This window comes from Flavobacterium noncentrifugens (genome assembly GCF_900100375.1).
Classification (GTDB): Bacteria; Bacteroidota; Bacteroidia; order Flavobacteriales; family Flavobacteriaceae; genus Flavobacterium; species Flavobacterium noncentrifugens.
Genome location: NZ_FNEZ01000002.1, coordinates 980415 through 1036864, shown reverse-complemented (window position 1 = coordinate 1036864; position 56450 = coordinate 980415). Strand labels below are relative to the sequence as shown.

67 protein-coding genes (2 of these 67 cut by a window edge) are annotated in these 56450 nt (G+C 41.5%); 60 read left to right on the top strand and 7 right to left on the bottom strand.

The genetic code is table 11. The features are described 5' to 3' along the window. Positions 1-221 carry the beginning of an LTA synthase family protein gene (locus BLS32_RS09445; RefSeq protein WP_091394506.1) on the bottom strand. 1738 nt of this gene lie to the left of the window's left edge, so 221 of the gene's 1959 nt are visible here — the first part of the coding sequence; its start codon is at positions 219-221; its stop codon lies beyond the left edge, outside the window. 333 nt (positions 222-554) lie between these two features. On the opposite strand from BLS32_RS09445, the gene BLS32_RS09440 reads away from it, so the two are divergent. From BLS32_RS09440 to BLS32_RS09390, 11 genes are all read left to right on the top strand, one after another. Next, positions 555-800, top strand: a complete 246-nt coding sequence (locus tag BLS32_RS09440; protein WP_091394503.1) for a hypothetical protein — start codon at positions 555-557, stop codon at positions 798-800. 185 nt (positions 801-985) lie between these two features. Further along, the gene (locus BLS32_RS18680) at positions 986-1111 is read left to right on the top strand and encodes an SHOCT domain-containing protein (protein ID WP_245699376.1); all 126 of its coding nucleotides are present in this window, start codon (positions 986-988) and stop codon (positions 1109-1111) included. A gap of 103 nt (positions 1112-1214) precedes the next feature. Beyond that, positions 1215-2276 (top strand): class I fructose-bisphosphate aldolase, encoded by a 1062-nt coding sequence (locus BLS32_RS09430; protein ID WP_091394500.1) that lies wholly within the window; start codon positions 1215-1217, stop codon positions 2274-2276. Positions 2277-2451: 175 nt separating this feature from the next. Beyond that, positions 2452-2943, top strand: a complete 492-nt coding sequence (locus tag BLS32_RS18285; protein ID WP_139171725.1) for a hypothetical protein — start codon at positions 2452-2454, stop codon at positions 2941-2943. A 16-nt stretch (positions 2944-2959) separates the two neighbouring features. Continuing rightward, complete coding sequence (locus BLS32_RS09420; protein ID WP_091394496.1) at positions 2960-4342, top strand: NAD-dependent succinate-semialdehyde dehydrogenase; 1383 nt, start codon at positions 2960-2962, stop codon at positions 4340-4342. A 26-nt stretch (positions 4343-4368) separates the two neighbouring features. Then, on the top strand, positions 4369-5652 hold the full coding sequence (locus BLS32_RS09415) for an NAD(P)/FAD-dependent oxidoreductase (protein ID WP_091394494.1): 1284 nt from the start codon (positions 4369-4371) through the stop codon (positions 5650-5652). Next, positions 5649-6194 (top strand): DUF1003 domain-containing protein, encoded by a 546-nt coding sequence (locus tag BLS32_RS09410; RefSeq protein ID WP_091394491.1) that lies wholly within the window; start codon positions 5649-5651, stop codon positions 6192-6194. The genes BLS32_RS09415 and BLS32_RS09410 overlap by 4 nt, the downstream gene beginning before the upstream one ends. A 63-nt stretch (positions 6195-6257) precedes the next feature. Next, a complete protein-coding gene (locus BLS32_RS09405; protein ID WP_091394487.1) occupies positions 6258-6917 on the top strand; it encodes a BON domain-containing protein in 660 nt (219 codons plus the stop codon). 63 nt (positions 6918-6980) lie between these two features. Then, positions 6981-8189 carry an efflux RND transporter periplasmic adaptor subunit gene (locus tag BLS32_RS09400; protein WP_091394485.1) on the top strand — a complete coding sequence of 403 codons (1209 nt, stop codon included), beginning with the start codon at positions 6981-6983 and terminating at the stop codon, positions 8187-8189. Next, positions 8186-8941: an ABC transporter ATP-binding protein gene (locus BLS32_RS09395; RefSeq protein ID WP_170227557.1), complete on the top strand. Its 756-nt coding sequence runs from the start codon at positions 8186-8188 to the stop codon at positions 8939-8941. The genes BLS32_RS09400 and BLS32_RS09395 overlap by 4 nt, the downstream gene beginning before the upstream one ends. Next, positions 8938-10158 (top strand): ABC transporter permease, encoded by a 1221-nt coding sequence (locus tag BLS32_RS09390; protein ID WP_091394480.1) that lies wholly within the window; start codon positions 8938-8940, stop codon positions 10156-10158. The genes BLS32_RS09395 and BLS32_RS09390 overlap by 4 nt, the downstream gene beginning before the upstream one ends. A gap of 41 nt (positions 10159-10199) precedes the next feature. On the opposite strand, the gene BLS32_RS09385 is transcribed toward BLS32_RS09390, so the two are convergent. Together BLS32_RS09385 and BLS32_RS09380 are read right to left on the bottom strand one after the other, a co-directional pair. Continuing rightward, on the bottom strand, positions 10200-11249 hold the full coding sequence (locus BLS32_RS09385; RefSeq protein ID WP_091394477.1) for a response regulator: 1050 nt from the start codon (positions 11247-11249) through the stop codon (positions 10200-10202). Further along, positions 11246-12433, bottom strand: a complete 1188-nt coding sequence (locus BLS32_RS09380; protein ID WP_091394473.1) for a PAS domain-containing sensor histidine kinase — start codon at positions 12431-12433, stop codon at positions 11246-11248. Before BLS32_RS09380 ends, BLS32_RS09385 begins: the two co-directional genes overlap by 4 nt. 265 nt (positions 12434-12698) lie before the next feature. Between BLS32_RS09380 and BLS32_RS09375 the strand changes: the two genes are divergently transcribed. The 8 genes from BLS32_RS09375 (at position 12699) to BLS32_RS09340 (ending at position 20322) form a co-directional block, all read left to right on the top strand. Next, entirely contained in the window at positions 12699-13148 is a 450-nt protein-coding gene (locus BLS32_RS09375) for a hypothetical protein (protein WP_091394470.1), read from the top strand. Positions 13149-13276: 128 nt separating this feature from the next. After that, entirely contained in the window at positions 13277-13972 is a 696-nt protein-coding gene (locus BLS32_RS09370; RefSeq protein WP_091394467.1) for a BON domain-containing protein, read from the top strand. 12 nt (positions 13973-13984) lie between these two features. Continuing rightward, positions 13985-14539 (top strand): general stress protein, encoded by a 555-nt coding sequence (locus tag BLS32_RS09365; protein WP_217639554.1) that lies wholly within the window; start codon positions 13985-13987, stop codon positions 14537-14539. Positions 14540-14562: 23 nt separating this feature from the next. Continuing rightward, positions 14563-14961 (top strand): hypothetical protein, encoded by a 399-nt coding sequence (locus BLS32_RS09360; RefSeq protein ID WP_091394465.1) that lies wholly within the window; start codon positions 14563-14565, stop codon positions 14959-14961. Between the two features lie 255 nt (positions 14962-15216). Then, a complete protein-coding gene (locus BLS32_RS09355; protein ID WP_091394765.1) occupies positions 15217-15888 on the top strand; it encodes a BON domain-containing protein in 672 nt (223 codons plus the stop codon). 56 nt (positions 15889-15944) lie between these two features. Continuing rightward, positions 15945-16877, top strand: coding sequence for a 1-phosphofructokinase family hexose kinase (locus tag BLS32_RS09350; RefSeq protein WP_091394462.1), 933 nt, complete (start codon positions 15945-15947; stop codon positions 16875-16877). Positions 16878-16913: 36 nt separating this feature from the next. Then, positions 16914-17960, top strand: a complete 1047-nt coding sequence (locus BLS32_RS09345) for a glycoside hydrolase family 130 protein (protein ID WP_091394459.1) — start codon at positions 16914-16916, stop codon at positions 17958-17960. Continuing rightward, positions 17950-20322: a glycosyltransferase gene (locus BLS32_RS09340; RefSeq protein ID WP_217639553.1), complete on the top strand. Its 2373-nt coding sequence runs from the start codon at positions 17950-17952 to the stop codon at positions 20320-20322. The genes BLS32_RS09345 and BLS32_RS09340 overlap by 11 nt, the downstream gene beginning before the upstream one ends. A gap of 151 nt (positions 20323-20473) precedes the next feature. On the opposite strand, the gene BLS32_RS09335 is transcribed toward BLS32_RS09340, so the two are convergent. After that, positions 20474-21076, bottom strand: a complete 603-nt coding sequence (locus tag BLS32_RS09335) for a 2,3-bisphosphoglycerate-dependent phosphoglycerate mutase (RefSeq protein WP_091394458.1) — start codon at positions 21074-21076, stop codon at positions 20474-20476. A gap of 167 nt (positions 21077-21243) precedes the next feature. Between BLS32_RS09335 and BLS32_RS09330 the strand changes: the two genes are divergently transcribed. From BLS32_RS09330 to BLS32_RS09225, 23 genes are all read left to right on the top strand, one after another. Further along, positions 21244-21717, top strand: coding sequence for a Dps family protein (locus tag BLS32_RS09330; protein ID WP_091394455.1), 474 nt, complete (start codon positions 21244-21246; stop codon positions 21715-21717). 73 nt (positions 21718-21790) lie between these two features. Continuing rightward, complete coding sequence (locus BLS32_RS09325; protein WP_091394452.1) at positions 21791-22324, top strand: hypothetical protein; 534 nt, start codon at positions 21791-21793, stop codon at positions 22322-22324. A 154-nt stretch (positions 22325-22478) separates the two neighbouring features. Then, complete coding sequence (locus tag BLS32_RS09320) at positions 22479-23147, top strand: BON domain-containing protein (RefSeq protein ID WP_091394449.1); 669 nt, start codon at positions 22479-22481, stop codon at positions 23145-23147. Between the two features lie 48 nt (positions 23148-23195). Further along, positions 23196-23894 (top strand): type 1 glutamine amidotransferase domain-containing protein, encoded by a 699-nt coding sequence (locus BLS32_RS09315; protein WP_091394447.1) that lies wholly within the window; start codon positions 23196-23198, stop codon positions 23892-23894. 202 nt (positions 23895-24096) lie between these two features. Beyond that, the gene (locus BLS32_RS09310; RefSeq protein WP_091394760.1) at positions 24097-24687 is read left to right on the top strand and encodes a hypothetical protein; all 591 of its coding nucleotides are present in this window, start codon (positions 24097-24099) and stop codon (positions 24685-24687) included. Between the two features lie 120 nt (positions 24688-24807). Then, entirely contained in the window at positions 24808-25566 is a 759-nt protein-coding gene (locus BLS32_RS09305) for an MlaE family ABC transporter permease (protein WP_091394445.1), read from the top strand. Positions 25567-25570: 4 nt separating this feature from the next. Beyond that, a complete protein-coding gene (locus BLS32_RS09300) occupies positions 25571-26305 on the top strand; it encodes an ABC transporter ATP-binding protein (RefSeq protein ID WP_091394442.1) in 735 nt (244 codons plus the stop codon). Between the two features lie 17 nt (positions 26306-26322). Then, entirely contained in the window at positions 26323-27285 is a 963-nt protein-coding gene (locus BLS32_RS09295; protein WP_170227555.1) for an MlaD family protein, read from the top strand. Positions 27286-27383: 98 nt separating this feature from the next. Then, positions 27384-28091 carry a BON domain-containing protein gene (locus BLS32_RS09290; protein WP_091394439.1) on the top strand — a complete coding sequence of 236 codons (708 nt, stop codon included), beginning with the start codon at positions 27384-27386 and terminating at the stop codon, positions 28089-28091. A gap of 106 nt (positions 28092-28197) precedes the next feature. After that, positions 28198-28887 (top strand): DUF6629 family protein, encoded by a 690-nt coding sequence (locus BLS32_RS09285; protein ID WP_307725616.1) that lies wholly within the window; start codon positions 28198-28200, stop codon positions 28885-28887. Between the two features lie 7 nt (positions 28888-28894). Beyond that, positions 28895-29884 (top strand): 2-hydroxyacid dehydrogenase, encoded by a 990-nt coding sequence (locus tag BLS32_RS09280; RefSeq protein WP_091394434.1) that lies wholly within the window; start codon positions 28895-28897, stop codon positions 29882-29884. Positions 29885-30001: 117 nt separating this feature from the next. Next, a complete protein-coding gene (locus BLS32_RS09275; RefSeq protein ID WP_091394431.1) occupies positions 30002-30661 on the top strand; it encodes a BON domain-containing protein in 660 nt (219 codons plus the stop codon). A gap of 14 nt (positions 30662-30675) precedes the next feature. Continuing rightward, positions 30676-31149: a Dps family protein gene (locus BLS32_RS09270; protein ID WP_091394429.1), complete on the top strand. Its 474-nt coding sequence runs from the start codon at positions 30676-30678 to the stop codon at positions 31147-31149. A gap of 10 nt (positions 31150-31159) precedes the next feature. Next, positions 31160-31756: a YceI family protein gene (locus BLS32_RS09265; protein ID WP_170227554.1), complete on the top strand. Its 597-nt coding sequence runs from the start codon at positions 31160-31162 to the stop codon at positions 31754-31756. 12 nt (positions 31757-31768) lie between these two features. Then, entirely contained in the window at positions 31769-33082 is a 1314-nt protein-coding gene (locus tag BLS32_RS09260; protein WP_091394424.1) for a hypothetical protein, read from the top strand. Positions 33083-33179: 97 nt separating this feature from the next. After that, positions 33180-33344 (top strand): hypothetical protein, encoded by a 165-nt coding sequence (locus BLS32_RS18450; RefSeq protein ID WP_170227553.1) that lies wholly within the window; start codon positions 33180-33182, stop codon positions 33342-33344. Positions 33345-33356: 12 nt separating this feature from the next. After that, positions 33357-33668: a hypothetical protein gene (locus BLS32_RS09255; RefSeq protein WP_091394422.1), complete on the top strand. Its 312-nt coding sequence runs from the start codon at positions 33357-33359 to the stop codon at positions 33666-33668. An 11-nt stretch (positions 33669-33679) separates the two neighbouring features. Next, on the top strand, positions 33680-34162 hold the full coding sequence (locus tag BLS32_RS09250) for a hypothetical protein (protein WP_139171724.1): 483 nt from the start codon (positions 33680-33682) through the stop codon (positions 34160-34162). A 31-nt stretch (positions 34163-34193) separates the two neighbouring features. Beyond that, positions 34194-35024, top strand: a complete 831-nt coding sequence (locus BLS32_RS09245; RefSeq protein ID WP_091394417.1) for a universal stress protein — start codon at positions 34194-34196, stop codon at positions 35022-35024. Positions 35025-35037: 13 nt separating this feature from the next. After that, positions 35038-37539, top strand: a complete 2502-nt coding sequence (locus BLS32_RS09240) for a cation-translocating P-type ATPase (protein WP_091394414.1) — start codon at positions 35038-35040, stop codon at positions 37537-37539. A 2-nt stretch (positions 37540-37541) separates the two neighbouring features. Beyond that, complete coding sequence (locus BLS32_RS09235) at positions 37542-38015, top strand: hypothetical protein (RefSeq protein ID WP_091394756.1); 474 nt, start codon at positions 37542-37544, stop codon at positions 38013-38015. 3 nt (positions 38016-38018) lie between these two features. Then, positions 38019-39572: a L,D-transpeptidase family protein gene (locus BLS32_RS09230; RefSeq protein WP_091394412.1), complete on the top strand. Its 1554-nt coding sequence runs from the start codon at positions 38019-38021 to the stop codon at positions 39570-39572. A 16-nt stretch (positions 39573-39588) separates the two neighbouring features. Further along, positions 39589-40956 (top strand): SLC13 family permease, encoded by a 1368-nt coding sequence (locus BLS32_RS09225; RefSeq protein WP_091394410.1) that lies wholly within the window; start codon positions 39589-39591, stop codon positions 40954-40956. 5 nt (positions 40957-40961) lie between these two features. Here BLS32_RS09225 and BLS32_RS09220 read toward each other — a convergent pair whose 3' ends face one another. Beyond that, positions 40962-41684 carry a YoaK family protein gene (locus BLS32_RS09220; RefSeq protein ID WP_091394407.1) on the bottom strand — a complete coding sequence of 241 codons (723 nt, stop codon included), beginning with the start codon at positions 41682-41684 and terminating at the stop codon, positions 40962-40964. Positions 41685-42079: 395 nt separating this feature from the next. Between BLS32_RS09220 and BLS32_RS09215 the strand changes: the two genes are divergently transcribed. From BLS32_RS09215 to BLS32_RS09195, 5 genes are all read left to right on the top strand, one after another. Then, positions 42080-42769 carry a VIT1/CCC1 transporter family protein gene (locus tag BLS32_RS09215; RefSeq protein WP_091394405.1) on the top strand — a complete coding sequence of 230 codons (690 nt, stop codon included), beginning with the start codon at positions 42080-42082 and terminating at the stop codon, positions 42767-42769. 82 nt (positions 42770-42851) lie between these two features. Continuing rightward, on the top strand, positions 42852-43283 hold the full coding sequence (locus BLS32_RS09210; protein WP_091394402.1) for a thioredoxin family protein: 432 nt from the start codon (positions 42852-42854) through the stop codon (positions 43281-43283). 12 nt (positions 43284-43295) lie between these two features. Beyond that, positions 43296-44219: an FAD:protein FMN transferase gene (locus tag BLS32_RS09205; RefSeq protein ID WP_091394400.1), complete on the top strand. Its 924-nt coding sequence runs from the start codon at positions 43296-43298 to the stop codon at positions 44217-44219. Positions 44220-44257: 38 nt separating this feature from the next. Next, positions 44258-44449, top strand: coding sequence for a DUF4266 domain-containing protein (locus BLS32_RS09200; RefSeq protein ID WP_091394752.1), 192 nt, complete (start codon positions 44258-44260; stop codon positions 44447-44449). A gap of 17 nt (positions 44450-44466) precedes the next feature. Continuing rightward, positions 44467-45645 carry a DUF3570 domain-containing protein gene (locus BLS32_RS09195; protein ID WP_091394397.1) on the top strand — a complete coding sequence of 393 codons (1179 nt, stop codon included), beginning with the start codon at positions 44467-44469 and terminating at the stop codon, positions 45643-45645. Between the two features lie 90 nt (positions 45646-45735). Here the strand turns inward: BLS32_RS09195 and BLS32_RS09190 are convergent, their stop codons facing one another. Together BLS32_RS09190 and BLS32_RS09185 are read right to left on the bottom strand one after the other, a co-directional pair. Then, the gene (locus BLS32_RS09190; protein WP_091394394.1) at positions 45736-47001 is read right to left on the bottom strand and encodes a sensor histidine kinase; all 1266 of its coding nucleotides are present in this window, start codon (positions 46999-47001) and stop codon (positions 45736-45738) included. Continuing rightward, positions 46998-47678: a response regulator transcription factor gene (locus tag BLS32_RS09185; protein ID WP_091394393.1), complete on the bottom strand. Its 681-nt coding sequence runs from the start codon at positions 47676-47678 to the stop codon at positions 46998-47000. The genes BLS32_RS09190 and BLS32_RS09185 overlap by 4 nt, the downstream gene beginning before the upstream one ends. Positions 47679-47910: 232 nt before the next feature. Here BLS32_RS09185 and BLS32_RS09180 point away from each other — a divergent pair, with 232 nt between their 5' ends. The 13 genes from BLS32_RS09180 to arsB all read left to right on the top strand — a co-directional run. After that, complete coding sequence (locus tag BLS32_RS09180; protein ID WP_091394390.1) at positions 47911-48432, top strand: ankyrin repeat domain-containing protein; 522 nt, start codon at positions 47911-47913, stop codon at positions 48430-48432. Between the two features lie 28 nt (positions 48433-48460). Next, on the top strand, positions 48461-49231 hold the full coding sequence (locus tag BLS32_RS09175) for a T9SS type A sorting domain-containing protein (protein WP_091394387.1): 771 nt from the start codon (positions 48461-48463) through the stop codon (positions 49229-49231). A gap of 8 nt (positions 49232-49239) precedes the next feature. Further along, positions 49240-49629: an OB-fold protein gene (locus tag BLS32_RS09170; protein ID WP_170227552.1), complete on the top strand. Its 390-nt coding sequence runs from the start codon at positions 49240-49242 to the stop codon at positions 49627-49629. A gap of 8 nt (positions 49630-49637) precedes the next feature. Next, positions 49638-50498 carry a DUF5777 family beta-barrel protein gene (locus BLS32_RS09165; protein WP_091394382.1) on the top strand — a complete coding sequence of 287 codons (861 nt, stop codon included), beginning with the start codon at positions 49638-49640 and terminating at the stop codon, positions 50496-50498. Positions 50499-50514: 16 nt separating this feature from the next. Continuing rightward, the gene (locus BLS32_RS09160; RefSeq protein ID WP_139171723.1) at positions 50515-50844 is read left to right on the top strand and encodes a cytochrome c family protein; all 330 of its coding nucleotides are present in this window, start codon (positions 50515-50517) and stop codon (positions 50842-50844) included. 9 nt (positions 50845-50853) lie between these two features. Then, on the top strand, positions 50854-51399 hold the full coding sequence (locus BLS32_RS09155; RefSeq protein WP_091394376.1) for a YceI family protein: 546 nt from the start codon (positions 50854-50856) through the stop codon (positions 51397-51399). A 171-nt stretch (positions 51400-51570) separates the two neighbouring features. Continuing rightward, complete coding sequence (locus BLS32_RS09150; protein ID WP_091394373.1) at positions 51571-52323, top strand: phosphatase PAP2 family protein; 753 nt, start codon at positions 51571-51573, stop codon at positions 52321-52323. 332 nt (positions 52324-52655) lie between these two features. Then, positions 52656-53084 (top strand): helix-turn-helix transcriptional regulator, encoded by a 429-nt coding sequence (locus BLS32_RS09140; protein WP_091394368.1) that lies wholly within the window; start codon positions 52656-52658, stop codon positions 53082-53084. Positions 53085-53220: 136 nt separating this feature from the next. Beyond that, on the top strand, positions 53221-53739 hold the full coding sequence (locus BLS32_RS09135; protein WP_245699375.1) for a nucleotidyl transferase AbiEii/AbiGii toxin family protein: 519 nt from the start codon (positions 53221-53223) through the stop codon (positions 53737-53739). 198 nt (positions 53740-53937) lie between these two features. Continuing rightward, positions 53938-54255 (top strand): ArsR/SmtB family transcription factor, encoded by a 318-nt coding sequence (locus BLS32_RS09130; protein WP_091394365.1) that lies wholly within the window; start codon positions 53938-53940, stop codon positions 54253-54255. A 43-nt stretch (positions 54256-54298) separates the two neighbouring features. After that, complete coding sequence (locus tag BLS32_RS09125; RefSeq protein ID WP_091394362.1) at positions 54299-54769, top strand: DUF6428 family protein; 471 nt, start codon at positions 54299-54301, stop codon at positions 54767-54769. A gap of 25 nt (positions 54770-54794) precedes the next feature. After that, entirely contained in the window at positions 54795-55427 is a 633-nt protein-coding gene (locus BLS32_RS09120) for an arsenate-mycothiol transferase ArsC (RefSeq protein WP_091394359.1), read from the top strand. 2 nt (positions 55428-55429) lie between these two features. Continuing rightward, positions 55430-56450 carry the 5' portion of an ACR3 family arsenite efflux transporter gene (gene arsB / locus BLS32_RS09115; protein ID WP_091394355.1) on the top strand. Its footprint extends 56 nt past the window's final position, so only the first 1021 of its 1077 coding nucleotides appear in the window; its start codon is at positions 55430-55432; the stop codon falls past the right edge of the window.

Below are 56450 nucleotides of genomic sequence, written 5' to 3'. Positions count from 1 at the left end.
GCATAATAAAAGATTGCCATAAGGCTTAGAAAAGTTACGGTTCCTATGTCAAAAAATAATCCCGTCAATAGTGTCCGCAATACGTTGATTGCATTCCACGAAACCTGGTCGTATTCCCATACAAGAAAAACGGCTCTCAAAAATTGCGATGTCAAAAGGAACCACACGATAAAATAAAACAGCAACGAAAATCTGCCTTGAGGTACAATTCTTTTGAACATATATTTTGGATTTTAATTCGTTTGCAAATTTTCAAACGCAAACTGCAGCAATAGGGACAGTAGATATAATGGGATAAAATTGCTGTATAATTCGCCATCTACAAATGACGACCGACAGCGTAAAAAGTGATGCTGGTCACTTTTCCTTTTGATTTTGTTTCAACTGCTCAAATTGCGATTCTTAAAGTATCTGGACAAGTGTCGCGCATCACTTATCGAAGTGACGCATGTCATTCCACGCGTGATATCTCTTGTGCAAATTTGTATTATTATCATTAGCATGCTTTTCCATTTGAGGTGAAGCAATTCAATAACATTTAATTAAAAAAGATTATGAAAACAAAGTCTAAAAAAATGGCCGCAGAAATTACCTCTGCACTCACAGAAGCTACATTGGTTAAATCAAGTGGAAAAAAAATAATGAAACGGATCGATGAAACCGCAAAAAAAATGGCCAGGAAGATCAATAAAAGGATTGATGCAGCTACTGGAAAAACACAAAAAAATATTTTGAAAAAAGAAAAGAAAAATGCTAAGAAAACAGAGAAAAAATTAATTCCTGAAAATGCATCAAAGTAGTTTAGATAAAACTGCAAGGCGAGATAAACAGCAGTCTCAAAAAGCAAAGCAAAAAAGATCGAAAAGCGATTATTAAATTCTTTAACAGATTGAAATCATGTACTATACAAATTATTATTGGGGTATGAACTTTATCTGGTGGATCCTTTGGATCGTAATGATCCTTTGGGTATTTGCCGTACCTTATGACATACCCGGGCAGAGAAGCAAGAAAGACACCCCCGCTGGACATCCTGAAAAAACGGTATGCTTCCGGCCAGATCAACAAGGATGAATACAACGAAAAAAAAGCCAACATTGAGAAAGCCTGAAATTTAAAATCAGCAAGAAAAAAGAAACATCACAATACCAGGCCAGGCAACGAGGTTGTCATTTGCATGCATTTGGCGCAACAATTAAAAAACTGTTACAACGATGAAAAATATCTCAAAGCTCTTGGAATTACTCGGTGACCAAAGTGGAGATTTGCTAAGCCACCAGTGCAAAGCAATTCCCAAAGAGTCTCTCCAATTGCCCGGCGCGTCATATCTGGACGATATTTTTATCCCAAGTAACAGGAGTGCCCAAAGCATCCGTAGCCTGAACCAAATCTACCGGCATGGAGTACTCGGCGGAAGCGGATACCTTTCCATATTGCCTGTTGACCAAGGGGTCGAACATACCGCCGGGAGTTCTTTTTCCAGGAATCCTATCTATTTTGACCCTGAGAATATCATAAAGCTGGCAATTGCCTCCGGGTGTAATGCCGTTGCCTCTACTATGGGTGCAATGGCGATGGTATCTCGAAAATATGCCCATAAGATTCCGTTCATAGTAAAGATAAACCATAACGAGCTGCTCACCTATCCAAATAAGTACGACCAGATCATGTTTGCCAGCGTGCGCGATGCCTGGAACATCGGCGCAGTTGCTATTGGCGCTACCGTGTTTTTTGGCTCGCCAGAATCTGACAGGCAGATTATTGAGGTTGCCAATGCCTTCGAAGAGGCACACAATCTTGGGATGGCTACCGTTTTGTGGTGTTATTCAAGGAATCCAGCATTCATAAAAAATGGTGTTGACTATAACACTGCCGCAGATATTACCGGACAGGCGAACTACCTTGGGGTTACAATACAGGCAGATATCATCAAACAGAAACTCCCCGAATGCAATGGAGGTTTTACGGCCATAGCATTCGCAAAGAGCAATCCTGATATGTATTCCGAATTATGCACTGACCATCCAATAGACCGTTGCCGATACCAGGTGCTAAACTGTTTTTCAGGGCGCATCAATATGTTGAACTCCGGAGGAGAATCAAAAGGCGCGACCGATATGGCTCAAGCATTGAGGACTGCGATTATAAACAAACGTGCAGGCGGTGCAGGAATTATCATGGGCAGGAAGTCCTTTGAGCGTCCATTTAAAGAAGGTGTCGAACTGATTCAGGCCGTACAGGAAATCTACCTGTCGGAAGAAATCACAATCGCCTGAAGTCGACAGAAGATACAATACATAATTTTAAGCAAGATATTTTCAAAAATAATAAAGTGCTTTAAATCACTTCCCAACGTGCCATCTGTCATTTTCTAGTCCAAAGCACATCCACACCTTTGTCAGAGATTTCTTTTAAATAATCTTAAAAAAATAATCATTTAAAACAACTATTATGAAAAACACACTTCTCGCTCTTCTCATGGGCACCACAATCCTGCTTGGCAGTTGCAACAAATCCTCAAAAAAGGACTTGGATGATGCCAAAGTAAATATTACCGAAGCCAATCAGGATCTCAAGGAAGCTGCCAAGGATGCCAATGCTGAGGCAAAGCAAAAAACTGTGGCAGAATGGAAAACTTTTAAGGAAAACTCAGAAACCGCGATCAAAGACCTGGATGCTAAAGTAAAACAGCTTGAAGCAAAAATGGCAAAAGCGGATAAGAAAGAAAATGAGCGGTTGAAAAGCAATTTATCCGCATCAAGGGAACAGCTCGAAGACCTGAAAGGCAGGCTGCGTGAATCAGATATGGAATTTTCCAACAACATGGAAAAATCCGACCAGGCTTTCGTAGACCGAAACGAGTCTTTTAAAAGAGAGTTCAAACATGATATGGATGAACTGGGCAAAGCAATCGAGGACCTTTTCAAAAATAATGTAAAATAACAATAAAAAAAATACCATGTCTATAAGCACAACAGATCCAAACACAAATATTGTGATCAAAACCTTTGAAGAAATGAACGACGACGCACTCGAAACGGCTGTCGCCAATGCATCGGAAGCTTTTAACAGCTGGAGAAAAACACCCTTTTCCCAGCGTGCCGATTTAATGCACAAAGTAGCATCGCTGATGCGCGATAAGAAAGAAATGCTGGCCAAAATTATTACCCTGGAAATGGGTAAGCTCATCTCACAGGCTGAAGCAGAAATTGACCTCAGCGCAAGCATCATTGACTACTATGCCGACAATGGCGAAAAATTCCTCGCAGATAAACATCTCGATCCTGAATACGGGAAAGCCTTTATCCGTTACGCGCCACTGGGAGTGGTCTTTGCAGTAGAGCCATGGAATTTTCCGTTCTACCAAGTCGCCCGTTTTGCGGGTCCGAATATAATCGCAGGAAACACCGTCCTGATCAAGCATGCCTCGATCGTTCCCCAGTGTGCCATCGCTATTGCCGATTTATTTGAAGAAGCCGGAGCGCCAAAAGGATTGTATACCAACCTGCTGATTTCTGGAAAAAGAGCATCCGCATTGGTTTCCGATGTACGAATCAAAGGGGTTTCCCTGACCGGAAGTGAGGCCGCCGGGGCAAGCCTGGCTGCCGAAGCCGGAAGGAATCTCAAAAAATCTGTTCTTGAACTCGGCGGAAATGATGCCTTTATAGTATTGGAAGATGCCGACATTGATAAAACAGTCGATTGGGCCCTTGTAGGAAGGATCAATAACAATGGCCAATGCTGTGTTGCCTCAAAAAGATTTATTGTCGTTGAGGCTGTTGCCGATGAATTCCTTAAAAAATTCACCCAGAAAATGGAATCCCTGAAGGTTGGAGATCCAATGGATCGTACTACAGAATTGGGACCGCTTTGCAATGAGGAAGCCGCTGTACTAATAGCAGACCAAGTAATGCGCTCTGTCGATGCCGGAGCAAAATTGGTTCTGGGAGGCAGCCGACTCAAACGTCCGGGTGCCTTTATGGAACCCACGATACTCACCGACCTGAAACCGGGAATGGCCGCCTACCACGAAGAACTTTTTGGTCCGGTCGCATCATTTTACCGTGTTAAGGATGAACAGGCTGCAATCGATTTGGCCAACGACAGTCCATTTGGGCTCGGAGGTTCAGTATTTACAAGCGATATTGAAAGAGGTAAGCGCGTCGCAGACGAAATTGACACGGGAATGGTATTTATAAACCATCCGACGTGGACACAGGCCGACCTGCCCTTTGGCGGAACCAAAAGGTCTGGTTATGGACGCGAGCTTTCTGAACTTGGCATCAATGAATTCGTCAATAAGAAACTGATCCGTATCAGTGCACTCTCAGATCCATTCTAGGACCTGTAACAGCGATAGTAAAGCGCATGGAAAATAGAAAGCATATTATTGTTATAGGTGCCGGTTTCGCGGGATTAAAATTAGCACGCGAACTCAATAATCATCCCGCCTACCGGATCACGTTTATCGACAAAAATAATTTTCACCAGTTCCAACCTTTATTTTATCAGGTGGCAGTGGCCAATCTGGACGCCAGCAACATCTCGTTCCCCTTGCGTAACATCTTCGAAAAGAGTGATAACGTCAGGATAAGGGTACAAACGGTCACCCGGATTAATTGCTGCTCAAAAACTGTTGAAACCGTAGCCGGAAGCATTAGCTACGATTACCTGGTCGTTGCAACGGGCGCCGCGACCAACTATTTCGGAAATGATACCATGGAAAAGCTGACCTTTCCTATGAAATCAACCTGGGATGCGCTGCAGATCCGAAATACGCTGTTGCAGCGATTTGAGGACGCGGTACTATCTAAAACAACAGATGTGGAATCTTCACTTTCCATCATCATTGTCGGTGGCGGCGCGACAGGCGTGGAACTTAGTGGCGCACTGGCAGAGATGAAGCTGGATTCGCTTCCTGTTGAATATCCCGAACTCGACTTTCAAAAAATGCGCATTTACCTCATTGAGGGAAGTAAAAGCCTGCTGGCCAACATGAGTGCCGCGTCTTCAAAAATGGCAAGGATTTATTTGGAGTCAATGGGCGTTACAGTCCAAACCGAGATGCACGTTAAACAATACGATGGTAAACAGGTAATCCTGCAGGACGGAACAGCGATCGATTCTGAATTTGTAATATGGACTGCCGGGGTAAAGGGCAATATGCCCGAAGGAATCAGCGAGAACCTCATCACAAAATCCCACCAGATCATCACCGACCCGTGTAACCGCATAATGGAAAGCCAGGACATTTTTGCAATCGGTGATATTGCCTGTATGATCTCTGATGATTATCCAAGAGGATATCCACAATTGGCGAGCGTCGCGATCGATCAGGCAAAGCATCTGGCCGATAATTTTAAAAGGCTTGCCAAGGCAAAGCAATCGCGGCCATTCCTGTACAAGGCTAAGGGAAGCATGGCTACCGTAGGCAGAAACAAGGCTGTGGTTGATTTGCAACGGCCACGGTGGAGTTTCCAAGGGTTTTTCGCATGGCTTGTATGGATGACCCTGCACCTTTTCCTTCTTACCGGTTTTAAAAACAGGCTGGTCGTTTTTATCAATTGGGCTTACAAATACATGACACACCGGCAGTCACTTTCTCTTTTATTTGTTGGGATTGTTCGCAATGACAAACAAGAACCAGTATGAAAGCAAAAACCAATTATGCCATTTCCGATGAGGTAAAAATACATCTGGAAAAGCTGCACCTGATCGTGAAAAATTCCATCGAGGCAGAAGAACTTATCGTTCATAACCTGGCCCATCCCGATATCGAAAACCTCACCAAAGGCGAAAAGATCTCTGACCGGGTAGCACAGTTTGGCGGAAGCTGGAAATTTATTATTTCTTTTTTCGTCATATTGATTGTTTGGATCATTTTCAACGTCCTAGCAATGGGCACTTATAAATTTGACCCTTACCCATTTATCCTGATGAATTTAATCCTCTCGTGTCTTGCGGCGCTGCAGGCTCCGATTATCATGATGAGCCAGAACAGGCAGGAACAAAAGGACAGGATACGTAGTGAGAATGACTACCTGATCAACCTTAAAGCAGAAATGCAAATCCGCAGCCTGAACCAGAAAATAGACCTCTTGCTCGAGGAAGAAATCAAGACGCTGTTTGATGTCCAGCAAAAGCAATATGATCTTTTAAAGTCAATCAATTCAAAACTGACTGTCAAAAAATAAAAAAGACCAGCTATTGAAAAACAGCACATACTATCAAATGATAATCGCTCAAATAATTACGCAATGAAAACAGACCAAATATTACAGCAAGAGGTTCACGATGCCATCAGATGGGAACCGCTTTTGCAGAACGACCAGATTAATGTAGCTGTAAAAGACGGCATCGTAACCCTCAAGGGGACTGTTACGGATTATTATAAAAAGAGTGCCGCGGAAAATGCTGCCAGAGACGTTGCCGGAGTTACCGCCGTGCTGGAGCATATAGATGTTCGAGGTCTCAAGACGGCGCCATCGGACGATGAAATTGCAACGGCTGCTATAGAATTACTTCAGAGAAGCTGGTCAATGCCGGTAGACAGGGTAAAGATTAAGGTGGAAAATGGATGGTTAACACTCGAAGGGGAAATACCATGCCTCTACCAGAAAATGGATGCTAAAGCCCTGGTGAGTTATTTACCTGGAGTGAAAGGGATCACTAATGCCATTAAAGTCACCTCAGAAATGAACGATGGCATAGAGCAAAAGGAGGTTATGGCAGCACTGCAACGAAATTCTGAGGTGAATACCAAAGATATTACCGTAAAAGTCACCGGGACAGGTGTCCGGCTTTCAGGCTATGTTGCTTCCTTATACCAAAAGCAGGAAGCCGAACGCATCGCTTCAAAAACCAAGGGCATTTCATCGGTAAGCAACAGGTTGATCGTAATCCACGCCATTTCCTGATTATAGATTTTTTATAAAACCGCCAATGTAGACGGCAAACACCTCTGCAAGAAAACAATACAAATGAAAAAATGGATCATCATATCAGCTACAGCGGTATTTATAATAGCGATTGCGATATATGCTTTTAGTCATAAAAAGGCCGCTGTGATCACTTTTGAAACTGCCAGATCACATTATGGATCTATTTCAAAAAGCGTAACGGCTACCGGTACAATCCAGCCTATAGATACCGTTTCCGTGGGCGCGCAGGTTTCGGGAGTGGTCAGAAATATCTATGCCGATTATAACAGCATTGTCAAAAAGGGGCAATTGCTGGCTAAAATTGATCCCTCTATTATCCTCGAACAGGCCCAGGCAGCCCAGGCAAATGTGGCCAATGCGCAAAGCAACCTGTCATTCCAGCAAAGCAACTTTGCGATGCAGGAGAAACTTTACCGCTTGGATGTGATCAGCAAATCGGATTACGAGCTGGCACAGAACCAGTATAATGTAGCCAAGGCAAGCCTTCAAAATGCAACGGCGCAATTGCGCATTACCAAAAAGAATCTGTCCTATACCGATATCTATTCTCCGATAGACGGTATGGTACTCAACCGGAATGTAAGCGAAGGCCAAACCATCGCGTCCAGCTTCAACGCACCTACCCTATTTGTGATCGCAAAAGACTTAACCAAAATGCAGGTTCGCGCTGCCGTCGATGAAGCCGATATTGGTGAGGTGAGATCTGGTCAGAATGTTAGTTTTACTGTAGATGCATTCCCGGATGAAATATTTAAAGGCAGCGTCCAGCAAATTTTATTGCACGCCAAAGTCAGTGCCAATGTCGTTACTTATACCACACTGATCAATGTTGACAATAGCCTTTTGAAACTCAAACCCGGAATGACCGCCAGCATTAATATTTATACACAAGAAGACGACAGCGCATTACTGATTCCTTCCAAAGCATTAGTGTTTAAACCCGATAGTACAGTGGTAAAACAGTTTGTAATTGTCCCTTTTAAAAATGAAAAGGCAAAACAACCCGGAAATCCAGAAATGCAAAGTGCCCGGGTTTGGATCAAATCAGGTGACACGCTTTTTGAAAAAAGAATAGGCATTGACATGACCGATGACATCAATGTGAAAGTTATTTCAGGGTTAACCGAAGGCAGACAGGTCATTACAAACACAAAAAAAGCAAATGAAGAATCGGCGAAAACATCCACACAAACCAGTCCGTTTATGCCTAAAATGGGCAGTCGGAAAACTTCGAAATCCAATAAATAATGAGCGTAATTGTTGAAATAAAAAATCTAAAACGGGATTTTACAGTCGGAAACGAAATTGTAAAAGCACTTGATGACGTGAGCTTTACCATCAATTCTGGTGAATTCATTACCATTATGGGAAGCAGCGGTTCCGGAAAAACGACACTGCTCAATATCCTTGGGTGCCTTGAAAAGCCAACCCAAGGCACTTACCTGCTCGACGGGAACAATGTCAGCAACCTTTCTAAAAACGAACTGGCTGCTTTGCGAAATTCTAAATTGGGTTTTGTGTTTCAATCGTATAATCTTTTATCGCGAACTTCAGCAATCGAGAATGTAGAATTGCCTTTGCTTTACAACAATAAATTCACTCCAAGCCAACGCAGGGAAAAAAGCATCAAAGCACTCGAAGCCGTAAAATTGTCAGACCGGCTGGATCACCTGCCCAGCCAATTGTCCGGCGGCCAGCAACAAAGGGTTGCCATTGCAAGGGCGCTTGTAAATGACCCTGTGATGATCCTGGCCGATGAAGCGACAGGCAACCTTGATTCTCGGACTTCCTACGAAATCATGATGTTGATACAAGAATTAAACAGTCAGGGGAAAACCATTGTTTTTGTTACCCATGAACCCGATATAGCTACTTTTAGTAAAAGAACCATTACCCTGAAAGACGGCAAAATCCTCAAAGATGTAATCAATAAGAATGTGAGCAGCGCCAAAGAGGTTTTGGCAAAGCTACTGCCACTTAACGAAGAACCTGCACAATGAAAATTTCCAATATTTTAAATATTGCCTGGCGTTCCATAAGCCGGAACAAGCTACGGACATTTCTTACCATGTTGGGGATCATTATAGGCGTAGCGGCCGTGATCGCCATGATCGCCATTGGTGAAGGGTCCAAGCAAAGCATCGAAAGCCAGATCACCAGCATGGGAAGCAACATGGTAATGGTCAGACCTACAAGCAATGCCGAAGGCGGCGCCCGGATGGACAACAGCAGTGTGCAATCGCTCGATGAAGGCGACATTATTGCGCTAAAAAAAAATCCGCAATACATCAACGCGGTTTCACCGGTTGTGGCAATGAAAGGACAGGTCGTAAATGGATCTTACAACTGGAGCACCACCATCCAGGGCGTTTATCCTGATTTTTTATTCATCAGAAGCTGGCCACTTCAGGAAGGTGTTGCTTTTACAGAAAAAGATGTCAAGGCCGCTTCTAAAGTGTGTTTGGTAGGATTAACGGTAGTCTCCAATCTTTTTCCCGAGGGCGGTGATGTTATCGGAAAAAGCATCCGGTTTAAAAAAATTCCGTTTAAAATTATTGGCATCCTTGGTAAAAAGGGTGAAAATTCATTTGGCCAGGACCAGGATGACATCATCCTGACTCCAGTAACTACTGTACAGAAAAGAATTCTGGCAACGACTTACTACCAGTCCATTTATGCAGCGGCAATCAATGAAAAATCGTCTGACAGCGCAGCTGCCGAAGTAGAAAAAATACTGCGCAAAACCCACCGCCTCAAAGAAAGTGATGATAATGATTTTACAGTACGCACCCAAACCGAATTGGTCAATATGCTAACTTCAACGAGCAGCATCCTGACCATTTTACTGACTGTAATAGCCGGAATTTCATTGGTTGTTGGCGGAATCGGAATTATGAATATCATGTATGTGTCGGTTACAGAACGCACCAAAGAAATTGGTTTGCGTATGGCCATTGGCGCACGTGGGCTTGATATCTTGATCCAATTCCTGATTGAAGCGATTTTAATAAGCATTACAGGCGGAATCATCGGAGTGATTATAGGCATATCTGCAACAGCGGCCGTATCCTATTTTATGAATTGGCCTACGCTGATCTCGATGTCTTCTGTTTACGTCTCTTTTTTGGTGTGCTTTATTACCGGGGTATTTTTTGGTTATTATCCGGCACTGAAAGCTTCCAGGCTTGACCCGATTCAGGCATTGAGATATGAGTAAAATATTGGTACTTACTTTTTTGCCTGATGTAATCAACACCGCTAATTCTTCATCCTGCTTATTTTCAATTGATCCAGGATGGTTACGATACTTCCTTTTTTTTCAATCAGTCCTTCATTTCTAAATTCGGTCAGGGTACGGCTGACTGTTTCAGAGGCTGTCCCCGACATCGCCGCAAGGTCATCGCGGGTGATGCTGATGTGCGATCCGTCTATGGCGCCCTTTGGAAACAAGCGCAGCAGCGATTTGGCAATCCGCTTTCTCACCGATTGATAGGCCAACTCGAGTAAATGAGAATCTTTGATGCGGTTTTCATTGGACAGGATTTTTATGAATTTTCCCGCCACATCGGGGTAAAAACGCAGCAATTCTTCGAGCTGCTCTTTCGGAAAAAAACACAATTGGCTGTCCTCAATTGCAGTGGCAGTATCGGTAAAGGTCGCATCAGAAAGCAGGCAATTCACGCCTAGAAAGTCATCGGCCTCATAAATTCCGGTCATAAGCTCGCGGCCGTCTTCCGAGAGTTTTATTGTTTTGATCTTTCCTGAAATTACCAGATAAACGCCGCTGGCCCGGTCGCCTTCATAATGTACCACTTGGTTCTTCTGGAAACTTCTGGCTACACGCTCTTCAATAATTTTTTTAAATTCCGACAATCCTTCCTTCCCATTTACAATATCCCCAATATTTTCAAGGGAATGGCTGTAAAAGTCCTGTTGTGAATTTTTTCTTTTCAGCCTGCTTTCAATTGCATTGAGGAGCTCGATTGCATCAAACGGCTTGGTCAGGTAATCGTCTGCTCCCATTTCCATAGCCCTGCGCAAATCGAGCCGCTCCGATTTTGCAGTGATAAAAATAAAAGGGATGGTGCTTGTTTTTGGGTTTTTATGCAGCAGGTACAAAACCCCATACCCGTCAAGTTCGGGCATCATAATGTCACATAAGATAATATCCGGAATCTCCTTCAGGGCGATCTCCACTCCTATTTTCCCATTAGGTGCCTGATGTACCTCATATCCGGCCAGTCCCAGTATTTCGGCAATGCTCTCCCTGATGTCATTATTGTCTTCAATAATTAATGCTTTGGTCATGATATTGGAAATGTTAAAGTGAATAATGTACCTTGAGCCTGGCTGCTGGTAAAGTGCGCAGTACCCTTCATTAGGACAACATAGCGCGCTACAATGTTGAGTCCCAAACCTGTTCCCGGAATGTTGCCGGTGTTATTGGCCCTGTAGAAAGCCTCGAATAAATGCTCCTGGTTCTCTAACGGGATGCCGATGCCGTCATCGTGGACTGTAACGGTACAGCCCTGGTCATTGATTTGCGTTTTTAAATCGATACAGCAAGTATCTCCGGAATATTTTATGGCATTTGTGATCAGGTTTGTCACGCAATTCCTGAGCAGGTTTTTGTCAAGATATACCTTTGTCCGGATGCCAGAATGTGCGAAGATGATATTCTGGTTTCCTTTTGCCAACAGCTGCATTTCTTCGATGATCCCTTCTGCAAATTCCACCAGGTCGAAGTGGCTGTTGCTGGCGGAAACCTTTCCCGCTTCCAGATTATCCACATAGAGGAAATCGTTGAGTATTGCCGTAAGGCTGGTAACCGAGTTTTTAATTTTGAATAAATGCTTGCTCAGATTTATACCGTCACCCGATTCGAAATACTTTTCTATAAGTGAAACCGAAAGTTGGATGCTGCTCAGCGGTGTCCTGAATTCGTGCGAAGCCATAGCCAAAAAACGGTTCTTTAAACGGCTGAGCTCTACCTGCTTTTCCAGTGTATGGCTGACTTTTTCTTTTGCAGTTTGCAGCGCCTCGATCGTATCGTTTAGTGATTTTGTTCGCTCTTCCACTAGCTCTTCAAGGTGCGATGCATAATTTTTGAGTCTCTCCTCATCGAGTTTCTGCTGGGTCAGGTCATGGATAAAACCGGCAAAAATAGCCCTTCCTGCATATTGTACTTCACTTACGCCCAGTTTCATCGGAAATTGATAGCCGTCTTTACGCAAACCCACCAGTTCCCTGCCTACTCCAATGATGCTGGGTTTGCCTGTCGTTTTATAATTTTTTAGATACTGGTCATGCTTACCGGCATGAGGCGAAGGCATCAGCATGGCAATGTTTTTACCTACCACCTCTTCCGGAAAATAGTCAAACAGTTTACACGCAGCCGGATTGATACTCTCTATGGTTCCTAAGTCGTCAATGGTGATAATCCCATCAATAGCATTTTTTACTATTGCCGATAATAAGGCCGCATTTTCCATGATCCTATCCGATCAAATGGTAATGATCTTTATAAAGGTCGACAATTAAAAAACAGCAACCGTTACCAATACAACAAATCATAATATAATTCACACATAGTCAGTATTTTATGTATATCGCAACGTTATTCTAAGAATAAGCACGCGATAACACTTTTTTAGACAGCCATCCAAGTGACGCATATCACTTTTTTGTACACATACGCTCATTTCATAACTGGCAGTTATACGGCTTCTTTGTACTTCAAACCAACAACAAATACAAATGATCCCTACAGCACTAAAACTAAAAGCAATACTCATTGAAGACCATCGGGTAAACGACGATACGTTTCAAAAGGCGTTGGAAAATATTGGCAAAAGAAACTCGGTGAAGGTTTTTAAAGATGTTTTGCAATGCCTAAAGCATTTAAAGGAAGACACCACCTCAGACCATCAGGTATTGTTTATGGATTTTAGTGAAGCGGGCAACAAATGCCTCGACGCAATTAAACTATTACGCAATCACAAAAAGTACAGCGATTTGTCAATTGCCGTATATGACGCCGATGCTACGATGACTAACGAGGAAACATTTGTAGCTGGTGGCAATATCTACATACAAAAGGCAAACAATATCAGTGAACTCGGCAAAGTCCTACAGAAAGTTGTGAAAGCAGATTATCAATATACCTCGGGAAAATTAAACCGGCAAACTTATTTCCTGTCCGTTTGATTCATCCATTGCCTAATAAAATGAGGGAAAGTGCTACAGGTCACTTTAAGAAATGACAGCAGTCATTTTACAGACAAGAATGAAAATACACCTTTGTAAAATAATTTCAGCACCAAATAAGATATTCCATGAAAAGTAATGAAGACCTACAAAAGCAAGTACAGGATGCCATCAAATGGGAACCTTTATTGAGCGCCGCAGAAATTGGCGTCACTGCAAAAAATGGAATCATCACCCTTAGTGGTAACGTTGACAGGTACGGTAAAAAAAACCAGGCAGAACACGCGGCCAAACAGGTTGAAGGTGTGAAAGGAGTAATTGAAAATATCCTTGTTCAAAATAGTAATTGGAACAAAAACGGCGACAACGAAATCGCCGAAGCCATCCTTAATGCTTTCAAATGGAACTGGAATACACTCAACGATACGATTCGGGTTAATGTGGAAGATGGATGGGTCACATTATCGGGAACCCTCGAATGGCAATATCAAAAAGAGGCTGCCAGGCAGGCCGTCAGTAACCTGATGGGCGTAAAAGGCGTCAGCAACAATATTGCAATAGCACCATTATCAGAGATCAAGGTCAGTAAGACTGTAATCATGCGCGCCCTTAAAAGCCACGTTGCCCTGGATGTATCCAATATTTCTGTGGAAGTATCCAATAATAATATCCTATTAGACGGAACTGTTGACTCGTGGTTCCAGAAGGAACTCGCTGCAAAAATTGCGTGGAAGGCACCCGGAGTGCAGGGTGTGACCAACAATTTACTTGTCGATCCCGAAGTTTCCAAAGAACTTAAAGATGAATTTTCCAACAATTATTAGCATCCCAAAACCATGAAAAATAGCGAATCATTAGTTGCCTTTTACCAAACGCACCTCCAGGCTGAAAAGGCGGTCAAAAAACTCGAAAAGAGCGGATTTGATATGACGCAGCTTTCCATTGTAGGAATCGACTATCATACAGAAGAAACGGTAACCGGATATTATACCTTGGGCGACCGCATGAAAAAATGGGGCAGCCTTGGCGCATTATGGGGCGGCTTCTGGGGCATGCTGATCGGATCGGCATTCTTTTTCATTCCTGGGATTGGGCCATTACTCGTTGCCGGGCCATTGGTGTCGGCAATTGTTGGGGCACTAGAAGGCGCGGCACTACTTGGAGCGAGTAGTGTCATTGCAACTGCGCTGCTAAGCATAGGCATTCCGAAACATCAGGTTGTAAAATTCGAAACCGAGATCAAAGCGGGAAAATACATGCTTCATGCCAGTGGCAGTCAAGCCGATATTGAAAATGCAAGGAAAACGCTAAAGCTGCACATCCCGAAGGAAAACGATAGTGAAACGGATGAAAATCTTATCCTCAATGGCACAACTTTCATACAGCATTAACAATATTAAACGATTCGAAAGCAATGAAGACTACTAAAAAATTAGGCATTTACATGGACCATTCAACTGCTGAGTTGATCGAATTTTCGGATGCATCCAAAGAGACAAAAACCGTGTGTTCTGACTTCAACATTCAGGACAAACACGAAACCCTGCAGCGCAGTGAAAGCGAAATGCACAACAAGGAGCAACACAGCCAAAAAACTTACTTCAAGCAGCTGGCCACTTCTGTTTTGGAGTTTGATCAAGTCGTGCTATTTGGGCCAACCGAAGCAAAAACTGAACTAATCCACTTCTTGCGACAGGACCATAAATTCGAGAAAATAGGTATTGAACTGCTCACTACAGACAAGCTGACTCAAAACCAACAACATGCATTTGTCAGGGATTATTTTAAAAAATTTGACGTAAAGTTCCTGTAAATGGCCACCCTATTCTTTAAGATCAACTTTTGTATGGTCAAAAGCGGATTGTGGATGAAATCTATTGAAATATTTCTTGACATCCAGACTTATTTATAAATGCTGCCAACTGAAAATGTGTTTTAGATCATTAAACGAAATGTGATCTGTCATTTTCTGGATCTTACATATCACTAAGCTATGCTACAGCAAAAAAGCATTGCAAACATTGGTGATGCTAATGAGTCGAATTATAAATTTTTAAATATACATACAATGAAAACGAATGAAGAATTACAGAAAGATGTCCAGAACGCCATTAAATGGGAACCTTTACTGCATGCTGCCGAAATTGGCGTTTCCGTAAAAGACGGTGTAGTAACCCTTAGCGGGACTGTTGATGGCTATTTCAAGAAAACCGAGGCAGAAGATGCCGCTAAGAATGTCGCTGGGGTAAAGGCCGTTGTTGAGAAAATCGAAGTACACTATTCCAATGGCTTCAACAAGTCTGATAATGATATTGCTACCGAGGTTTTGAAAGGCCTGAGTGACAGTTGGTCAGTGCCCGATGATAAGGTAAAAGTGAAAGTTGAAAATGGCTGGGTCACCCTTGAAGGCGAAATGCCTTGGAATTACCAAAGAGAAGCCGCAAAAAGCGCCGTTAATTATCTCGCTGGTGTAAAAGGCGTAACCAATAACATCAAGATCAAGTCTGAAGTACACGATGCCATTGAGAAGAAAGATGTTGAAAAAGCACTGGCAAGAAGCTGGGCCCTAAATTCTAAAGACGTCAATGTAAAAGTAGATGGTACTAATGTTAGACTGACCGGGACAGTTTCTTCCCTTTACCAAAAAGAAGAAGCCGGGCGCCTCGCCTGGAAAACACCCGGAATATGGTCGATTGACAATGATCTGGTCGTCGAGTATGATTATGCCTTTATGGAATAAAGAAAATTGGGAGGAGTTAAATCCTCCTCTTTTTATATCAAGTAATAAAATGTCCGATGCCAAAAATAGTAACCGTTACATTCAGTCCTTCCATAGATAAAAGCACTACAGTAAAGATGCTCATCCCTGAAAAAAAGCTCAAATGCAGCACTCCTAAGTCAGAACCAGGTGGCGGCGGGATCAATGTCGCCAGGGTTTTGAAAAAACTTGGAACCGATGCAATTGCCGTTTTTCCATCAGGCGGCTACACCGGAAAATTTTTTAACCAGTTGCTCGAAAAAGAAAACGTGCCATCAGTCATCATACCGTCACAACAGGAAACACGTGAAAATTTTGTGATCCGTGATGAATCCACCGGCCAGCAATTCCGATTCGGGATGCCAGCAAACGAATTATCAGAAACAGAATGGAAAGCCTGTCTTGAAGCTGTTGAAAATATAGAAGGCATTGATTTTATAATTGCTAGCGGCAGCCTTCCTCCCGGAGTTCCTGTCTCGATCTTTGGAAAACTGGCAGAAATTTCCAAACGAAAGAAGGCAAAATTCATAGTCGATACCTCGGGCCCGGCGTTAAAAAAAGCAATGGCGCACGAGATATTTATGCTCAAGTCCAATCTTAGTGAATTGGCCTATTTGTCCGGAACGAAAAAAATGCCCGTTTCTGAAGCAGAACAGGCAGCCAGGAAAATTCTAACCACAGGGCATTGCCAGATTATCGTTGTTTCTCTTGGGGAACAGGGCGCAATATTGGTCACAAGGAATCAAGTGTTTAGGGCAAAAGCACCAAAAATCATAACTAAAAGTACCGTTGGTGCCGGTGACAGTATGCTTGCAGGTATTGTGCATGCATTGGCAAATGGTAAAAGCCTTAAGGCATCACTACAGTTTGGTATTTCCTGTGGCACCGCTGCGACGATGAATTACGGTACCGAATTATGCCATGTAGAAGATGCCGAATCACTTTTTAAAACAATCAGGGACAGCATTTAGTTGCCACTGTTTTTAAACCAAATAAATTAAGCCATTATGGTAACTGTAAAAAAGGAAGGTATCGTATTTGAAAAAACAGTTCTTGATTTTGAAAATGAGGGCGTGTTGAATCCAGCTGTGATAAGGGTCGGTAATGAGGTGCATCTGTTTTACCGTGCCGTACGTTCCGGAAATCACTCTACCATTGGGTATTGCAAATTAAGCGATCCTCTAACCATTAGCTACCGAAGCGAAGTACCTTTGCTTGTTCCCGAATTTGACTACGAAAGCCAGGGTTTAGAAGACCCGAGGATCGTCAAGATCGAGAACATCTTTTTTCTTACCTATACCGCTTTTGACGGAGTTAATGCGCTGGGCTGCCTCGCGGTTTCAAGAGACTTGGTCCATTTTGAAAAAAAAGGAATCATTGTTCCGCAAATTACTTACAAAGAATTTGATCGGCTGGCCAACATGAAAAATCCTGTCGATGTCAAATATTTTCGCTACAACCAGCACAATGTCACGCTTGAAAAAGATGGCGAAAGGGTGCTGGTTTGGGATAAGAATGTAATTTTCTTCCCAAGAAAAATAGGCGGTAAATTTTGTTTCATTCACCGCATCCGGCCAGAGATCCAGATCGTAGTAGCTATCGAATCGCTTGATGAACTTACCGAAACATTTTACTGCAATTATTTTACGGATTTTAGCAAACATGTATTGCTTTCGCCAAAATATCCCCATGAGTCCAGTTATATAGGCGGTGGCTGTCCACCAATAGAAACCAAACAAGGCTGGCTGCTGATTTATCACGGTGTCAGAGACAGTATAAACGGATATATCTATTCGGCATGCGCTGCATTGCTAGATCTTGAAGACCCACAGAAAGAGATCGCCCGGTTGCCTTATCCGCTGTTTAGCCCGAAACTTGACTGGGAAACCCAGGGAGAGGTGAACAATGTGTGTTTCCCTACCGGAGCCGTCATTTTTCATGAAACTTTATACATCTACTATGGAGCTGCTGACGAACGAATCGCTTGTGCTTCGCTGCAACTAACTGAACTGATCGACGAATTAATGCTTAATCCAAAAGAAAATGAGAACTAAAATTAATTTTCAAGATACCAATCCTGTGATGATAAAACGACACCTTAAATACGCTGTAAATAGCGAAGGCAATACCTCTTATGGAATATCGGCAATGCCTGAAATTTTATTTATCACATCCTACCCGCCTCGAGAATGTGGCATTGCAAGCTATTCGCAGGATTTGATTGCCGCGCTCACCGCTAAATTTAAAGATGCTTTCCGTATTAAAATTGCCGCTTTGGAAAATAGTACTGAAGAACATTTTTATAACAGGGCCGTGTCTGATATCCTGAAGACCGAAAACCCGGATTCTTACACAGCACTCTCGAAAAAATGCAACCAAAGCGATACGATACAATTAATTCTGGTGCAACATGAATTTGGCTTGTTTAAAAATAATGAGCAAGATCTCATACAATTCTTAACGGCCTCAGAAAAACCTGTTATCATTGCGCTTCATACGGTTTTACCAAATCCCGACCAATATATCAGGGAACAGATGCAGCAGATGGATGCTGTCGTGAGCGGATTTATTGTGATGACAAAATCTTCGGCGCAACTGCTAATGGACGATTATCGAATTGATCCGGAAAAAATCACAGTCATCCCACACGGAACGCATTTGGTTAAACACGGCGATAAAAAACTCCTGAAAGAAAAATATGGCGTTATGGGCAGGACAATCCTTGCTACTTTCGGATTGCTGAGTTCAGGAAAATCAATCGAAACCACATTGGAAGCGTTACCGGCCATAGCAGCTGAAAACCAGGATGTGCTATTCTTGGTCATCGGCAAAACACATCCCTCAGTGGTTAAAAATGATGGGGAAAATTACAGGGAATTTCTGCAGGATAAAGTCATCAGCCTGCAAATGCAAAACCATGTGAAATTTGTAAATGCCTATCTGCCACTTGCCGAATTACTTGATTATTTACAACTTACAGATATTTACCTTTTTACTTCCAATGATCCCAACCAGGCGGTGAGCGGGACCTTCTCATATGCCCTGAGTTGCGGCTGTCCGATCATCTCCACCCCGATTCCGCATGCCCGCGAAGTATTGCACGATGGGAGCGGAATTATTATCGGCTTTGGGGATTCTGCACAATTAACCAAAGAAGTACTGCTGCTTTTAAAAAATACGCAACTACGCAAAAACATCGCTGCTAACGGTATCCACCAGTTGGCACCGACAGCCTGGGAAAATTCGGCCATTGCGCACATGCAATTGTTTAAGAAAAACATTAGCGGCAGTGTGTCGCTGCAATACAGCGTTCCCGAAATCAACCTGCACCATTTTAAAAACATGACCACTGCATTTGGAATGATCCAGTTTGCCGTGATCAATCAACCCGACATAAAAACAGGTTATACCATTGACGATAATGCACGGGCATTGGTGGCCATTTGCATGCATTATCATCTAAAAAGGGAGTCGTCCGATTTGGAGTCGATTCAAAAATATTATGCATTTATCCAATTCTGCCAGCAAAAAAATGGAAGCTTCCTCAATTATGTAGATCAGCACAAACAATTCACCGCGCAAAATGATGAAAATCTGGAAGATTCCAACGGACGCGCCATCTGGGCCCTGGGATTTATGCTTTCCTTCAGCGAAATTCTACCCGATGCACTCACGATAGCTGCAACCTCAACAATGGAAAGAGCATTGGCACAAGCTAGTAAAATCTATTCTTCCAGAGCAATGGCTTTCATGATCAAGGGTATTTATTACAGCAATAAGAATGCAATGAATTTTGAAAACATCGCATTGATAAAATTACTCGCCAACAGGCTGGTACAGATGTACAGGCATGAGGCGACACCCAAATGGAAATGGTTCGAGAGTTACCTGACTTATGGCAATAGCATTTTGCCAGAAGCATTGCTTTGCGCCTATCTGGCGACAGGAGAGCTGGTTTACAAACAAATTGCCAAACAGTCTTTTGATTTCCTTTTGTCAAAAATCTTTACCCCTGGCGCAATTAAGGTCATTTCAAATAAGGGCTGGATGCAAAGCAACTCGGCTCCCAAAGAGGATGTACTGGGCGGAGAACAGCCCATAGACGTTGCGTATACTATTTTGGCTTTGGACAGGTTCAATGATCATTTTAGCGGCCTTGGATATGCTGAAAAAATGCCGTTGGCCTTGAGTTGGTTTTCAGGAAACAACCATCTGAACCAAATTGTTTACAATCCCTGCACTGGTGGCTGTTATGATGGTGTTGAAGACCATTACATCAACCTCAACCAGGGCGCAGAATCAACAGTGAGCTATCTAATGGCGCGATTGACCATGGAAAAATATGCTTCGCAAAAAGTCAAAATCCAGCCATTGCCTATACAGAAGAAAACTAATCGTCAATCCCTAGCCAGCTAAACCAATACCAATGACACTAAAAAAAACACGAACAGCATCAAAAAAAGAGCCGGCTAAAAAGAAAGCATCCATCAGGATACCCAAAAGCAAAGGCAACAATTCCCGGATATGCATCACAAAACGTTGGAACGAATCCGGCGACCCTGAAGCATCACAAATATTTTACGAAAGAGATCTGTAAATCACCATCGAACTGGTAAACCCGTGGCAGCCCGGTAGGAATGTTGACATTTACGATGTCCTTGGGAGTAATGTTTTCAAGATACATCATTAACGCCCTCAGGCTGTTGCCGTGGGCCACGACTAAAACATTGTGTCCTGATTGCAATTCTGGGGCAATTACACTTTTATAATACCGGATCACCCTGTTGTATGTATCTTGGAGGCTTTCGCCCCCGGGCGGACGAATGTCGTAACTCCTGCGCCAGATCTCCACCTGCGCTGCGCCATATCTCTGAGCTGTTTCGGCCTTATTAAGCCCCTGTAAATTGCCATACATCCGCTCATTTAATGCGCCGTTTTTTACAATGGGTATTTCCAAATGGATCTCTTTCAGGATTATCTCAAGGCTCTCCTGCGCCCTGACGAGCATCGAAGTATAAGCAATGTTAAACTCATAACCAATGAGTTTCATCCCCGCAAGTTTTGCCTCCTGTTGGCCCAGCGGCGTCAACGCAATGTCAAGGGTTCCGGTAAACCGGTTCTCGAAATTGTATACCGATTGTCCGTGTCGTACAAAAGTTAATATAGCCATTTTATCATTGTAAAAATACGGACAAAGCTAATGGCGATCATAACTTTAAAAAGTGTTCTAAATCATATATTGGTGTGCTTTTGGTCATTTCAATTTCGCTTTGATGATGCCAACTTTGTGCTTTTAGATGTAACTAAAAAGCAACAATCATTTTAATAAAGCAATTTATGAAAACAGCAATAGGAATTACCGATGCCCATCGGCAGGCAGTAGCCGATGTCTTGTCCAAGATTTTAGCCGATGAAACCGTACTGTACATCAAGACAAAAAATGCACACTGGAACATCGAAGGTGCCGATTTTTATGACAAGCATAAATTCTTTGAAGCACAGTTTGGACAACTGGATGAACTGATAGACAATGTCGCAGAGCGCATCCGGTCTATCGGCCATTATGCGCCGGCAACGATGAAATCCTATTTAAGTTTGACCCAGCTTACAGAGGTTACCGGACAACGCAATGATAGCAAAGGGTTTATTACGGAACTTTTAGAAGACCACCAAAGTATTATTACCGCTTTGCGCGAACATATAAAATCATTTGCCAATGATTTCCACGATGCCGGATCGAGTGATTTTGCAACGGGTTTGATGGAAACCCACGAAAAAATGGCCTGGTTTTTAAGAGCCCATTTAAAATAAAATATGGATGGCTATAATGACTATCCTGTAATAACATTTCGCATGCTGCCCATTCAACTTTCTAATATTTATTATGGAAGACGACCTTAGAAATTTAGAATTTCTTGCATTGAACTCTAAAGAGATTATTGAGAAACAGGTAGATTCTTATCGGCAGCAACATTCCTATGCCGGCACGATAATCGGTTTTACGGTACTTTTTATTCCATTTTTCTTAAACAGCCTTGATGGATCAAATGAAGTACTGCAACTCATTACCATTGTCCCAATAGCATCTTTTATCAGTTCAATACTTTTAATGCTGAGTATTTTCAGGGGCAAACCGCTCGACCAGGCATTGTCGGTCGCCAAATTCCAGTTGCTGATGAAAAAGTCTTACAGAGAAATATTGCTGTTTGAAATTAAAGCCAATAATGCTTCCTACACCAAGAATAGCGCAGCAACACGAAAAGGAAACAAGAGGTATTTACAGGGTGTTGGGCTTACGACTATTGCTATCATGATCTCAATTATACTCTTGCTGGCAAATTCATTTATAGCGATAGAAAAAGCACCTACAAAAGTACAGGTGATCAGTACGATCAAAAAATCTGAAACAAAAAACTAAAAGCCTTTTGCCGTTGCACTCAAATAATTTCCTGAAAGTGTCGAAGGACACATTTTACGGCATTGGGCATCATTTCATCTTTACCTGCATCATGGCACCTTTGTCTCAACGATTGAAAAACTAAAATCTGAAAAACAAATTTAAAATACGAAGCATGAAAACAAATGAGGAATTACAAAAAGAAGTTCAGGATGCCATCAAATGGGAACCACTGCTCCACGCTGCCGAAATCGGTGTGACCGTAAAAGACGGAATTGTCACCCTTAGCGGTACGGTCGACAACTATTATAAAAAAACCGAAGCAGATTATGCAGCTAAAAAAGTAGCGGGTGTCAGGGCTGTGGTAGAAAATATTAAAGTACAGTATGCCGATGCCTATTCGAAAAGCGATGCTAATATAGCATCAGACCTGCTGGTCTCATTCGAAAAAAGCCTTTTCCTGCCGAGCACGCTAAAATTTACCGTTGAGGATGGCTGGGTTACTTTAGACGGAGAAGTGGAATGGAACTACCAAAAGGAAATTGGCCGGATATCGGCAACAGAAATTTTAGGTGTCAAAGGCGTAACCAATCAGATCGTTGTAAAACCATCATCCCAAAGTGCTATTGAGAAAAAGCATGTCGAAAATGCACTTGCGCGCCACTGGGGGATAAATGCGAAAGACATTATCGTTTCGGTATCGGGCACTACAGTAACACTTTCAGGGAATGTCACCTCGCTGTACCAAAAAGAAGAAGCCGTACGAATTGCCTGGAACACACCCGGCGTGGCTTTCGTCAAAAATGAGCTCGTCGTCGACTACGATTATGCATTTTCCGATTAGGAAATGATGGGGCTTTGCCCTAACTTTAAATACTAAAAAAATAACACTATGAAAATATTAATGGTACTTACCTCCCATAGCGATTTGGGAAACACCGGTAAAAAAACCGGTTTCTGGATTGAAGAATTTGCAGCCCCTTATTACGTTTTTGCCGATGCAGGTGCGACAATCACGATCGCATCGCCTAAAGGCGGACAACCACCGGTAGATCCAAAAAGTGAAGCTCCAGATGCTCAGACCAAAGACACGCAGCGGTTCTACAAAGACGATGTAGCGATAGACAAAGTGGCGCATTCGCTGGTGCTGTCGCAAATAGATTACCATGATTATGATGCCGTTTTTTATCCGGGCGGGCACGGACCATTATGGGATCTGGCAAACGACCGCGATTCTATTGCACTCATCGAGCATTTTTACAACCATCAAAAACCTGTCGGCTTGGTTTGCCATGCGCCGGCCGCTTTAATTTATGCCAAAGCAATAAATGGTGACCCGCTTATCCATGGAAAATATGTAACGGGTTTCTCCAATGAAGAGGAAGCCGCTGTCGATCTGGTCGAAGTTGTGCCATTTTTGTTGGAAGATGTGCTGATCGAAACCGGCGCGCATTACAGCAAAGGCAAAATCTGGGAAAGCTACACCCAGCAAGACGGTTTACTGATTACAGGGCAAAATCCAGGTTCGTCAAAAGCGACAGCAGAATTGCTATTGCAAACCCTTGAAGGCCTGAAAAAAGAGCATAAATGAATATTTAAATAGTACAGGTTTTTCAAAAAATCAACCAAAATTGCTTCCCTTAAAGTCTAAATACTTTTAAGGGAAGTTTTTTTTTGTAGATCTTCAAATGTAATGAGGGTCACTTTTCGTAATGATTCGTGTCATTTTCTGAGGGATGATAATGGAGCACCTTTGCTTTAGTATTAAAAACAATACCTTAAAAAAAACAATCATGAAAAACCATTACATCTTAGTTGCCGTTGCCATTATTGCAACCGCATTTAGTACACAAGCGCAAATCCAAAAAGGAAATATCCTGATCGGTGGCAACCTGGCAAACATTAATCTCGGCCTGAATGACCCAAAGATCCTTAGCGCAGAAATTAGCCCAAAGGCAGCCTGGTTCATCAAAGATAATTTAGCCCTTGGTGGCTATGTCGATTTTGGCATCGAAACGGCGAAAAATTCGGGTACTACTACCAATTACGGCATCGGTGCACTCGGAAGATATTACAGCGGTAAAGAAGGCGAGATTGTAAAACACAGTCGGATTTTTGGTGAACTGACTGCCGGATTCGGAGGCGTAAATGTCAGCGACGCCGACAATACCAACGGATTGAATATTGGTGCAGGTCCGGGTTTCGCTTATTTTATCACACCAAACATCGGGCTTGAAGTCTTGCTTAAATACAACAGCCTTGTTGGACTGGGAAGTACGCCTTATCAAGGAAACCTAAATGCATCGTTTGGTTTTCAAATTTATCTGCCAGGTAAAAGTGCTGCCAATAAAGTAAAGAATGATGTAAAGGAAAGCAAACTATAAAATCGGATGAACAGTTAAATCATTTGGGTCAAGAGAAGAAAAAAATCACCAGGGAGCCACAAGCTTTCTGGTCCTAACCAAATATTTTTTTATAAAATCATATCCTAAAAAACGCTAAGCATGGTACCTTTTCTAAAAGAGCAGTTTACCCAAGCCGGAAAATTTTCGATGTTTATCGGAAGGTTTTTCAAGGAAATAGTGCTACCGCCGTTTCAGTTCAATGAATTTATCCGGCAATGTTTTGCCATCGGATACAAGTCGTTGCCATTGGTGAGCATCACCGGATTTATTATGGGTTTGGTACTTACGATTCAGTCCCGGCCTACGATGACGAAATTTGGTGCAGAATCATGGCTTCCCAGCATGGTTTCCCTTTCGCTGATCAGGGAAATTGCACCGGTGGTTACGGCTTTAATCTGCGCCGGAAAAATCGCTTCGGGGATTGGTGCCGAACTGGGATCGATGAAAGTAACTTCGCAAATAGATGCGATGGAAGTCTCTGCCATCAATCCGTATAAATACTTGGTCGTTACCCGAATATTGGCTGCAACATTAATGGTTCCGATATTGGTGATTTTTGCAGATGTCGTTGGCGTTTTCGGTGGCTATATCGGTTATAACGTACACGGAACTATCGGGTTGCAACGCTATTTTTCAGAAGTGATCGAGCATCTTGATTTTCTGGATTTGCTGCCGGCAACAATAAAAACATTCTTCTTCGGATTTTTTATAGGCACCATTGGCTGCTATAAAGGATTCAATGCCTCTGGCGGAACCGCAAGTGTTGGTCTTGCTGCCAACTCTGCAGTGGTTACCGCTTCGCTGTCCATTTTTATTGTCGATATGCTTGCGGTACAGATTACCGATTTATTTTTTTAAAATCATGGAAACGCAACCGATCATAGCCATCAAGAATCTGTGGAAATCCTTTGGCAAAAACAAAGTACTGCGCGGAATTAACCTTACTGTAGATAAAGGCGAAAGTCTGGTCATTCTTGGGCGATCCGGTTCAGGAAAGTCGGTGACTATAGAATGTTTGGTCGGCCTGCTCGAAGCCGACAAAGGAAAACTGGAAGTATTTGGTACAGACATTACAAAATTGGATTACAAAGCACTCAATAGAATCAGGCTCAGAATCGGTTTTTTGTTTCAGGGCGGTGCTTTATACGATTCGATGTCGGTTCGCGAAAATCTGGCTTTTACCCTAAAACACCATACCGCGCATTTGTCTGAGATCGAAATCGAAAAACAAATCCTCGAAGCATTGGACAGCGTTGGATTGCAAGAAGCAATAGACAAAATGCCATCGGAATTATCAGGCGGCATGGTCAAACGCATCGGGCTGGCGCGTACACTGATCATCAAACCCGAAATTATACTTTATGATGAGCCCACAGCGGGATTGGATACGATCACAGCAAAAGAAATCAGCGAACTGATCCTTTCGGTACAAAAAAAATACAAGACTACTTCGCTCATTATTACCCACGATATCAATTGTGCAAAAATGACCGGAAACCGGATCATGATCATAAAGGACGGTGTCATTCATGCCCAAGGCAGTTATGATGAACTCATGAACAGCCCCGACGATTGGGTACGTTCTTTTTTTGTTTAAAAGTTAAAAAATATGCGATGAAAAAGAAAGCAGATTACATATGGAAATTGGGGATGTTTGTCATCATCGGGCTGGCTGCCTTTTTGGTTGCGGTGTATTTCATTGGCAAAAGCCAAAATCTTTTTGGATCAACTTTTCACCTGCAGGCACAATTTAAAAATGTGAGCGGCCTTAAAACCGGAAATAACGTCGAACTCTCGGGAATTAATATCGGAACGATCAAAGACATCGCATTTGTTTCTGATTCTGCAGTTGTGGTCAATATGGTCATCCGCTCGGAAATTCAGCATTACATTAAAGCCGATGCTTTTGCAAGTATCGGTACCGATGGGCTCATGGGTGACAAAGTACTGACCATTTCTCCGGGGAGCAACTCTGACCAGATCGTAAAAGACCACGCGATGATCCGGTCCAATGAAGCCGTCGGGCTTGAAGATTTAATGGCGGGGCTTAAAAAAAGCGTCGATAATGCCGAAGTGATCACCAAACAACTGTCCGAATTCAGTTTTAAAATCAACAACGGCAAAGGCGTATTGTCTAAAGTACTTACCGACGAGCATTTTGCCGATAACATTGACCAGACCTTGTTAAACCTGAAAACAACCTCGGATGGCTTTGTGCTGTTTTCAAAAAACATGAATGACAAAAATGGCACAATATCAAAACTGATGACCGATCCATATTATGCCAACAGCATCAAAAAAATGCTTTCCGGTTTTGAAACCAGCGCATCGGACATCAATGTGTTTACCGCAAAATTAAACCAGGGAAAAGGCATCCTTCCTAAACTCATCAGCGACGAAAAACTGGCCAATTCATTCGATTCGACCATGACCAACCTTCAATCAGGCTCTAAAAAATTACTGGAGATCGAAGAAGCAGCAAAACATAATTTCCTTTTGAAAGGTTTTTTCAAGAAACAAAAAAAGGCCGAGGCCAAACAGAAAAAGAAATTGGAACAATCCGATAAGGTCAAATAGTAATTCATTGTGCGTGATCTGAATCATTTTTAGACATGATAAACATCATTTCACAACCTACCGACATTCATCAAATTTGCCCAATAAAGATAGTACATATGAAAACCAACGAGGAATTACAGAAAGACGTTCAGGATGCCATTAAATGGGAACCGCTGTTGCATGCTGCAGAAATTGGTGTCACCGCTCAAGACGGAATCGTCACATTGAGTGGTGATGTTGATGACTATTATAAAAAGACAGCTGCCGAGGATGCCGCAAAAAGAGTGAAGGGCGTCAAGGGAATTATAGAGAACATTGATATTACTTACGAAAAGTCATTTAAAAAAAGCAATAGGGATATCGTCCTGTCTGCCATCAACGCCTTGAAGGAATCACCAGTGATTCCCAAAGATAATATCGTCGTAAAACTTGAAAACGCCATTATCACACTCGAGGGGCAATTGCCGTGGCATTACCAGAAGCAGGCGGCCACAGCGGCTGTAATCAAACTGGCAGGTGTCGTTGCCGTTCGCAATAACATCCTGATAAAATCTGATAGAGATGATGGCATTGAAAAAATACACCTGGAGTCAGCATTGGCAAGAAACTCCATTTTTGGAAAAGATATCAAGGTATCGGTATATGGTTCGAAGATCACCCTGACCGGAAAAGTGGCTTCCGTTTTTGAAAAACAGGAAGTAGAAAGGGTTGCCTGGTGTACGCCTGGAGTCTGGGCCATTGTAAATGAGCTTGCCGTTGCATCGCCTTACTGCGAAACCACCACAAAGCTTTCAAATAGTATGAACCAACCCTATAAATCATGAAAACGCTATTTACCTGTATTTTCTTGACCGCGCTCACAGCAACCATACTGATGAACCGGTTTGGGAAGACCGCTAAAGAAATTTATAAAGCCAACCCTACCCTTTAATGTGTTTTTCGGCTACGGCGAGTTTTAGTGCTTGCATTGTTCTTTCGGTAATTGGGGTTACATCTATAAAAAAAGTACGACATCCGTCTCAGATTATGTTTGCTGCAATTCCTTTCATTTTTGCCATTCAGCAAGGCGCTGAGGGAATACTGTGGCTTTCACTGCCACGCGGCGAATTGCTGTACCTTCAAGAAAGCATCACCTATTTTTATCTTATAATTGCCCAGATCATTTGGCCCATTTGGGTTCCTGTTGCATTACTGCTACTCGAAAAAGAACAAAGCAGAAGGGAATTTCAAAGGATTCTTGTGGGCATTGGAATCCTGGTTTCAGCCTATCTTACCTATTGCCTTTTTCATTTCAAAGTGCAATCAGAAATTGATTGCTACCATATTGCTTACATCCAGACTTATCCCGAAACATTCCGTGTATTTGGCGGGATTCTTTATATCACTGCAACGATTCTTCCACCATTCTTCTCACATATCAGGCACATGTGGCTCCTTGGTGTCACCGTGCTGATTTCTTATCTGGTTACGACTGTTTTTTATGAAAATTACCTGGTATCGGTTTGGTGCTTTTTTGCGTCGGTCATAAGTATGTCGGTATACTGGATCATGTCAAATATCAGTATAAGCCATCGCCAATACCGCTACGAATTAGAATTAATTGCAAAGAACCAAAAATAAAACCAGTATGAAAATCGCCATATTCAGTACAAAATATTACGAAAAAGAATACCTCAATAAACACAATCCCAAAGGCCTGCACGAACTTACTTTCTTCGATGTTGCGCTAAATTCCCAAACTGCGAATTTAGCTTCAGGATTCGATGCGGTTTGCGTACAGCTTACCGATATTCTAGATGCAGCAACAATTGACTTATTATCGCAATACCAAATCAAACTCATTGATCTCAGAAGCGCCGGATTTGACAATGTTGATGTGAAAGCCGCAGCAAAAAATAACATCAAGGTCTTTCGGGTTCCCGCCTATTCTCCCCAAGCGATTGCCGAGCACGCAGTTGCCCTGATTTTGACACTTGACCGCAAAACCCATAAAGCCTATAACAGGGTCCGGGAAAATAATTTTTCGCTGCAAAACCTCATGGGTTTCAACCTTTACGGAAAAACCGTTGGTGTGGTTGGTACCGGGAAAATCGGATCGGCATTTTGCAACATCATGCTGGGCTTTGGATGCACGGTTTTGGCGCATGATATTGTCGAATCTAAAGTACTGATAACTAAAGGCGTTGCCTACACTTCACTTGATAAGTTATTTCAAACCTCAGATATCATTTCGATACATTGCCCACTTACACCAAATACGAGGCATTTGTTTGATAAAAAGGCTTTTGAAAAAATGAAAAAGGGCGTCATGCTCATCAACACCAGCCGGGGTGCCCTGATCAAAACCGCTGATGCCATCGATGCGCTTAAAAACGGCATGATTGGCTATCTTGGAATTGATGTGTATGAAGGCGAAGAAAAAATATTCTTTAGGGATTTGTCGTCAACTATTGTTCCCGACGATCTCATTGAAAGGCTGATGTCATTCAATAATGTACTCATTACACCGCATCAGGCATTTTTTACCAAAGAGGCTCTAGATGAAATTGCTCGGATCACGCTGTTGAATTTTACCGATTTTGAAAATGGAACCGCTTCTGAAAATGAAATCCGGTAGTTAGTCATTCCCGAATTTTTAAATAAGTAACGCCTATCACTTTTTTGTACGCGTACTATCATTTCCAGCCTTGGGCATTAAACGCAACTTTGACAACAAATCTTTAATACTTAAGAAATGAAAACCAACGAAGAGTTACAAAAGGAAGTGGTTGATGCCATTAACTGGGAACCATTACTCCAAGCAGCCGAAATTGGCGTGATGGTCAAAGATGGCATAGTTACACTAACGGGTTCGGTTAACAGCTACGCCAAAAAGGGTGAAGCCGAACAGGCGGCCAAAAATGTTTCCGGTGTAAAGGTAGTGGTAGAAAAAATCGAAGTCATACTCAACAGCCAAACCCAAAAAACAGACCAGGAGATTGCGGTCGAAATCGTAAATGCATTCAAATGGCACTGGGATATCCCCGATGGTAAAGTGCAGGTGAAGGTAGAAAACGGCTGGGTTTCCCTTACAGGTGAACTCGAATGGAACTACCAGAAAGAAGCGGCTGTCAAAGCCGTAAGCGTGCTTATTGGTGTAAAGGGAATTACCAATAATATCATGATCATCACTTTATCTAAAGACAATATCGAAAAAAAGGGCATTGAGGACGCCATTAAGCGTAACGGGCATATCGACGACTCGGGTATCGAAGTGGAAGTTCTCAATAATACCGTCACATTAAGGGGCATCGTCGATTCGTGGTACCAAAAGAGCGAGAGTGGCCGCATCGCCTGGAAAGCACCTGGCGTCACAAAAGTGGAAAATGATCTTGATGTCGATTTTGAAGAATAACAAAGAACAATCCGATGAAAACAACGATCAAACTTTCAGGTGCCGACCGCGAAAACGCAGCAAATGAACTGGCCAAAATCCTTGCAGATGAATATGTCTTGTTCACAAAAACGAAACATGCCCATTGCAATCAAAACAATGCGGAGTCTTACGACAAACATAAATTCTTTGAAACGCAGTCTGACGAACTCAACACCATGATCGATAGTGTCGCAGAACGCATCCGTAGCCTTGGCCATTATGTCGATGCGATGTTGAAGGCTTTTCTGAGCGTTACGCGGTGTACCGAACAAAACAGGAATAAAAACCAAAGCCACGGATTCATGAAAGAATTGCTATCCGACCACGAGAAGCTTATTGTGGCATTAAAAGGAAATGTCCCTGTTTTTGCAAATGATTATAAAGATGCAGAAACCAGTAATTTTCTTTCAGGTCTTGTCGAAAATCATGAAAAGATGGCCTGGTTCCTCAGGACACATCTCAATTAAAATAAGTAGTATGAAATATAAAAACACATCCGGGTTATTGATCGCTTCAATATTGTTCTTAAGCATTATCAATAACATCACTGCACAGGCAAATTTCAAAATTGAAGACTCGAGGGACAATGCCATGAAATTGTCGGGCACTTCGACATTTCACGACTGGACCATGCAAACGGGTACTTTTTCAGGTAATGCACAGTTTGGGCTCGAACCTGGTAATTATATCACAGCCCTGCGCTCACTTGAATTTTCGCTACCGGTGCTCACGCTGAAAAGTGGTGAAAAAAAACTGGACAAGAATGCCTACAAAGCATTGAAAACAAAACAGTTCAAAGACATCCTGTACAAGTTGACCTCAGCCAAGGTAACCGCTGAAAAGGACTATAAATACCAAATCAAAACCACAGGAAATCTTACAGTAGCCGGTGTGACCAAAGAAGTAGTTATTGATATATTTTGCATGGCCAATAAAAACGGGAGCATTACCTGTGAGGGAAATTATAAGATAAATATGGGAGATTACAATGTTCAGGCACCGAATTTCATGGGCGGGCTGATGACCACGGGTGAAGGAGTAACGCTCGATTTTTCCATGCGCTTTGAAAGATAAAGACAAAAAATTATGAAAAAAAAATTATATCTGCTGCTCACTATTTCAGCACTTACGGCACATGCGCAACAGACACCCATTCAATATTTTCGCAGCAATGATCAAACCGGCCTTAATGTTTTTGAAACAACAAAAAAAGACACCACAGCCTACACCGGTTTCAAACTCAAAATGGGTGGCAATTTCACGCTGGATTTTCAAGGCCTCAATCATCAAAACAGGGCAATACCTTTAGTTGTTGATGGCGTAAATACAAACCAGCTGGTCAATATAACCAACGGTTTTAACCTGGCGATGGCCAATTTAAACTTAGATACACAACTCGACGATGGCATACGCATGAACTTGACAATCTATCTGTCGTCAAGGCATCATGAAGAAACCTGGGTTAAGGGCGGCTACATCCAATTCGATAAACTGCCTTTTCTCAAAAACCAATTCATCGACGATGCGATGAAAAATATCACCATTAAAGTGGGCGCCTACGATGTGGATTATGGCGACCAGCATTACCGCAGGAGCGACGGCGGAAATGCGATTTACAATCCGTTTATTGAAAATTACATCCTTGATGAATTTGCCACTGAAATTGGCGGCGAGGTTTATTACCACCACAACTCAGGTTGGATGGCGATGGTCGGACTTACCAACGGCGCACTGAACCCAACGGTGGTAGTGTCGACAAAAATCGATGCAAAAACCGGCGAATTGAACAAACCCACGCCTGCCTTTCATGGCAAATTGGGCTATGACAAACAAATCATCAAAGACCTGCGAATCAGGCTTACTGGATCTGTGTATGCTGTAAAACGTGCCGCAAATAATACACTGTTTGCTGGCGACAGGACTGGGTCGCATTATTTCTATGTACTCGAAAACACGACCGCAACAGCGGTTGACAATTTTAAATCAGGAAGGTTCAATCCCGAATTCAGCCAGGAAGTCACTGCTTTTATGGTCAACCCTTTTGTGAAATTCAAGGGATTTGAATTATTCGGAACCTACGAAATCGCCGATGGGCGCAAAATAACCGAAAACGATACACACCAGATCAGGCAATCTGCAGTCGATTTGATTTACCGCTTCCCGGAAGGAAAGGAAAATTTCTGGATTGGCGGACGTTACAATACGCTAAAAGCTTCCCCTCTAAATCAAGCTCCTGTAACGATCAATCGCGCAGTGGCTTCAGCAGGATGGTTTTTGAACAAGAATATCCTGATGAAAGCAGAATATGTCAATCAGGAATATAAAAATTTTGCTCCTGACGACATTCGCTATGGCGGAAAATTCAACGGCTTCATGATCGAGGCCACGGTTGGATTCTAAAAATAAGCGGAGAAGAAAAACAAACGATAGCGAGCAATTCCATATTGATGAATCGGTTTTGTTTGTAACAAAAATTGTAGGACTTAATATAAAGATCATGGAAACAAATTGGCTCATTTTATCAATTGCAGGTATCGCAGTTTTAGGATTGATGGTTTACCTGATCCGGGAAAACAGAAAAGACGAGAAGACATTCGAGAAAGATTTAGACCACGCGCCGGAATACAATGAAGAAGATTCCGAATTAAACAATGAGGATTAACCAATAGAAAAAATGGAAAAAATTAATATGGACAGCCTGATCACGGTGCTTGATGCATTGGAAACAAAAGGCTTTACAACGCAATTTGAAGTCAGCCATTTAAAACTATTGTCACTAAAGACTGAGAAACGTTTCGCTCCGGATCAGGTAAAAATTATTCATTTTTATCGTTTTGAAGGCGAATCCAATCCTGATGACGGTGCCATCCTTTACGCGATTGAAACCAATACCTATGAAAAAGGAACATTGGTTGATGGCTACGGACCAACGTCTGATAGCACGAAAGCAGACTTTATGAAGCAAGTCGCAAACATTCAAAAATAACACAAACCATCATGAAACATATTGCCATCTATATCCTTTTTGCCATATCAACATCTTTGATCATGATGAATAGGTATTCACCCTTGTATATCAACAATTCAACGGTTCATTTTACTGTGCTCTTTATTGCTGTGGCCTCTTTCATTATTATGGTTGGGCATTTTTTCGGCAAATTAAAAAGTAACCGGTCTATTCTTTTTACTTATCTGATGGTTGGCGTGCTGTGCTATTTAAAATCGTTCCTAACCTGGGGCGGTGACTGGAAAACACAGACGGTCGTTTACCAAAACACAATAAATCCGAACCGTACAATCGAATTTCAAATGCGTGGGGATCGTTTTGCCTTTGGCTACAAAAAAAGAATCATTGAAAGGCTCAAGATTATCCCGGCATTCGACTGGACAACAGATATAGACACCACTGCCATAAATCCTTTGCAATGGGAGCGGCTGGATCTGGATGTCAATGAAATGAAATTTGCTCCAGAAAAATAAATTAGACCTATAACACTTTTATAAAAAAGCCATGAAAAAAATACTGGTTACAACCGATTTTTCAAACAATTCCAAAGCCGGGATCCGATTCGCCATTCAATTGGCATCACAATCTGCGTGTGAGCTCATTTTCTATCATGTTGACGACCGGTCTGATTTTGAAGTATGGACAGAAAGCACGTACAACCAGCCCGAGAGTTTCAGAAATGCCGGTCAGCAAAAAAAGCTCCGGGAATTCGTATCGGCAATCTACGAACAAGAAGAAAGGCCGCAGGAACACGTGGATTGGATCATTGACAACAAACCCTTGGCTGATGATGCGATTGTCCATTACGCCAAAAAAATCGAGGCCGATTGTATTTGCATGAGCACCAGAGGCGGCGGGACCATTGATAAATTTCTTGGAACAAATGCTTCGGCATTGATTGCCACTTCAAACATCCCGCTATTGATCATCCCACACGCCTACCGCAGCAAACCCATGGAAACTTTGCTGTATGCATCAGATTTTGAAAACCTGGAGGTTGAACTTAAAGCCATAGAAAAATTCACCAACCAACTCCACATTCCAATTCAGGTTTTCCACTATGATTACAATTTGGAAGATGAAAGTGTCAAAAAAAGATTGGACGAAATGGCGCTTAAAAATCAACGCCACGGCATTACTTTTCATTTCAAAAAGTTCCATGCCGAGCTTTCTTTGCTGAGCCATCTGCAAAAAGACATCCACAACTCACGACCATCAATAATTGCGATGTTTACCAAGCAAGACCGAAACTGGTTTGAGCAGTTATTTTTATCAAGCAAAACAGCCGAATTGGGCTTTGACACCAAAACGCCATTGCTGGTATTTAAAAAGTAAAAAGACTCCTAAAATGCCCGAAAATAAATTCCATACCAACGGTTTGTCAGATGCCCAAGTCCTTGAGGCAGCGAAAAAGTATGGACTGAATGTATTGGATTACAAAAAGCCCAACCGTTTCAAGATTTTCGTGCTGGGTTTTTTCAAAGAACCGATGATGATTTTGCTGTTGGTATCAGCAACCATCTATTTCATCAGCGGGAAAATTTCGGATGGTATTTTTTTAGCGGCGGCAATCATTTTGATTTCGGCTATTTCCTCGTTTCAAAATGCGAGAAGCCGCAATGCACTGGATAAATTAAAGGATTTTACAAAACCCAAATGCAAAGTCATACGCAACGGGATTGTTACTGAAATAAAAACTGAAGAAGTCGTTATTGGCGACAGCCTGCTCGTAGAAGAAGGCGTTTCAATTCCGGCAGATGCCACAATCATCCATTCCAACGATTTTTCGGTCAATGAATCGATCCTTACCGGGGAATCACTGGCAGTCAACAAAGACAAATCCTCAAAAGACAACATTATTTTTCAAGGCACAACTGTTTCAGGCGGGCTGGCTGTCGCGATTGTCATTGCTATTGGTAGCGGCACAAAATTGGGAAAAATTGGCACAAGCCTCGAATCGATTCTAGAGGAAAAAACACCTTTGGAGATGCAGATTGGCAATTTTGTAAAAAAAATGGCTGTTGCGGGCGCACTTGTTTTTCTGGTAGTTTGGGGCATCAATTATTATCATTCTTTAAATGTATCCGACAGTTTACTCAAAGCCCTGACACTCGCGATGAGCATTTTACCAGAGGAAATTCCGATCGCATTTACCACATTCATGGCAATTGGCGCCTGGCGCATGATCAAAGACGGAATCATTGTCAAGCAGATGAAAACCGTTGAAACACTCGGAAGTGCCACGGTAATTTGCATCGATAAAACCGGCACGATTACTGAAAATAAAATGAGCCTGGCAAAAATCTTTACCTTACCATCTGGAATAACCGACTTGGATAGGAAACTTTCTGCGGATGAAAACCGGCTTATCACGATGGCCATGTGGGCCAGCGAACCCGTTCCGTTTGACTTTATGGAAATTGCACTGCACGACGCTTATTCTAAAAATACTCCGGAGGACGCCCGACCTGATTATCAAATGATACACGAATATCCGTTATCGGGAAAGCCGCCGATGATGACCCACATTTACGAAAACAAATCGGGAAACAGGATTGTTGCGGCTAAAGGAGGAGTCGAAGCCTTCATCACAACTGCAGTACTTTCTCCATCTGAAAAAGAAGCCATTCTACAAGCCGTCAAAACCTTGTCTTTCGAAGGATATCGTTTGCTGGCGGTAGGCCAAGCGGAATTCGTCGGCGAAAATTATCCAAAAACCCAACAAGAATTCCCATTTGAATTTTTAGGACTTTTGGCTTTTTATGATCCTCCAAAAAAGAATATTGCCTCGGTGTTGCAGCATTTCGAAAAGGCCGGGATTAAAGTAAAAATCATCACCGGCGACAATGCCGGGACTACGGCTTCCATTGCAAAGAAAATCGGTTTTATTGGATATGATAAAAGTATTTCCGGTGACCAGCTGATGCAATTGCCAGAAAAGGAATTGCAGGAAACCGTTTCAAAAACAAACCTGTTCACACGGATGTTTCCTGAAGCAAAGCTAAAGATCATCAATGCGCTCAAAGGCAATAATGAAATTGTAGCCATGCTTGGCGATGGCGTAAACGATGGGCCGGCGCTCAAGGCGGCGCATATCGGGATAGCGATGGGCAAAAAAGGTACAGAAATAGCAAAGGAAGCCGCTTCTTTAATTTTGATAAATGATGATCTTTCAAAAATGGTCGACGCCATTGCAATGGGCAGGAAAATTTATGCCAACCTAAAAAAAGCGATTCGGTTTATCATTTCAATCCATATTCCGATTATTCTGACCGTATTCCTGCCGTTGGTGCTGGGCTGGAAATATCCCAACATCTTCTCGCCTGTTCACATCATCTTTTTAGAACTGATCATGGGACCAACGTGCTCGATCGTGTATGAAAACGAACCCATCGAGAAAAACACCATGGATCAGAAACCACGGCCATTTTCTGAGACTTTTTTCAATTGGAAAGAACTCTCAACGAGCATCATACAGGGATTGGCAATTACCGCCGCAAGTTTGATGGTTTTCCAATTTGCCGTTTCTAAAAACTACGATGAAGCCACCACCAGAACCATGGTTTTTTTGGTATTGGTAACGGCGAATGTATTTTTGACGTTGGTAAACCGCTCGTTCTACTATTCTATTTTTACGACATTGCGATATAAAAACAATTTGGTCTTTTTAATTACGGGCGTCACAATTTCCATTACTGCATTGATACTGTATGTCAAACCGATGAATGCCTTTTTTGATTTTAATTATCTGGAGTACAATCAGGTTTTGGTAGCAATTGGTGCAGGTGGCATTTCGGTGCTTTGGTACGAATTGGTAAAACTTTGGAAACGCCATTTTAAAACCGCATGACCATGGCAAAAGTAACCGCTGGAATGATCCATCTTTCGCTTCTGGCCTTTTTGGGCCTGAGTGCCATTGGCGGAGGCGGCGCTTTGATCCTGTCGCCCTCGGGTAAATTACTGGGCGGCTTGCCATTGCAAATCCTCAAACATTCGCCATTTTTTAACTTCCTGATTCCTGGAATCATCTTGTTTGTCATTTTGGGGATTTGGCCGATTGTGACGGTATGGGCATTGATTAAGAAACCCGCATGTCCATCTGCAAACCATCTCAATTTCTTTAAAGACATGCATTGGGCATGGGCCTTTAGTATCTATATCCCATTTGCGCTCATCATCTGGATACAGGTTGAAACTTTTATGATACAAGGCGTCGGGTGGCTTCAGACGTTTTACATGCTCTATTCCATTCCGATGCTTATTGCCGCATTGCTGCCGCAGATCAGGAATAAATATAGAATTACAACAGCACCTACCAAAAAATAGAAAATGAAAACTACCTTCTTATTGATAAGTATTCTGACAGGGCTTATTTTTTCCTTAAATAAGGATGTGATAAAAACACCATCAAGTGTATCGGATTCCGTTTGCCATATTGATAGTACGAAAATTGATACCTTTCTAAATACTTATCCTGCCTTTAAACCTTACAGATTAGAAGTAATTCGGTTGTACCAAAAACGTGATTGCTTTATCTGGTATGATTCCACCGGACTGATTCCGCTCGCGCAAGTTTTGTTTCAGCAGGCGAATAACATTGGTCTGGAAGGAGTGCTACGGGAAATGCCCTACAGGGAAATTTATGAAAACATGCTCAACACGCGGCTACAAAAAGCCCCACTGATTGAAGAAGAACTGATGATGAGTTGCCTGTATTTTTTCTATATTAAAAATGTATTCCAAGGCCTTGATGTAAAACAAATCAGGGAAAATAATTGGTATTTGCCGAGCGAAAAAACAGCCTATATTTCCTTGTTAGACACACTTGTAGTAAATCCCGAATTATTAGTGAAGGAAAACCCAAAAATCTTCCCCCAATATTACAACCTTCGAAAAGCCCTTTATAAATTTCGGGAAATCGAAAATAAGGGTGGATGGAAAAGGATTCATATGCCATCGAACATCAAAAGTTTAAAACCTGGCGATACTGCAGCTACTGTCGCCCAGATCAGAAGCAGGCTTTTTGCTGAAGGTTTTTTAACGAATGACACCAATGGAGGTAAGTTTGATAGCGAATTGCTCGATGGATTATTGAAATTCCAAACGAGATACAACCGAAACATCGACAGCCTGATCACACCTAAGCTGGTAGCCGATCTGAACATTCCAGTTCGCCAGCGAATTGAAACCATCGCAGTAAACATGGAACGTTGCCGCTGGATTACGCCAATGGTTTCTTCATCTGAAGAATACATAGCAGTTAATATTCCTTCCTACAGGTTGCACTATTTCAGGGATGGAAAGACCATCTTGTTGTCAAGGGTTGTTGTTGGAAAAGAACTTCACAAAACCATCGTGTTCAGCGGTATGTTAAGTTACATAGTTTTCAGGCCATATTGGAATGTGCCCAAAAGCATTCTTGATAAGGAAATCAAACCAGGTATACGTAAAAATGCAAACTATTTAAAAAACCATAATATGGAATGGGCTGACGGACAAGTAAGGCAAAAGCCCGGAAAAAATAATTCACTGGGTTTGGTAAAATTTATGTTTCCCAATACCAATAACATTTATTTGCACGACTCTCCAGCCAAATCCCTTTTCAGTAAAGAAGGCCGTGCGTTTAGCCATGGCTGCATCAGGGTAGAAAAAGCGAAAGAACTTGCAATCGCCATTACAGAAAAAGATTCCCAATGGTCTGCTCAAAAAGTAAGCAATGTAATGGAAGGAAATATTACTAAAACTTACACGCTCGGAAAAAAAATTCCGGTTTACATTGGCTATTTCACGGCATGGGCTGACGCGGAAGGAAATGTTGCCTTCTATACCGACATCTATAAACGTGACAATCAACTTTTGAAAGTGCTGCAACCTACCAATTAATTCAAAAATTCACTTTATGTACAAAGCCCTAAGCGATACAAATGATAAAAAAATCAAGGTTCCTGCTTTGGCTGTTTCTATTGTTGTATTTTTCCTTTTGCTATATTTCCCGGTTTTTGAAGATCCACAGCCTCAAAAAGCATTTGCATTATTGGTTATGGTTGCCATTTTGTGGATGACAGAAGCCATTCCGCTTGCATTAACCGGTTTAATGATCCCGGTGGTGGCTATAGTATTGCAAATCGTTAATACTGGCGAAGCTTTCCGTGGATTCTCCCATCCTATACTGTTTTTATTTATGGGAGGATTCGTGATTGCCGGTGCGTTGACCCGTTACGGCCTTGATAAATTACTGGCCCAGAAACTGATTGCCCTTGCCAAGGGAAATTTTTACAAATCGGCCATCCTGCTAATGTTTGCCACTTCCATAACAGCCTGCTGGGTTAGCAATACCGCTGCAACAGCCATGATGATTCCTTTAGGATTAGGGCTGCTGTCACTATTAAAAAAACACATTTTGACCGCTGAATCAAAATTTTTAATACTCGGCATCGCCTATGCGGCCAATATAGGCGGCGTGATAACGATGGTAGCCTCGCCACCAAACGCTATTGGGGCAGCCATTCTCGGACTGTCATTTTCGACATGGATTAGGTATGCAATTCCTGTCTTCCTGCTTACCTTTCCGGTAATGGTTGTACTGTTAACCCTATATTTTAAGCCTGATAGAAAGATGCGCATCGACGAAATGGTTGTTGTGATGGCTCAAAATGCGCCGATAAAGACCATTGGAAGCATATTTGCTTTTACAGTAACATTATGGGTGTTGGACAGTACCATTTCCCCATTACTGAAAATACCGGATGGCTTTAGCTCGTTGGTGGCAGTTATGGCTATTTTTTTGCTGTATATTACTCAGGTTCTAAAATGGAAAGAAATAATCAAAAGCATTCAATGGGATGTTTTATTGCTGTTTGGTGGCGGGCTCACACTTGGCATGATCATCGACCATAGTGGATTGGGTATCATACTGGTGAATAAGGCGGCGCATTTGATCACCGTTGTCCCGTTATTCCTTTTCCTATGGATTATTGTCATTTTTAGTATCGTCTTGACCGAATTTATGAGCAACACTGCGAGTGCCGCACTAATTCTGCCGCTGCTTTTTACCTTGGCAACCCATTTGCAAGTCAATCCGATGGTATTGGTTTTCCCGGCGACCATTGCTGCATCCTATGGTTTTATGCTGCCTGCAGGAACGCCGCCCAATGCGATGGCCTTTGCAACTGGGTTGGTTCCGCAAAAGGACATGATGAAAATCGGGTTAGTCCTGAATCTCGTTTTTTCAATAATACTGACATTGTTTTTCTATTTTATTTTCTAGTGCAATCAATTCCTGTACTTCCTGGTCAGCTTTAACATCCTGAGCTTGATGCTGTCATAGATCAGGCCCAACATCAAAGCGACGACGCCAAACAACAATACATGCAATCCCATCTGTGAATAAAAAATACCACCAACAACTCCGCCTGTAAAAAAGAAACCGATAATGGTAAACCTTAATTTTATAGAAGTAAAAAGTTTCTTCCTGAGTAAAATTTCCCTGATAAAGAATAATTGAGACAATTCAATCCCAAGATCTGTAAACAAGCCCGTAAGGTGCGTGGTCCTAACTGTTGCATTAGAGATTCTCGTGACCAGCGAATTTTGAAGCCCCATGGCAAAAAGCAGTGTAAAAGCAATCCCGTTGGGGTTTTCTAAAATCAAATCGGCTCCAAATACCGCCACCACTAATAAAATCATCCCCTCAATTGCTGTTGGAATGATATAGGTATAATTGCTGTTTCTTCTGGCAATATATTCAACAAGAAAACCCGACAAAAATGACCCTGAAAAAAAGAAAAAAATGTACAAAAAGTAAATTAAACCCTGCCAGAAGTCCAATCTAAAAACTTCATCTAAAAAGAATGCAAAATGTCCTGTGACATTTGTGGTAAGCTTATGTATTGCTAAAAAACCTGCGACATTCACAATCCCTGCGACAAATGAAAGCAATGAGGCAATTTGAAGATTGTGGCTTGTCGTTCTTTTCCTGCCTTGGTGCGTAAACATTTATGAAGTATTTTAACCTGTTAAATGATTTCAGAATCATGAAATCACAAGTTAAGGATTTTCCATCCCCATCAATTATTTAAAATCATCTATTTACTTTTTTATATTTAAAAGTTCAGACAAAAATTTAGACAGTATCGAATTTAAAAACTGCTAATTTTGACTAAGCGAAATGTACAATTGACTTTATGCCAGACATTCCGAGCAAAAAAAGAATTTGGAAGATTTGAAAATCAGCACCAAATTTAGAATCGTTCTTTGATCATTCCTAATACAGTAGAATAATTTTAAGCTTAACTTTATCTGAAATTTATTGTCAATAAAACTCGCTCCAAGAATGCTTGATGCACTTGATAAATTTCCTAAGATTAAAGAATTCGAAAATAATTTATCCAATGAAAACCGAAGACCATTACATCAACAGAAGCGGTTGGCTTCGTGCCGCAGTACTCGGCGCAAATGATGGTATTCTATCAACCACAAGTTTGGCCATTGGCATTGCAGCAGCAAGTACTACAAGAGATCCAATTGTCCTGGCAGCTGTAGCAGGTTTGGTGGCTGGTGCTTTGTCAATGGCTACTGGCGAATATGTTTCGGTAAGCTCGCAATCAGACGTTGAAACTTCAGATCTGGAAAGGGAAAAAAGAGAGTTGTCTACCATGCCCGGGGCAGAACTTCAGGAGTTGACCCAAATATACATTGATCGTGGCCTGAAGCCTGAAATCGCAAAAGAAGTAGCCATACAATTAACACAACACAATGCATTGGAAGCGCATGCACGCGATGAACTCGGAATCAACGATATGACACAAGCCAAACCTTTGCAGGCAGCTTTTGCTTCAGCCGCAGCCTTTATTGCTGGCGGTCTCCTGCCATTAGCCGTATCCATATTTGCACCTGTGGCAGAAATGATTTACTATCAATATGGGTTCTCCATCATTTTTCTCGCATTCTCAGGAACATTAGCAGCGAAGGCCGGTGGGTCAAACAGGAAAAAAGCGGTATTGAGAATATGCATCTGGGGAACGTTTGCCATGGCAGCTTCTGCATTGGTTGGCTATCTTTTTGATGTGAAAGGAATTTAGTTTTAAGCAGATTTTAAGAAAGCATCCTAATAAATTTTAACAACATTCGTTAATATTAACATCAACAAAATTTAAGCAACCTATGAAATTATTTGCCCTGCTGTTACTCTTTATTATCCCGATACAATGGGAGCCGAGTTTTGAAAATGCAAAAAAAACAGCAAAAGAAAAACACGAATTGATACTGCTCAATTTCTCTGGTTCCGACTGGTGCGGCCCTTGCATCGTTTTGCGGAAAGACTATCTCGAAAGCGACGTTTTTACCAATATGGCAAATGACCACTTGGTACTGGTAAATGCCGATTTTCCTCGGAAAAAGAAAAACATCCCAGCATCCGAAGTCGTGAAAAGAAATGAAGCGTTGGCCGAAATTTACAACAAAGAAGGCAGTTTCCCTTTCACGCTTTTGCTTGACGCCAATGGGAAAGTACTCAAAACCTGGCACGGAAAACCCGAAATTTCGCCCGAAGAATGGACAGCCCAAATCAAAGCCGTTTGCGAGGCCAACAAATAAATTGACAACGCCATGCAGAAATTTTCACAATCCCTGAAATTGATGGGCAACAATTTTACCATAACGGTCGTTGCCGAAAACAATAATATCGGGACTGAAAACATCAATCTGGCTGTAGCCGAAATCAAAAGGATCGAACAGCTTTTTACGACATTCAAGCCCGACAGCCAGACAAACCTGATCAATGAAAACGCCGGAATTACAGCTGTAAAAGTCGATTCTGAAGTCTTTAACCTAATCGAAAGAAGTATCGGGATTTCTAAAATTACGCAAGGCGCTTTTGATATTTCTTACGGAAGCATCGACAAAACGCTTTGGAATTTTGACAAATCAATGACCAAACTCCCCGATGCGGAAACCGCCCGAAAGATGGTTCACCTGATCGACTACAGAAATATTATTTTGGATAAACAAAACAGGACCGTTTTTTTAAAAGAAAAAGGCATGCGCATCGGGTTTGGCGGCATCGGAAAAGGCTACTCGGCTGAAATGGCTAAAAAGATTTTGGTCGATAATGGGATCAGCAGCGGCATCATCAATGCAAGCGGCGACCTTTCGGCCTGGGGATTACAGCCAAACGGCAAGCCATGGACGATCGGGATTGCAAACCCTGATTTTCCGCAGGCTGCTTTTTCGTATCTGGAAATTTCAAACAAAGCAGTGGCGACTTCCGGCAATTATGAAAAATACGTCAAAATCGGAGGCAAGAAATATTCGCATACGATCGATCCCAAAACAGGTTTGCCGATTACCGGGATCAAAAGTGTGACGATCATTAGTGAAAACGCCGAATTTGCCGATGCGATGGCCACGCCGATTGCGGTTATGGGCATCAGCGCGGGACTTTTCCTGATTGACCAAATTGCGGATTTGCATGCCATCATCATAGACGACAACAATAAAATTTACACTTCAAAAAACATTAACCTCAAATGAAAAAAACAAATCCCAAACAATTGATTTTGTATGGTTGCATGGCCGCTTTCGGACTTTCAATGGCTTCCTGCGAATCTGTAAAAGAATACCAGAAAGGAAAAATCAATGATTCCGAAATGGTCTTATCCAACAGGAAAATCGAGAAAACCGAACTCAGTTTCCAATCCTACCGCGAAGGCGCTTCCGGAGCAAATGCAGGAAAAAGCGGCGGCGGTTGCGGCTGTAATTAATTTCAGATACCAAACAAATGAAAAGAATCATCATTACCGGATTTGCCCTGCTCGGATTGTTGCGTTTGTCGGCACAAACCACCCCAACCGATTCGACGGGCTACAAAAGCACCAAGCTCAAAGTTGACGAAATCAACCTGGTTTCGAGCTATTACAAACAGGACGGAAACAATTCGGCCGTTACCGGCGGAATCGGATCTGAAAAATTAACCGATTTGTCCAATACGCTTGACGTAAAATTGTTAAAATACGGCAAAACCGGAATCAAGCATACTTTTGATATCGAAGCCGGAATCGATCATTATACTTCAGCTTCTTCGGATCAGATCGACCTTCAGGCCAATTCATCGGCTTCATCGGCAGACAACCGCTTTTATCCTTCGATTACTTACAGTCGCGAAAACGAGGAAAAAGGAAACACTTTAGGCATAGGATTGTCGTCTTCAACCGAATTTGATTACCAGTCTTTTGGTGGAAATGTGAGTTATTCCAAAAAGACCAAAGACAGAAACGGGGAATTCACAGCCAAGTTCCAGGCTTATCTCGATCAGGTAAAATTGGTTTTGCCGGTTGAACTCAGAACGTCTAACGGTTATGGAACCGAATCTAGGAACACTTTTGCAGGAACGCTAAGCTATTCGCAGATCGTCAACCAAAACCTTCAAATCATGTTTATGGCCGATGTGATTTCGCAAAGCGGTTACCTGAGCCTTCCCTTCCACCGCGTGTATTTCAATGACGGAACGGTCCATCAGGAAAATTTGCCGGACACCCGATTGAAGATTCCATTGGCAGTAAGAGCGAGTTATTTTCTTGGCGACAATGTGATTATTCGCGCGTATTACCGCTATTATTCGGATGACTGGAAACTAACTGCTCATACCGCTGATATTGAAGTGCCGGTAAAATTGTCTCCGTTTTTCTCCTTGAGCCCTTTTTACAGATACTATACGCAAAGTGCAGTCAAGTATTTTAACGCTTATGGCGCACATACCGCTGCTGAGGAATTTTACACCAGCAATTATGACTTGTCAAGGTTTAACAGCAGTTTCATGGGAATGGGCTTAAAGTTTACCCCAGCTAAAGGCGTTTTCGGGATTAAGCATTTCAATACCGTAGAATTGCGATATGGACATTATACGAAGACAACACAAATGACTTCGGATATTTTCAGCATCAACATCAAATATAAGTAATTCAAAACCAACACTTAGACAATCATTTTTGTCCAAATGGGTTTAAAACAAATCGCCAGACCATTTTTAAAAGTCCGGCGATTTTTTTATTTATTCTCTTTTAGCAATTGAAAAAATATGATTTTCGTTGTCATATTTATAAGTCAGAAACAATGCGTTTGTTTCTGCTATTTCCTTTGCAATCGCCAAACCAAGCCCGACAGAATCCTGAACTTGGGAATCTTTATTAAACCTTTCATACATGCCCGCAACTTTGAGCGAATCTGACTTGCCTGTATTTTGTATTATAAAACCTTGTTTATTTATGATGATAATGACACTTCCGCCTATATGATTATGCCTGATCGCATTTTGAATGAGATTATTGACCAGGATCTGGCACAAATCGGGGTTTGCATCTGTTAAAAAATCTTCGTCAAAATTTTTAAAAACATGAATGTTACCGTTCTTAATATGATCTTCAAAAAGACCCAGTGAATTGTTGACTTTCTTTTTAAAAGAAACCAACTCCTTTCCTGTAAATTGCCTGTTTTCAATTTTTGTGAGCAACAACAATGATCTGTTTATCTGAATTAATTTTGAACAAGCTTCATCGATTGCAACAATCAATTGGGCTTCGTTTTCTCCTAAATTCACAGATTGAATCAACAAATCTATTTTAGATTTTATGACAGCAAGCGGCGTGTGTATCTCATGTGAGGTGTTTTCGGTAAACCGCTTCTGACGCCCATAATCCGATATCATACTACCCATCATTGCCTTCAGGGATGTGTTGAGCACTTCAAACTCATTGATGCCTGTTTCGACAAAATTTGGAATCACTTTATCGCTTGCCTGAAATTTCTGAAGGTTATCTACGGCGGTGTAAAATGGCCTCCAAAGCCTTTTCGAAACATAAAAATTAATTACGATATAGATCAGCACCAAAAGAATGAGTACCGCCATCATCGATGTAAAAATACCTCCAATGAGCTGGTTTGATTCTAGTGTATTTCTCCAGATTTTTATCCTGTATTTTGTACCGCCCAGATTTATAATACTGGTAAGCATTCTGCCCTGCGAATATTCATTTTCTCTTTTATCCAAAAGAAGCGTATCTGAAAAAAGAGTCGATACCTGGGCATCTCCAGAAACTTCCCGAATGCTTACCTCGTTACTTTTTTTCAATAAATTCAGCGAGGCATTATCCCGAGTTTTTATCATTTGTACGACCTGTTGTTGCAAGTTTAACAAGACACCTTCATTGCTTTCCTCAATCTCCTCAGTGGCAATGCTAAAGCAGATGTAGCCCGATACAATCAATATCGGAATTCCAAAGGCAAAATAGAACAGGCTTGTTTTTGTAATGATTTTCATTCGCAGGTTTTAAAATTATATCCTATTCCGTAAATCGTATGAAGATAGTCTTCACAACCTTTTGACAGGAGTTTCTTCCTCAAATTCTTTACATGGGTGTAAATAAAATCATAATTATTAAACCCATCTGCATTATCACCCCATAAGTGTTCTGCCAGTGCGCTTTTGCTTACAACACGGTTTTTGTTGGCCATGAAATACAGCAACAGGTCATATTCTTTAATTGTGAGATTAACATAATCATTATTAACAAGAACACGTCTTTCATCTGGTAACACTTTGATCTCGTTGAAATTAATTTCAGTATCGCCATCGAAGTTTTTCCTTCGGACCAAAGCTTTGATCCGAGAGTTGAGTTCAGGCAAGTAGAAAGGTTTCGGCAGGTAGTCGTCGGCACCGAGATCAAGTCCATAAACTTTGTCGTCAAGAGAATTTTTGGCAGATATGATAATGATCCCTGCTTTCAAATGTTTCCTCTTGATTTGTTTGATCAAATCCAACCCGGAGCCTTTGGGGATGGTAATATCGATAAGCATGCAATCGTAATCGTACAAAGCAATCTTCTGTTCGGCCTGGACAAAGTCGCATGCTACTTCAACAATATTTCCTTCGGGTTCTAGGTATTGCTTGATGCTGTTCCGCAATTCGGGTTCATCTTCAATAAGTAAAATTTTCATATGACGATATTAAACTGTTGGCTTTAATAAATAAAGATTTCAAAGTAAACGAAAGATTCTATTGCAATTCTGTAGCAGCCATTTCCACACATCGAAAGGATAACTGGTGCTATTGCAATTTGGTCAATTTGCAATGAAGCATTCTTAAGAATAGATTAAGAATTACTTTTTACGGGTTTGCTTCAGATTTCAAATAGAATTCAGCTATAGGTTTGGTACAAATTCAGTCCTCATGAAAAAATACCTTCTTTTTTACTTCATCGTCTGCATTTCGATACAGGTGTTCGCGCAAAGTTCAGACGTGTTCGAGATAGCCAGAAATGGAACAGTCTTGCAAATGCAGGAATTCATCGGCAAACACAGCGAAAGTGTCAACAGCATTAATCCTGGTGGCTCATCCCCATTGATTCTGGCCGCTTATTACGGAAATGAAGGTACCGCTTTATTGCTATCGGATAAAGTTAAAGACATTAATTACAATTCTGGTAGAGGAACTGCGCTTATGGCTGCGGTGATGAACGGAAACCTTACCATCATAAAAAAACTGATCTCGGTAAACGCTGATTTGAATGCTTCAGACAATGAGGGCAAAACGGCGCTAATGTATGCGGTATATTTTAATAAAAATGAAATTGCAAAGGTCCTGATCGACAAAGGAGCCAATAAAAGTCTTAAAGACAAAGAAGGAAAAACGGCATTAGACGTCGCCCGATTCAATAAAAATACGACACTTAGCATACTGCTCGATCAATAATGCAAATACAAACCCAAAATCCAATACCATGAAAAAACTGCTATTGAGTGTCTTGACACTCCTGTCCCTAACCTGCTCTTTTGCCCAGCTTCGGTCTACCGGAGTGAAAACAATTGGAGCTATGACCATCAAAATTGATCTCGACCAAACGGCATCATTGGTAACCATGACTATGACCGGACCTTCGACAAAATGGTTAACTGTCGGGTTTAATGCCACAACAATGTCAAGCAATACGCCTATTGATTGTTTTACCTATACAACAATGATCTTAGACCAGCATCTTGCCGGAGGCCACAATCATGCCGTTACCGATGCGGTTGGTAACCTGACGCTGGTGAGTAATGCCGTTACAGGCACAACCCGAACAGTAGTAGCAACCAGACCGTTCAGTACCGGGGATGCCAATGACTTTGCATTTACCTATGCGCTAACCAACCTGAATATTATCTGGGCAGTTGGACCGTCAACAAATTTTAACTCAGAACACAATTCGCGCGGGGCGTCTTCGGTTGTCTTTAGTAACGTGTTGGGAACACAGGATTTTTCCCTTGCAGACCAGACCAATGTTTATCCAAATCCTTCCGATGGAAATTTCAACATCGAGAACAGTAAATTACTGCGTATCGAAACCGTTAGTCTTTATGATATACAGGCAAGATTAATCCGGGAAATAAAAGTGAATACTACCGAAGCTACAATTCCAATAGCAATGCCTGAACTGCCATCAGGAGTCTATTTTATTGAAATTGCAACTGCTGGTGACCGAAGCGTTAAAAAAATAAAAATCAATAAATGATAATCCCAATGAAAAAAACGTATAAAATAGTATCGGTTGCAGCGGTCATTTTAGCTTTTGGGCTATTCGGTGGCTATGCTTATGTAATGAAAGGTGGCTCACGGGACGTAAACACTGAAGAACCAGCGTATACACTAAATGCCGTTGATTTGATTGCCGATTTCAACAAGAATGCGGAAGATGCCAGCAAAAAATATTTGAACAAAACCATAGAAGTATCAGGAACCATTTCAGCCAGTGATGGCATAGACCTAACGCTGAACCAAAATATCATTTGCAATATGCAGCAAAAAAACGCATTAAAAAATGGTGTCCAAGCAAACATCAAAGGACGCTTACTCGGATTTGATGATCTCATGGGGGAAATCAAGCTCGACCAATGTTGCATCATTAAATAAAACCCGATATGAAAATTAAAAAAATTGCAACTTTTACATTCGCACTATTGACTTTTGGATACGTCCAGGCACAGGAAGACCTTTTAGGCCAACTCGATCAAAAGCCTGATAAAAAAGAAATTGAAACCACTGCTTTTAAAGGATTACAAGTGGTATCGATGCAGTCTACAAAGATGGCTGCAAAAGGCGAATTCTATTTCGTCATTTCGCACCGTTTTGGTGATTTGACCAACGGGCTCGACAATTTCTTCGGGCTGGACAATGCCTACACCAAACTCGGCGGGATTTACGGAGTGACCAACTGGTTTTCAGTCGGACTTTCCAGGCAAACCTATAATAAAGTATATGAGTTAACCGGAAAGTACAAACTGGCGGATCAGCAAATAGACGGATTTCCTGTAACCATTGTCGGGTACAATACAATGGATGTGAACACAAAATTAAGTACTGATGAATATCCCAACCTAAAAGGCAACAATCGTTTGGCATATACTACACAGTTGCCGATATCACACAAATTTTCGAATTCCTTTTCCCTTGAAGTCAACCCTGTATTCGTACACAAGAATCTTTATGATCCGTTAACCGAAAACAAAGACCAGTTTTTAATAGCATCTGGTGGCAGGTACAAGTTATCAAAAAGACTAAGCCTGAACTTGGAGTATGCTGCCCGGATTAATGCACCGGAACATGATGTATACCACAATCCGCTTTCCGTTGGGCTTGACATTGAAACAGGCGGCCACGTCTTTCAACTGCTTTTTTCAAACAGCCAGGCGATCAATGATGTGGCATTTTTCACCAATGCAACCGGAAAATGGAATGGTGGCGGGATTTATTTTGGTTTTAACATGTATAGAGTATTTTAATATGAAAGCAATAAAAATGATAACACTAGCATTTGTAGGTTTGCTTGTTGTGGCTTGTGAATCCAATACCTATGAAGAAGTATCAGTGGTTGTAGCGACACCTACATATACCAAGGATATTCAACCAATCATGAGTGCCAATTGCATCAGTTGCCACAGTACCGATGGCGGACAAGAGCCTTATCTGGAAAACTACGATCAGGTGAAAAATGCGATTATAAACAATGGTTTACTTGATGAAATTGCGGCACCTACCGGAGAAGGCATGCCCGAAGCGCAAAGAATGCCTCAAAGCAAGATTGATGCGGTGACAAGCTGGGCCAATAACGGATTCCCTAACCAATAACTACAAAAAATGAAAAAAACAGTCTTTTTGACATTCGCTTTAATTTTGGCCCATTCGGGCTTTTCACAGAAAGTGATCACGCGCTCTGGCGAGATCAAATTCGAGGCTTCCATGCCCGCGCTCGAGGAAATCGCAGCAGCAAATAATACCGTATCGTGCGTCTTTGATGAAACCACTGGCGAATTCGCCACACTTGCCCTGATGAAAGGGTTCCGCTTTAAAGTACCGTTGATGGAAGAACATTTCAACGAAAATTATGTCGAGTCGTCAACATACCCGAAGTCGACATTTAAAGGAAAGGTGCTCAATTTTGATGCTTCAAAGCTTGCTGCAGGAAAAAACACCTTCGATGTCGAAGGCGACCTTACGATGCATGGAGTAACCAAAAAAATAAAAAGCAAGATAACATTTATGGTTTCCGGGGATAATCTGAACGCTACAGGCAATTTTAGCATCAGGCCGACCGACTATAACATAGAAATTCCAAACCTTGTAAAAAGCAAGATCGCCGAAAATGTGAAAATTGCCTTCAATTTCATGCTTATGGGGAAATAACTTACCGATGATTTTTGAAAACAAAACTTCTGATGAAATAGTATCAATGTAAGCAGCTGAATGGCTGCTTTTTTTTTGGCACAATTTATCATGGATTTTATTAATTTGATAAATCAAGTGCTATTCATTTAGAAAACCTATCTTGGCAGCCAACAATCATCCATCTTCCAAATGACCAAAAGATTAAGCATAATCATGTCGCTGTTTTTTAGTTCCAGTTTCATGTTTGCTCAAATTCACACTGCCGACAGCATAGGAAAACCAAAGAACTTAAAATTTAAATATGAAGCTTTAATTATTCCAACTATACTGATCGGCTATGGAGCAATCGGACTGGAAAGCCATACGCTAAAAGATCTGAATTCCGGAACACGAAATGAATTGAAAGAGCATATTGATGAAAAGTTCACTATTGATGATATATCTCAATACACACCTTTCCTATCTGTTTATGCACTAAATACAGCCGGTATAAAAGGCAAGAACAACTTTAAAGACCGGTCAATTATTTTGGTTTCCGCTTATGTTATCATGGGTGCCACAGTAAATATTATCAAAACCACAGGGAATGAACTGCGCCCGGATGGAACATCCAACAATTCGTTTCCGTCAGGACATACCGCAACTGCTTTTATGGGTGCCGAATTTTTATATCAGGAATATAAAGATGTATCAATATGGTATGGAATTTCAGGTTATGTCGTGGCTGCAGGAACTGGATTTTTCAGGATGTATAATGACAGGCATTGGTTCAGCGACATCGCTGCCGGCGCAGGCATTGGTATATTGAGCACTAAAATCGCATACTGGATCCATCCACTACTGAAAAATTCGCTATTTAAGGATAGAGATAAACTTAACGGGATGATTGTGCCCATTTATAACGGAAAACAATATGGATTGGGAATCGTTATGGGTTTTTAAAAGTATTGCTGCAATTAAATCATCAAAGCAGATTATTGGTGATTCAGGCAAAGCAAGCATCATGGTCGTGGAAAACCTTCCCCAAGTAGGAGGCGTCAATCTTTACTTCACCAGCTTTTTTACAATCTCATTCACAATGCGCTCAAATTTTCAAAGCCTGATAATGCACCGTGGGTAATTATAGCCGCTTCAAAAAACACCATTTAAAATCTGGATCATGTTCGAGTCGCAGTCAAAGACAATGGTGTCAGCTTCGATGCAAAAAATGCGCTTAAAATATTTGATGCTTTTGAACGCTTGCACTCTAAAGACGAATTTGAAGGGGACGTGAATTGGGAAAAAGAAAGCTTAACCAGAGACCTTTCGCAATTTCACTTTCAGAACATCCACAAACTTTTAATGCTATCATTAAAGGAAAACGCGACCTCAATACTGCTATTGCCCTTAAAATTGAAAAGGCGCTGGACTTAGAAGAAGGAACCTTGGTAATGCTACAGGCTTTTTACGAAATCAAAAAAGAAAAGCAAAAAAATAATAATTTACGAAAACTTGACATTTCCGGTATCAGAAAGAATCTCTTCTGGGATACCGATATCTCGTCCATAGATTGGGACAGGCAATACAAAGCGGTTATACGTCGCGTATTTGAAAGAGGGAATTTTAGCGAGAAACGACAGGTAACACAATTTTACGGGGTTCCAAAGGTACGTTCGGTAATTGGTATATCTACTACCCGATCCAGTATTAAAAACAATATCTAAAAATCCTATGAGCTAATGTTTTGGAATACTGTAAACCCAACGCTGAAGCAATGCTTGGAAATACTAATGACGCTCTCAATTTGATGCGTTTAGACTAGTAGGTGGCACGGCATTGAGCCTTCACATCGGACATCGAATGTCCGTAGATATCGACTTATTTACGGATGCTGAATACGGATCACTAGACTTTGTCGTTTTGGAGGAAGTGCTAAAATCTACCTTTCCGTATGTGGATACAGGTTTTGGAGGAAATGTTGGTATGGGTAAATCGTATTTAATTGGAAAAGATAAAGAGAACAGCGTAAAACTAGACCTTTATTATAGTAACGATCCTTTTATACAAACAGCTACTATTATTGATGGCATCAGAATGGCAACCGTTGAAGAAATAATCGCGATGAAAGTTGATGTAGTCTTGCGCGAAGGGCGCAAAAAAGATTTTTGGCATTTACATGAATTATTGCCAGAGTATAATATCTCACAGATGTTAGCACTTCACAGAACAAGAAGTGAATTCACACATGACGAAACTGTTATTCTCCAGAATTTTAGAAATTTTGAAAGTAGTGACGATGATTTTGATCCAATATGCCTTAGAGGTAAAGAGTGGGAATTCATAAAAGAAGATATGATAAATGCGGTTTTAAATTTATAACCCTATTAAAACAGTCGGTTAAGCCAAAAATAGTTTTTTTTGGTAACTACATTATAGGTGTCAGCTGAAGCATTATATGTTTATCAATTAAGTTTCTTTATCACTACGTATTAAACTTCCCGCACTATTACACTTTTTGTATAATAACAAGTGCATATGAGAATATAAATCGTAATATTGCAATATAAATATACTACTATGGGAGCAACAAAAACAGACCATTTTACGGAACAGCAAAACGACCTTGCTGTAATAGCAAAAGCATTAGGACATCCAGCCAGAATTGCGATAATGGAATTCCTTTTGAAAGTAGACACCTGCATCTGTGGAGATATTGTAAATGAACTGCCGCTGGCACAGCCTACGGTAAGCCAACATCTGAAAGAACTCAAAAATGCAGGACTTATAAAAGGCAGCATCGAAGGAACTTCAATATGCTATTGCATTAATGAACCAGGCATCGAAAAAATAAAGGGCTTCTTTCAACACATTACTGAGCATTTAGAAAAGAAATGAGTGCTGCTAATTACGCGATTAACAATCTTCTAAAAATTTAAAAATGAAACTTTCTGAAATTAAAAATCATTTAGTCAATATGGAAGCGCTAACTTTTATGCTTCCAAACGGCACTTTTGTTCCACAAAATTTTCATGTAACTGAAGTTGGTTTGATTACCAAAAACTTCATCGACTGTGGCGGAACCGTTCGCAAGGAAACAGTAGTGAATTTCCAATTGTGGGAAGACTCTAATGATGAAGATCACAGGCTTAAACCAAACAAATTATTAAACATTATTTCATTATCTGAAAAAGTGCTTGGAATAAATGATTTCGAAATTGAAGTCGAATACCAGGAAAACACAATCGGTAAATATGAATTGGGTTTTAATGGCGAAAACTTCCTGCTCCTCAATAAACAAACCGCTTGCCTAGCTTCTGAACAATGTGGCATTCCTGCAGCAAAGCAAAAAGTAACCCTATCTGATAGGAATAATGAACCTTGCTGTACTCCGGATGGAAACTGCTGCTAATCGTTAACCACGTAGAACTAAAACAATGAATGCAACTGATCCCACTATTTTTCAGGAAATCGAAAAGGCAATCAGTACTTTTAATTTCGATACTATTTCCGAAAACCGCAAAATCACACTGCAACCTCTTATTGATTTTATTCGAGCCAAAGTAAACAACAAGAAAGAGATAAGATTAAATTTAATCTGCACCCACAATTCAAGGCGAAGCCACTTGTCTCAGGTTTGGGCGCAAACAGCGGCAGTGCATTACGGAATTGAAAATGTTTTTTGCTACTCTGGCGGGACTGAAGCAACCGCCATGTTTCCTATGGTAGCAGAAACATTAAAAAATTCAGGTTTTAAAATACAAACCCTTTCAGAAGGATCCAATCCGATTTACGCAATTAAATACGCTGAAAATGAACATCCTGTTATTTGCTTTTCCAAAACATATGACAATGATTTTAATCCAGAAAGCGAATTTGCAGCTATCATGACTTGCTCACAAGCCGACGGCGGCTGCCCTTTTATTCCCGGTGCGGAAAAACGCATACCGATAACTTTTGAAGACCCGAAAGCATTTGACAATACGCCGCAACAAAAGGAAATGTACCAAGAGAGAAGTTTGCAGATTGCAACTGAAATGTTTTATGTATTCTCACAAATTAAAAATTAAAGATGTCTGCAAATAATTGTGCTCCGGTAGCAGAACGCAAAAAATTAGGTTTTCTCGACCGCTTCCTTACCCTTTGGATATTCCTTGCAATGGCTATCGGTGTGGCTATCGGATATTTCATGCCCTCAAGTAGTGGCTTTATTAATTCGTTTTCAAGCGGAACGACTAATATTCCTTTGGCAATAGGATTAATCCTGATGATGTACCCGCCTTTGGCGAAAGTAAATTACAGCAAGATGGGCGAAGTGTTTTCAAATACGAAAGTGCTTGGTGCATCACTATTTCTGAATTGGGTTGTTGGACCAATATTAATGTTTGCTTTGGCGCTGCTTTTCCTCAAAGGCTATCCTGAATACATGATTGGCGTAATTCTGATCGGACTGGCCAGATGTATCGCAATGGTTGTTGTATGGAACGACCTTGCTGAGGGTAATCGTGAATATGCTGCCGGTTTGATTGCATTGAATAGTATTTTCCAAGTATTTCTTTACAGCGTTTACGCATATATCTTCATAACCATTTTACCTCCTTATTTTGGCTATCATGGCTTTAATGTCGAAATCAGTATCGGTCAAATCGCTGAAAGTGTGGGAATCTATTTAGGAATTCCGTTTGCATTGGGTTTTATCAGCCGAAACGGATTGATAAAAATGAAAGGTGAAGAATGGTTTCAGACCAAATATGTCCCATTCATTTCTCCCATAACGCTTATTGCGCTACTATTTACAATTGTGATCATGTTCAGCCTGAAAGGCGAACTGATTGTGCAGATTCCAATGGATGTGATTAGAATTGCAATTCCATTGGTTATTTATTTCACAATCATGTTTGTCGTAAGTTTTTTTACCGGAAAATATTTTGGTGCCGATTATTCTAAAAGTACATCTATTGCTTTTACCGCCACGGGCAATAATTTTGAATTGGCCATAGCAGTTGCAATTGGTGTTTTCGGAATTAACAGCGGTCAGGCGTTTGCGGGTGTAATTGGTCCGCTGGTTGAAGTTCCGGCATTAATTGCATTGG

Excerpts from the sequence above, each read along its gene's own strand:
- BLS32_RS09440 (WP_091394503.1), top strand. The coding sequence starts at position 555 with ATGAAAACAAAGTCTAAAAAAATGGCCGCAGAAATTACCTCTGCACTC.
- BLS32_RS18680 (WP_245699376.1), top strand. The coding sequence starts at position 986 with ATGACATACCCGGGCAGAGAAGCAAGAAAGACACCCCCGCTGGACATC.
- BLS32_RS09430 (WP_091394500.1), top strand. The coding sequence starts at position 1,215 with ATGAAAAATATCTCAAAGCTCTTGGAATTACTCGGTGACCAAAGTGGA.
- BLS32_RS18285 (WP_139171725.1), top strand. The coding sequence starts at position 2,452 with ATGAAAAACACACTTCTCGCTCTTCTCATGGGCACCACAATCCTGCTT.
- BLS32_RS09420 (WP_091394496.1), top strand. The coding sequence starts at position 2,960 with ATGTCTATAAGCACAACAGATCCAAACACAAATATTGTGATCAAAACC.
- BLS32_RS09415 (WP_091394494.1), top strand. The coding sequence starts at position 4,369 with ATGGAAAATAGAAAGCATATTATTGTTATAGGTGCCGGTTTCGCGGGA.
- BLS32_RS09410 (WP_091394491.1), top strand. The coding sequence starts at position 5,649 with ATGAAAGCAAAAACCAATTATGCCATTTCCGATGAGGTAAAAATACAT.
- BLS32_RS09405 (WP_091394487.1), top strand. The coding sequence starts at position 6,258 with ATGAAAACAGACCAAATATTACAGCAAGAGGTTCACGATGCCATCAGA.
- BLS32_RS09400 (WP_091394485.1), top strand. The coding sequence starts at position 6,981 with ATGAAAAAATGGATCATCATATCAGCTACAGCGGTATTTATAATAGCG.
- BLS32_RS09390 (WP_091394480.1), top strand. The coding sequence starts at position 8,938 with ATGAAAATTTCCAATATTTTAAATATTGCCTGGCGTTCCATAAGCCGG.
- BLS32_RS09385 (WP_091394477.1), bottom strand. The coding sequence starts at position 11,249 with ATGACCAAAGCATTAATTATTGAAGACAATAATGACATCAGGGAGAGC.
- BLS32_RS09380 (WP_091394473.1), bottom strand. The coding sequence starts at position 12,433 with ATGGAAAATGCGGCCTTATTATCGGCAATAGTAAAAAATGCTATTGAT.
- BLS32_RS09375 (WP_091394470.1), top strand. The coding sequence starts at position 12,699 with ATGATCCCTACAGCACTAAAACTAAAAGCAATACTCATTGAAGACCAT.
- BLS32_RS09370 (WP_091394467.1), top strand. The coding sequence starts at position 13,277 with ATGAAAAGTAATGAAGACCTACAAAAGCAAGTACAGGATGCCATCAAA.
- BLS32_RS09365 (WP_217639554.1), top strand. The coding sequence starts at position 13,985 with ATGAAAAATAGCGAATCATTAGTTGCCTTTTACCAAACGCACCTCCAG.
- BLS32_RS09360 (WP_091394465.1), top strand. The coding sequence starts at position 14,563 with ATGAAGACTACTAAAAAATTAGGCATTTACATGGACCATTCAACTGCT.
- BLS32_RS09355 (WP_091394765.1), top strand. The coding sequence starts at position 15,217 with ATGAAAACGAATGAAGAATTACAGAAAGATGTCCAGAACGCCATTAAA.
- BLS32_RS09350 (WP_091394462.1), top strand. The coding sequence starts at position 15,945 with ATGCCAAAAATAGTAACCGTTACATTCAGTCCTTCCATAGATAAAAGC.
- BLS32_RS09345 (WP_091394459.1), top strand. The coding sequence starts at position 16,914 with ATGGTAACTGTAAAAAAGGAAGGTATCGTATTTGAAAAAACAGTTCTT.
- BLS32_RS09340 (WP_217639553.1), top strand. The coding sequence starts at position 17,950 with ATGAGAACTAAAATTAATTTTCAAGATACCAATCCTGTGATGATAAAA.
- BLS32_RS09335 (WP_091394458.1), bottom strand. The coding sequence starts at position 21,076 with ATGGCTATATTAACTTTTGTACGACACGGACAATCGGTATACAATTTC.
- BLS32_RS09330 (WP_091394455.1), top strand. The coding sequence starts at position 21,244 with ATGAAAACAGCAATAGGAATTACCGATGCCCATCGGCAGGCAGTAGCC.
- BLS32_RS09325 (WP_091394452.1), top strand. The coding sequence starts at position 21,791 with ATGGAAGACGACCTTAGAAATTTAGAATTTCTTGCATTGAACTCTAAA.
- BLS32_RS09320 (WP_091394449.1), top strand. The coding sequence starts at position 22,479 with ATGAAAACAAATGAGGAATTACAAAAAGAAGTTCAGGATGCCATCAAA.
- BLS32_RS09315 (WP_091394447.1), top strand. The coding sequence starts at position 23,196 with ATGAAAATATTAATGGTACTTACCTCCCATAGCGATTTGGGAAACACC.
- BLS32_RS09310 (WP_091394760.1), top strand. The coding sequence starts at position 24,097 with ATGAAAAACCATTACATCTTAGTTGCCGTTGCCATTATTGCAACCGCA.
- BLS32_RS09305 (WP_091394445.1), top strand. The coding sequence starts at position 24,808 with ATGGTACCTTTTCTAAAAGAGCAGTTTACCCAAGCCGGAAAATTTTCG.
- BLS32_RS09300 (WP_091394442.1), top strand. The coding sequence starts at position 25,571 with ATGGAAACGCAACCGATCATAGCCATCAAGAATCTGTGGAAATCCTTT.
- BLS32_RS09295 (WP_170227555.1), top strand. The coding sequence starts at position 26,323 with ATGAAAAAGAAAGCAGATTACATATGGAAATTGGGGATGTTTGTCATC.
- BLS32_RS09290 (WP_091394439.1), top strand. The coding sequence starts at position 27,384 with ATGAAAACCAACGAGGAATTACAGAAAGACGTTCAGGATGCCATTAAA.
- BLS32_RS09285 (WP_307725616.1), top strand. The coding sequence starts at position 28,198 with ATGTGTTTTTCGGCTACGGCGAGTTTTAGTGCTTGCATTGTTCTTTCG.
- BLS32_RS09280 (WP_091394434.1), top strand. The coding sequence starts at position 28,895 with ATGAAAATCGCCATATTCAGTACAAAATATTACGAAAAAGAATACCTC.
- BLS32_RS09275 (WP_091394431.1), top strand. The coding sequence starts at position 30,002 with ATGAAAACCAACGAAGAGTTACAAAAGGAAGTGGTTGATGCCATTAAC.
- BLS32_RS09270 (WP_091394429.1), top strand. The coding sequence starts at position 30,676 with ATGAAAACAACGATCAAACTTTCAGGTGCCGACCGCGAAAACGCAGCA.
- BLS32_RS09265 (WP_170227554.1), top strand. The coding sequence starts at position 31,160 with ATGAAATATAAAAACACATCCGGGTTATTGATCGCTTCAATATTGTTC.
- BLS32_RS09260 (WP_091394424.1), top strand. The coding sequence starts at position 31,769 with ATGAAAAAAAAATTATATCTGCTGCTCACTATTTCAGCACTTACGGCA.
- BLS32_RS18450 (WP_170227553.1), top strand. The coding sequence starts at position 33,180 with ATGGAAACAAATTGGCTCATTTTATCAATTGCAGGTATCGCAGTTTTA.
- BLS32_RS09255 (WP_091394422.1), top strand. The coding sequence starts at position 33,357 with ATGGAAAAAATTAATATGGACAGCCTGATCACGGTGCTTGATGCATTG.
- BLS32_RS09250 (WP_139171724.1), top strand. The coding sequence starts at position 33,680 with ATGAAACATATTGCCATCTATATCCTTTTTGCCATATCAACATCTTTG.
- BLS32_RS09245 (WP_091394417.1), top strand. The coding sequence starts at position 34,194 with ATGAAAAAAATACTGGTTACAACCGATTTTTCAAACAATTCCAAAGCC.
- BLS32_RS09240 (WP_091394414.1), top strand. The coding sequence starts at position 35,038 with ATGCCCGAAAATAAATTCCATACCAACGGTTTGTCAGATGCCCAAGTC.
- BLS32_RS09235 (WP_091394756.1), top strand. The coding sequence starts at position 37,542 with ATGGCAAAAGTAACCGCTGGAATGATCCATCTTTCGCTTCTGGCCTTT.
- BLS32_RS09230 (WP_091394412.1), top strand. The coding sequence starts at position 38,019 with ATGAAAACTACCTTCTTATTGATAAGTATTCTGACAGGGCTTATTTTT.
- BLS32_RS09225 (WP_091394410.1), top strand. The coding sequence starts at position 39,589 with ATGTACAAAGCCCTAAGCGATACAAATGATAAAAAAATCAAGGTTCCT.
- BLS32_RS09220 (WP_091394407.1), bottom strand. The coding sequence starts at position 41,684 with ATGTTTACGCACCAAGGCAGGAAAAGAACGACAAGCCACAATCTTCAA.
- BLS32_RS09215 (WP_091394405.1), top strand. The coding sequence starts at position 42,080 with ATGAAAACCGAAGACCATTACATCAACAGAAGCGGTTGGCTTCGTGCC.
- BLS32_RS09210 (WP_091394402.1), top strand. The coding sequence starts at position 42,852 with ATGAAATTATTTGCCCTGCTGTTACTCTTTATTATCCCGATACAATGG.
- BLS32_RS09205 (WP_091394400.1), top strand. The coding sequence starts at position 43,296 with ATGCAGAAATTTTCACAATCCCTGAAATTGATGGGCAACAATTTTACC.
- BLS32_RS09200 (WP_091394752.1), top strand. The coding sequence starts at position 44,258 with ATGGCCGCTTTCGGACTTTCAATGGCTTCCTGCGAATCTGTAAAAGAA.
- BLS32_RS09195 (WP_091394397.1), top strand. The coding sequence starts at position 44,467 with ATGAAAAGAATCATCATTACCGGATTTGCCCTGCTCGGATTGTTGCGT.
- BLS32_RS09190 (WP_091394394.1), bottom strand. The coding sequence starts at position 47,001 with ATGAAAATCATTACAAAAACAAGCCTGTTCTATTTTGCCTTTGGAATT.
- BLS32_RS09185 (WP_091394393.1), bottom strand. The coding sequence starts at position 47,678 with ATGAAAATTTTACTTATTGAAGATGAACCCGAATTGCGGAACAGCATC.
- BLS32_RS09180 (WP_091394390.1), top strand. The coding sequence starts at position 47,911 with ATGAAAAAATACCTTCTTTTTTACTTCATCGTCTGCATTTCGATACAG.
- BLS32_RS09175 (WP_091394387.1), top strand. The coding sequence starts at position 48,461 with ATGAAAAAACTGCTATTGAGTGTCTTGACACTCCTGTCCCTAACCTGC.
- BLS32_RS09170 (WP_170227552.1), top strand. The coding sequence starts at position 49,240 with ATGAAAAAAACGTATAAAATAGTATCGGTTGCAGCGGTCATTTTAGCT.
- BLS32_RS09165 (WP_091394382.1), top strand. The coding sequence starts at position 49,638 with ATGAAAATTAAAAAAATTGCAACTTTTACATTCGCACTATTGACTTTT.
- BLS32_RS09160 (WP_139171723.1), top strand. The coding sequence starts at position 50,515 with ATGATAACACTAGCATTTGTAGGTTTGCTTGTTGTGGCTTGTGAATCC.
- BLS32_RS09155 (WP_091394376.1), top strand. The coding sequence starts at position 50,854 with ATGAAAAAAACAGTCTTTTTGACATTCGCTTTAATTTTGGCCCATTCG.
- BLS32_RS09150 (WP_091394373.1), top strand. The coding sequence starts at position 51,571 with ATGACCAAAAGATTAAGCATAATCATGTCGCTGTTTTTTAGTTCCAGT.
- BLS32_RS09135 (WP_245699375.1), top strand. The coding sequence starts at position 53,221 with ATGTCCGTAGATATCGACTTATTTACGGATGCTGAATACGGATCACTA.
- BLS32_RS09130 (WP_091394365.1), top strand. The coding sequence starts at position 53,938 with ATGGGAGCAACAAAAACAGACCATTTTACGGAACAGCAAAACGACCTT.
- BLS32_RS09125 (WP_091394362.1), top strand. The coding sequence starts at position 54,299 with ATGAAACTTTCTGAAATTAAAAATCATTTAGTCAATATGGAAGCGCTA.
- BLS32_RS09120 (WP_091394359.1), top strand. The coding sequence starts at position 54,795 with ATGAATGCAACTGATCCCACTATTTTTCAGGAAATCGAAAAGGCAATC.